Consider the following 57,671-nt stretch of genomic DNA (forward strand, 5'->3'; position numbering starts at 1 on the left):
GCTTAGCTAAAGACAGTTTAAATTCTCTGTGATATTTGGACATAAAAAGACCCCCAGTAATTGGAATGTCCAACTATTGGGGGTCAGTTCAAGGACTGGGCTTTTTGTTATTTCACTCTATTAAAACGTGCTAAAGGGGTTGTCTCGAATTATAGAGCGGCTTTGATGCTATCGGCGATTGGTGTGGTTGGACGACCAATCAAAGCACTTAGATCTTTGCTGTCACTGTAAAGAGCGCCTTTAGAAGCACCAACATCGGAATCTGCAAGGATAGCGGCAAAACCTTCTGGTAGACCAGCACCCACTAGAATCTTGGTGTACTCTTCTGCAGGAAGGTCTTGGTAAATCACGGTCTTGCCACTGACTTCAGAAATCGCAGCAGCGTATTCCGCTAGCGTGTAAGCTTGATCACCGGCCAATTCGTAAGTCTTACCTGCTTGGTTTTCAGAGGCGATCACTACCGCAGCAGCTTCTGCGTAGTCTTCACGAGTCGCGGTAGCGTATTTACCGTCACCTGCACTGCCCAATACGGCTCCGTGTTCTAGTGCCATGCCAATGGACGCAGTGTAGTTTTCTGAGTACCAACCATTGCGCAGCAACACATAAGGAACACCTGATTCTGCCAAGGCATTTTCAGTTTGAACGTGTTCTTGAGCCAAAATAATCGGTGATGTTTGCGCATTTAATAAGCTTGTGTAAGCCAATAGCTCTACACCGGCCTGCTTAGCAGCATCGATAACATTTTTATGTTGAGGGAAGCGTTGACCTACTTCACTTGAAGAGACCAATACCACACGTTTAACGCCTTCAAAAGCTGCGTTTAATGAAGCTGGATCAGAGTAATCCGCTTTACGAACCACAACACCTTGATCAGCAAGCGATTGCGCTTTTTCAGGTGAGCGAACCGCTACCACGATTTGATTGGCTGGTGTGCCACGTTTGATAAGGTTGTTAACAATTAGGTTACCTAGTTGACCTGTTGCACCTGTTACTAAAATCATAATATTTCTCCAATTAATTCGTTGTTCAAACTTGATGTAGAGCAGAATACATCACTAACAAACTTTTAGTAAGTACATACATAAAAGTAAGTATAAAAATAATGACTCTTTTTTGATAAAAAGGCGTTCGATGATAGTAATTATTGTTAAAAAGTAAGTATTCACTTGGTTTTATAGACTATAAAACCTTTTTTATCTTGTCTGGCTTGTTGGTTTTAGGGCAAGAGGCACAGAAATTACCGTCGTTTCTTCGAAAATGTAAACAACAGGTTTGACGAACAAACACAGGTGTTTGGCTTGTTTGATCGTCTTGTAATCTCTTTAAAGCTTTTGTGGGTAATGCTAAGGCTTGCGCCCATAAGGTAAATTCGGCTTTTAAATCAAAGTGATGGTGATTTTGCTGATCTTGTTGCTGAACATAGCTTTGCAGATACAGCATGGTCTCAATCAGTTGATCAGCCAATAAGGCTTGATAGAGGATTGGACGACCACCCTGTTGAGCAATTAGCTCTGATTGATAGGATTGAAATAACGAATGTAAGTCCTGACCTAGATGTTTGATCAAAGACATATGTGAGTTTTGGTCGAGCCATTGATCGTCTGCCAGTTGATAACCACAAACCATTTCCGCCACTTGTTTTTGTTGGATACTGGCAATGTTACTTGGCACGGCGCGTAAGTGATAAACGCAAATTAGGGCTAAATATATGGGTTGCCAGCAGAGTAAAGTCCAGCTGCGAATACGCCAATAAGGCCTACCCGCTTCCGGATAAGCCTTATTGAGAGTGTGATGGAGAGAGGCAATGAGTTCTACCTGGTCAGGCCAAGACTCGAGGGAATCCGATCGAGTCTTGGTCGTTTCTAGAGGATGCCTTTGGTTGGGTCGTTGACCATCCAATACAGGAATCAAATGTCGAGCAGTGTGAAATAACTCATCTAGATAAGGCTCCATCTAGTTTGTATCCTCATTAAAATTCATAACGTCCTGTTAGTTCATAAGAACGGTCTGCTCCGAACCAACAGTTACTGGTGTCATAACAGGTGTAATAGGTTTCATCAAAAGCATTCGATACGCTAAATTGCATACTCGCGCCCTGCCAGTTCGCTGATAATTGTGCCAGGTCATAACCAATAGACAGATCGACCAATGTGTAAGAAGGCACAGTATCCGAGTTAGCTGCATCCATTTGCATTTGGCCCACATATCTTAAGCCTGCTCCGAATGAAGTGCCTAGTAAAGTACCTTGTTTTGGTTCATAACCTAGCCAAGTACTGATTTGTTGTTCAGGTGTCCAAATAGGTGTATTTCCTTTTATACCGTCGTTACTTTTTGTTATTTCGACATCTTGATAGGTGTAAGCAATTGTCGCACTAACTTCTTCCGTGATGGATTTGGTCAATTCAATTTCCAATCCATTTGATGTAACTTCGCCCACTTGGATTTTGTCATAGGTACCGCCATTTGGGTCTCTGGTGAGTACATTGCCTTTGACAATATTGAAGGCCGTGACGGAAGCGAGTGTGTCTGCATTTTGAAATTTTACTCCCGTTTCGATTTGGTTTGCGGTGGAGGTTTCAAAAGCATTACCTAATCTATCGGAACCTGAAACGGGTTCAAAGCTTTGCGCGAAATTAATGAAAGGAGAAAAGCCATTGTCTAACTCATATAATGCGCCAATTCGACCGCTAAGTTGGTTTTGATCATCATCTGCTGTTGCTGCGGCACTATATTTGGTTCCAACTTCTGAATATTTGTAATTGTCATATCTGCCACCCACAATGAAGACCCATTGATCCATTCTTATTTGGTCTTGAAGGTATAGCCCGGTTTGTTCTTTGTTTACAGTAAAATCACTAGAGTAACCGGATGACTCAAAATCTAAGTTGGATTTTATAATTTGATTGTAGTTAGGATTGAATAAATCAATGCTGGGTGCAACGGCGTCCTCATATTTTATGTTGGATTCTAATTTTAAATAATCCAACCCTATCAAAACATTATGTTCAAATAATCCTGAGTCAAAAATCCCTGAAAATTGGTTATCAATATTAATACCTTTTGATTCCTCGTCTGTTAAATAGGCTCTTCTGTTAAGAGTTCTTTCATCCGAGTCTAAGCTGGTTGAATAGGTATTTTGCTGATATGCATCGGCATGGGTAAAACGAGTATTCTGTAGGAAGCTCCAAGTATCATTTATCTCATGTTCTAGTTTATATCCTAGTAACAAAACTTCTCTTTCGTATGTTTCCCAGTTTTCATCTCCAGCATAAGCATCTGAGTCGAGTTTCCCGTTTATATTACTTGTCACTGTGCCTTTGGATGGAAGAGAAGAATATACCCCCATCTCAGGGTCATTCTGATAATACATATTCAGATTTAAGAAGGTTGAATCACTAAGTTGAATATCAATCGATGGTGCAATAAGGATACGTTCTTCTTCCGCAGTTACGGATTGGCCGTCTTTTTGACGCGCTAGACCAATGACGCGGTAGTTCACATTATTACTAATGGCTCCCGTTGAATCGAACTGTACCTGTTTTTTATTATCGCTGCCCAAAGCGATTTCAACACTGTTTGCAGTTTCCTTTTGAGGCGATTTACTGATGATGTTGACCATACCGCCTGGTGGCATTTCACCGTATAAGGTTGAGGTGGGTCCTTTGAATATTTCAATTTGGTCAACCACCGCGGCATCAATTTGCGGTTGTAAGTTCCATTCATTGTATAGCAGCGGCAGGCCGTCTAATAAGACGGTATCGTTATCAAAACCGCGGATGTTAAATAAGTCTAAACGGGTAACAGAGCCGCCGCGCAGTTCGGTATTGACTCCAGAAGTGTAGCGCACTGCTTCTGATAAGCTTTCTACACTACGTTCTGCTAATGTTTCTGATTCTATAATGCTGATGGCTTGCGGTGTTTCTTCTGCATCCAATTGGGTTTTGGTTGCCGTGTTACGATAGGTTTGGCCCTTTACTTCAAGAGTGCTTAGATCATTGGTATCGATGGACTCTTTAGCGATGGCTTGACCTGTTGCAATGGCGATTGCCAAGGTCATCAAAGTAGGTCGGAATGACATAGTAGACTTCATTGTAGCTCCGAGAATAATGTTATTTATGAGAATGAATCTCATTTTAATAATCTCGTCACAGGAAAACTTAACGATTTGGTGCAACATTGATTACTCAATGTGGCTCTCTTTTATCTTCGTGTTATTGTCTGGGACAAATCGGTAGCCAATATTCCATATAACTGTTTGGGTCTGCGGGATCATAGTTAGGTTGATACATTTCTAAATCAAAGCCGGATACGCCGTTGTAATCCGAGTCTGGTAACCAATTAAAGAGAAACCAGCGAACGGCTTCCTCTATTGCCTGTACTTTGCCATGAACGGGAATAACGGCGTATTCTTGAGAGGGCACGGTCAGTGTTGGGTATTCCTCTGGAAGCATGCTTTGTTTGTCATAACTTGCCCAATACTGCATTTGTTGAGGATGTTTAGCGCAATACTTTGTATTTATCACTCCTATTGGTTGCCCTGACGTGGGGCTTGTATGTAATTCGCTGTCCACTTTGCGCCACAGTTCTCTGACTTTATGTTGATAGTCGGGTTGATTGGAAAAAGGCCCATAAATCCAATCGGACTGTGCTTTGAGCTGAAAGGCGTTGCGGTTTTCGATGCGAATTTGGGTGAAGGCTTTCGGCGCTTCGACCCTGTGATTGGCTTGTCGGTACTGCAATGGTGTGCGTAAACCTTGACGTATACCGCGTTGTCGATAGTTTCTTGGCGTAGTATCAAACATCTGTTTAAAAGCCCGTGAAAAACTGATTTCTGAATCAAAGCCACACTGCATGGCAATGTCCAAGTGCTTTCGTTGACTGGAAAGTAACAGTTCTGCAGCGTGGCTGAGTCTAAGTTCACGAGTATATTGCGCTACTGTTAAACCTGTGGCTTCACCAAAAACGCGCTGAAACTGCCAGCGCGACCAACAGCTTTTTTCAGCTAAATCTGCCACATGGATGGTTTCATCAAGGTGGCTGTGAATATAGTCGAGGACTTTTTCAATGCGATTTAGCTTGTCTTGGTTGGTCATATTGGTAAAGAGTTAGATTGTCAAATAATAACTATTATCATCTAAAATGCGTTTATTGCCAATCTTTTGCCATTCAGCTGATCGTCTCTCATTTGCTTACTAGGATTTAATCAGTTTGCATGATTAAATCCATCAGCTTACTTAGAAGAAAAAATGACAACTGAGTCGTTGCTCGTATAACGACCCAACAGATAGGAAGTGTTGCTATGCAGGAACTCACTCGTACCAGTTTGTATTGTGCTATGTTCATCGCCATTGGCGCTGTGGCCGGTTTGTTGGGACCGAGCTTGATCTATTTAGCCGATTTAATTGATGCCACTGTAGCGGAAATTTCCGTTGTCTTTACCGCTCGTGCTATAGGTAACATTCTTGGTGCTTTGCTAGCAGCTCGTATGTATGAACGTTGGCAAGGTCATCATTACATCATTTTGATGTTAGTCATTATGATTGGCGCTTTGGTGCTTGTGCCCTTTTCTACCAGCTTGAGTATGTTGGTTGTTTTGTTCTTTTTGCTGGGTGCAACGGAAGTATCGGCTAACGCTGGCGGTAACATGATGATGATTTGGTTGCATAAGGAAAAAGTCGGTTCTTATGTGACGGTATTGCACCTTTGCCACAGTGCTGGTTCCATGCTGGCGCCTTTGATTTTGGTGTTCTCTGGATGGCTGGGACAGGATTACGGTACCGGTTATTGGCTGGTGGCAGTGTACGCTGTGTTACTACCTGTGCTCTTATGGCGTCAACCTAGTCCAACGTTTGCCGCCAGAGCACAAGAAGTCGTACCTGAAACGAAACAAAAAGCCACTTTTTTAGCCTTTGTGACGGTTATATTTCTTTATGTCGGCTTTGAAATCACCATTGCCGGTTGGATGAGTACCTATGCGGTTTTGTCTGGGGTGGAACAAAATTCAGCCGCCATTCTGGTTACCTGGTTCTTCGTTAGTATCTCTATTGGTCGTTTGATTTCTGTGCCTTTACTACGTTTTATTACTCCTCAACAAGGTGTAAATCTGCATTTATGTATCGCAGTCTCTGGCGTCTTAGTGATGATGCTGACTGATGCGTCCTTTGTGCTGGTGGCGTTGTGGTTGGGACTGGGTTGTTCTGCTTTTTTTCCTATGGTGTTTTCATACGCGAACAGCATCATGTCACTAAACGGCAAACGTACTGCCTTTGTTTTTGTGTGTTGTGGTTTAGGAGCTTTGGTTGCACCCACCTTGACAGGACCTATCATTGAATTGTTCAGTGTCTCTTCTTTTCCTTATCTATTGGCGTGTTTGATTAGCATGATTGCTTTGAGTTGGTATCGTTTATCCTCTATGACAAGATAGATAAAAAGTATGTAAGCACTTACTTATAATCTGTTATGATGCGTAGTTAGTTATATTTGTGCAGCAAGGCAATACTGAAAGCGGCTAAATCTGTATAAATTTCAAATGAGAAAGGAATCTCTTTGTATTGGGTTTGACGACCTTTGCCAGTTAATACCAAAACTGGCTGACAGCCTCTGGCGCGACCTGCTTCTAAGTCACGTAGGGAATCCCCTACCATAATGGCGGGTGTTTGCTTGAAGTTGACTCCCAACTGAGCTTCAATCTTTTCTATCATGCCACTTTTGGGTTTACGACACTGACAGTCATCGTCTGGCCCATGGGGACAATATTCAATACCCTGAATGCTTCCGCCTTCTGCTGCAACCAAAGCGGTCATTTTGTCGTGCATGGCTTGCAATGTGGCTTCGTCATAATAACCACGAGCAATACCAGATTGATTGGTAACAACAAAGATTTGAAATCCCGCTTTTGAGAGTGCTGCTATGGATTTTATACTCCCTGGAATGGGCAGCCATTCCGCTACGGATTTCACATAGGCTTCTGAGTCTTGGTTGATGACCCCGTCCCTATCAAGCAGTATGATGGGTTTGATTGATGGCATGAGTTTTCTCTTGAAGGTGATTTATTTACTTTGCGCTATATTAGCAAAGCGAGTTTGACGACATAAGTGACTAAGGTCTTGTGGCGCGATACCTATGTCCAGTCCCCTTTGTCCGCCGCTTACATACATTTTAGGATAGGTTTGAGCGGATTCATCTATACAGGTAATCAGTGCTTTCTTTTGGCCAATTGGGCTGATGCCACCTACTAAATATCCTGTGATACGTTCTGCTTCTTTGGCTTCTGCCATACGCAGTTTTTTTACCGCGAAAGCGCTGGCTGCGCGTTTTAAATTCAATTGACCTGTGACTGGCACTATGGCAACAAAAAACTGCTTTTCATCGGTAACCAACAAGGTCTTAAAGACGGTTTCTGGTGCTAGATTGAGCTTACTGGCTGCTTCTTCCCCAAAGTTATGACATTGCACATCGTGCTGATACTCATGCATGGTGAAAGTGACTTTCTGCTTTTTAAGCTGATCAATGGCGGGGGTCATGTGTGAGGCATCCTAGTCGCATTCATCAAATCATTATTTTTGCCAAAACATTGGCGTGAATAATACCAATAAGGTAAATACTTCCAGACGGCCAAGTAACATAGAAAAACACAACATCCACTTTGCAGGGTCGCCAATGTTGGTAAAGCTGCTGGCCACGTCACCTAAACCGGGACCCAAATTATTTAAAGTGGCAGCCACGGCTGACCAAGCGGTTACTTGATCCAGTCCAGTTGCCATTAGGCCGATCATTAAGATGACGTAGACTAATAGATAAGCGGAAAAGAATCCCCACACAGCGGACACCACTCGTTCTTGTACCGCTTTCCCACCGACTTTAACAGGTATCACTGCATTAGGATGAATTAAGCGTTGGATTTCACGTATGCCTTGTTTAAGTATCAATAGAATACGAATGACCTTCATTCCGCCACCTGTCGAACTGGCACAGCCACCAACAAAAGAGGTGACGATCAAAAGAAAAGGCAGGAAGTGTGGCCAGTTAGAAAAGTCAGACGTGCCAAAGCCCGATGTGGTGGCAATGGAAACACTTTCGAACAGTGCATAACGTAACGAAGTGTCCCAATCAAAGGTGGCCGTCATGGCTAACACTAAAGTAGAGAGTATTATTGTGCTGCACAATATAAGAAGAAAGAAACGTGCTTCAGGGTCTTTAAAATAGTGCCATACGCTTTTATGACGCCATGCATAAAAGTGCAAAGCAAAGTTAAAGGCAGAGACTATCATAAAGAAGGTACAAATCAGCTCAATTGCCACACTGTTGAAATAGCCTATACTGGCATCATGAGTCGAGAAACCTCCAATTGCTACGGTTGAAAAGCTATGGCAAATGGCATCAAACAAATTCATGCCAGCAATCCAATAGCCTAAAGCACAGACAGAGGTTAGTGTGGCGTAGATATACCACAAGGCTTTTGCTGTTTCAGCGATGCGTGGGGTTAGCTTGGTATCTTTTACGGGACCTGGTGTTTCCGCACGGTATAACTGCATACCACCTATGCCTAGCATTGGCATTATGGCAACCGCCAATACAATGATACCCATGCCACCTAGCCAGTTAAGAAGCTGACGATAAAACAGAATGGATTTGGGCAAGGTGTCTATGCCTGTCAGAATGGTGGCTCCGGTTGTGGTTAACCCAGAGATGGATTCAAACAAGGCATCTGTAAAACTTAAGTCAGGTGTTTCGGCCAGAAAGAAAGGCACAGATCCAAATAAGCCCAGCACCGACCAAAATAATACGGTCACTAAGAAGCCATCTCGAATCTTCAATTCTCCTTTTTCCTTGTGTACGGGAAACCACAAAATAAAGCCGCCAATTAGGTTAATGGCTAAGGCATATAAAAAGGCAGACAAGACTCCATCGCTGTAAATGAGAGAAACAATAATGGGGGGTATCAGCGATACGCTGAAAACCATGACCAATATACCAATGACCCGTAAGATGACCTTAAAATGCATATCTAATGTCCTAAATATTCGGCTATAGGTTTAAACGAAGTGCCGAACAATGGCTGTAATCTGGTTTTAATCTCAATAACTCATTTTTTAAAAGCGACGAAAGAAGATTGTCAAAAGAAGGTCAAGCCTACTTGGAAGAGTTGTTCAACAGCAGGAATTTGCTTCTTGTTCGTCACAAAGATAATGACATGATCTTCTGCCTGGATAACTAATTCACTGGTAGCGACGATGACATCATCCCCGCGAACAATCGCTCCTATGGTTGCTCCTTCAGGAAGATTAATATTGGCAATACTACGGCCAACTACTTTCGAAGAACGATGATCGCCATGTGCGACTGCTTCCAATGCTTCTGCCGCGCCTTTACGCATGGAGTGAACGTTCACTACATCACCACGACGGATGTAACTTAACAAAGAACTGATGGTAGTGTGTTGTGGAGAAATGGCAATATCAATCATGCCTTCTTGAACAATGTCTACATACGCTGGGTTATTAATAATGGTCATGACAGTACGAACCCCAAGTACCTTAGCTAACATGGAAGACATAATGTTGGCTTCATCATTGTTAGTGAGTGCGCAAAATACATCCGTGGATTCTATGTTTTCTTCGAGTAGTAACTCTTGTTTGGATGCGTCGCCATTGAGCACTATGGTGTTGTCGAGGGTTTCTGAAAGATAGCGGCAACGCTCTGGATCTCGTTCAATGATTTTAACGCGGTATTCTTTTTCCAAGCTTTGTGCAAGACGCTCACCTATGTTACCGCCACCAGCAATTATGATACGTCGATAAGGCGTATCTAATGGGCGTAATTCACTCATCACATCCAGTACATCTCGCTGGGCAGTCAGGAAAAAGACTTCATCATTAGCTCGTATATAAGTATTACCATCTGGTGAGATGGATTTACCATCTCGATAAATCGCAGCAATTCGAGTTTGAATTGAAGGCATATGTTCTTTTAAAAAGCTTATCGGCTGGTCAATAAGAGGCCCGCCTTTTTCAGCTTTGACCACTACCAGTTGTACCCTACCCTCGGCAAATTCCATAACCTGTAATGCGCCGGGATAACGAATCAAGCGACTTAAATGTTTAGTAACTTCTTTTTCAGGACTGATACGCACGTCCATTGGTAATGCTTGATCACTAAATAACTCAGGATGGCTCGAATAAGCGCTGGATCGAACACGACCAATTTTTGTGGGGGTTTTGAATAAAGTATGAGCGACCTGACAAGCCACCATATTTGTCTCATCTTGGTTGCTTACGGCTATTAACATGTCAGCATCATTACAGCCTGCCTGACGCAACACATCAGGGTGTGCACCACTGCCTTCTACCGTTTGTATATCCAATCTGTCTTGTAACTCTCTAAGGCGATTTAGGTTCGTGTCGATCACGGTAATATCGTTATCTTCACTTGCTAGATTTTCTGCGAGCGTTGCACCTACTTGGCCGGCCCCGATGATGATGATTTTCATATTTTGCCTTAGCAGAGTCTGACGGTTGCTCTACTCTGATGTATTAATAATCTATTAGAGTTACGTTTTGTCTTTTAATGAGTCGTATGATCTTTGATGCAAAAGATCGTCAATGGGTAAAGTTTACCTACATAAGAACAATTATTTAACTTGTAGTGCTAAAATACTGATAATAATTCTGGTCGATCTTTAACAACAATGCCAGCCAATCTGTCAGGCTGTTACTCTGACCAAGGGAACTACTTCTTATTTCTTCTTTGAATCTGCTTAAGACTTACTGTCACTAAAAACTGAATAGGCTTTACATCTGTTTCACATGAAACAAAAAAGCAGGTTAAGAGCTTAGTCTTACCTGCTTTAGGTTCGCTTTATACCAACCCAATGATAGCAACCATACTTTGCTATCAATCGTTCTTTCATTAATTAGTACTTTTTTTTAATAAACAATAGTAGAAACCATCTTGTCTATCTTCTCGTGGAAATAATTGATAACCATGAGATACTTTCTTGCCCAATTGACTATCTTCGTTATTGAAGACTGCTTTAAGATGATTGTTCAAAGTGTACAAAGCCACTTCGGAGGCATTGGTATGTGTGCTTAAGAAGTCTGCTATTTGTTGTTCGTTTTCTTCCGGCATAAGGGAACAAGTAGCATAAAGCAAATGCCCCCCCGGTTTTAATGTTTGCCAAACTTGCTGCAGAATAGATTTCTGAATATCAACCAGTGCTTCTATGTCCTCAGGCCTACGATTGATTTTGATATCTGGATTTCGTCGAATTACGCCGGTTGCTGAACAAGGCGCATCGAGCAAAATCTTGTCGAATGTCTTGTTATCCCACCAAGACTGTATATCTGACGCATCAGCACAAATAAGTTCTGCAGAATAACCCAGCCTCTCAAGATTGGATTCTATCTTTTCCAGACGCCAGTTTTCTAATTCAATCCCAGTCAGCTCAATTTGCTGATCTTGCTGCTCAGTGCTTTTTGCCATCGCTTCCAGTAGATGACCTGTTTTTCCACCAGGCGCTGCGCAAGCATCGAGTAGTTTCTCGGTAGCGTCCGGGTTTAATATCTCAGCTGCGAGCTGAGCTGATTCATCTTGGACGCTGCATAACCCTTCTTCAAATCCTGGCAATTGATTCACAGAAACTGCATTTTCTAGGTACAGAGCACTGGCAGAGCATTCTCCAATAGAGGCTTTTATACCCTGTTTTTCTAAATCGGTTAAATATGTTTCACGTGAAACTCGATGCAAATTTACTCTCAAACACATTGGTGGATGCAGATTACTTGCAGCAATAATTTGCAGTAGATGATCGGGCCAATGTTTCTTATAACGTTTAACTAACCACTTTGGATGATTAAATTCTACCGAAGGGATGCTGGCAAGATTGTCCAGTAGCTCATCCCCTTCACGTTGATAGCGCCTCAGGATGGCATTGACTAATTTGGTTGCCCAATCTTTGTTTACTGCTCGACAAGCTTCAACAGATTCATTTACCGCTGCATGGTCAGGCGTGTTCATGTACATAATCTGATATAGGCCTAATAACAGCACAGAGTATACATCTGTATCTTTTTCTTCAAAGGGATGGGACAACAGACTGAGTGCCAAACTGTTCAACTGAGGAAATTGACGGCACACACCAAAGCAATATTCTTTAAGTAGCGCTTGTTGTTCTGCGGCGACTTGATGCTGAAAACGATTCAATTGAGTGCTCAAGGAGCCTTTTTGAAGCAAGACTTGAGTTAACACTTGTATAGCAACAGCACGAGGGTTTTGATTGGCTTCCATGGTTAGTCTTCCTGTTGGTTATTGAAGGACTTACCTGCTTGAAGAAGCGCCTTATGTTTACCGTTTAATGCGTCTTGAGCTTTCATGCGTTTGCCGCCAGGGAACTGCAATTCAGTAATACACAAAGCTGCTTGTCCTGTTGCCACCAGAATGCCTTCTTTACCAGCAGAAATAATACTGCCTGGAACGAGATTTTCTTCGCGTTCCACAAGCTTAGCTGCGTGTATTTTCATAATACCTGCTGCACTGTGAGTATAGGCACCTGGCCAAGGCGTTAAGCCTCTGACTTGTCGATCGAGTTGTTCAGCACTTTGTTGCCAATCCAATTGGCCTTCTTGCTTAGTAAGTTTGTCAGCATAATTGGATAAGCTATCGTTTTGTTCTTCTGCTTGTATTTTGCCAAGGCGTAACTTTTCCAATGCGGTAATCAAAGCTTCGCCACCCAGTATCGCCAATCTGTCATGCAAGCTTCCAGAGGTATCGTCTGCTTGAATATCACAGTTTACTTTAAGCAACATGTCACCTGTGTCTAAACCAACATCCATTTGCATTATGGTTATGCCGGTTTGTCTATCGCCTGCCATTAGAGCTCTGTGAATCGGTGCCGCACCTCGCCATCGAGGTAATAAAGATGCATGGACATTTATGCAGCCCATTTTAGGCGTATCTAAAATGTCTTTAGGTAAAATAATTCCGTAGGCAGCCACTATCATGATGTCTGCATTTAGTTCAGCCAGAAGGTGTTTGTCTTCGTCTTGCTTGAAGTTTAATGGCTGGTAAACCGGAATATCATTCGCCAAAGCGAGTTGCTTTACTGGGCTTTGTACCAGCTTTTGGCCCCTACCAGCGGGTCGATCTGGCTGAGTGTAAACACCCACTAACTGGTAATTATTTTGTTTCTGCTGATCGATCAGGGCTTGCAAACTTGCCGCAGCGAAATCGGGAGTCCCGGCAAAAACGATACGAAGTGGTGATGCTGTCATGAGAATTCCTTAACAAAAAAATCAGGCCAATGGCCTGATTTTAAATAATCTTGGTTTGAGTATAGCGTTTCTTATCTTGCTTGTTTTTGTGCCATCTTATGAGCTTTTTCCAATTTGCTCTTAATACGATTACGCTTTAGCGGTGACAAATAATCGACAAAAAGTTTGCCGTCTAGGTGATCAATTTCATGTTGAACACACACCGCCATCAACTCATCGACATCCATTTTGAATTCTTTGCCATGACGATCTAATGCTTTAACGCGAACTTTTGCCGCTCGGTAAAGGTGTTCGTAAAATCCTGGAACGGACAAGCAGCCCTCTTGGCATTCATTTGGCGCATCGTCTAGAACGTCGAATTCAGGGTTAATGAAAACGATGGGCTGATTGCGTTCTTCAGAGTGATCCATTACCACCACACGATAATGATAATCCACCTGTGTTGCCGCTAAGCCAACGCCATTTTCATCGTACATGGTATCTAACATGTCATCGATTTTGGTTTGCAATTCATCCGTAAAGTCAGTGACCGGTTCTGCGACTTTGCGCAGGCGCGGATCTGGGTATTCAAGTACAGTTAAAACAGCCATGATAGTCGTCTCTTTCAATTCAATTGACAGGCTTCTATGTTGCGAAAATTGGATTTGAAGTGGTTAGCAAGTTGGTAAGAAGCGCTGTGATTTAAGTTAATACTGACATTGTACCTCAACTCGCGACTTTCATCAGTCATCTCATGGCGGATTTTTACCCAATATGATTCAATCGCGTTAATAGACCTTGTCTATTTGTTTCAGGATGAAACATCACCCTTTATTCATTCATTGCAATGCAGGAAGCAAAACAATGTATAAAACCTCTTCGTCACTAAACCAAACAGACTGGCTCAGTTTAAGTTTATTAAAGGGAATTGGTCCTGCTCGTCTATCACGCCTGATGCAGTATCTCTGTGAGCTTGATGCTATTAATCAGGATCAAGATGCGAGCCTAACTAAGCAAACTGATGATGTGTCCGATGAATTGTCTTACGAACTATTGAGGAAGTTAAAATGGCCCGACATAACCGCTAAACAAGCTATGGCCTATTTGTCCTCTGGCGAGCTCTCAGATGAACAGCAAGCTAAGTTAGAGCTTACTCAGGAATGGCTGGCGCTTGAGCATCACACCTTGTTGCTGTTTCATGACGAGAATTACCCTCAGCTGTTAAAAGAGATCTCTGTGCCGCCTGCTCTGCTTTATGCAAAAGGATCATTGAATGGTCTGGCTTATCCGAAACTGGGTGTTGTTGGCGCGCGTCGTTGTAGTAAATATGGCAGGGACATGACACTCTATTTTGCTGAAGCATTGGCTGATCGTGGTGTGAGTATTGTAAGTGGTGGTGCCTTAGGTATTGATACGGCGGCTCATCGCGGCGCTCTTAAAAGCAATGCTGCGCCAAGTATTTCAGTAATGGGGACGGGTTTATTGCATTGTTATCCAGATCAGAATAAGCCATTGTATGACGCCTTGTTAGAACAAGGAGGATTGCTTTTAAGTGAATACCCACTTACTACTCAGCCTCGGCCAAATTTATTTCCACCACGCAATCGAATTATAAGTGGATTAAGTATGGCAATTTTGGTGGCAGAAGCATCTATAAAAAGCGGTTCTCTGATCAGTGCCAGTTATGCCTTGCAACAGAATCGTGAAGTCTTTGCTTTTCCTGGACGTTTAACGGACAGTCAATCAGCGGGTTGCCATCAACTCATTCGCCAAGGTGCTAGTCTGGTAACAAAGATCGAAGACATTCTTAATGAGTGCCCTATGCTGTTGGATAAGTTGACGTTAGAAAAATCCCCCGAGTCATCTGAAAGCTTGAGTACAGCTGAAATCAATCCGCCGCTAGAAGCGGAATTCTCATCAAACACTAATCCGCCAAATAAGATAAAAACAATTGACGCTCCGTCTTCTCTCAGCGAATTGGCAAAGACAGTCTTTTATTTATTAAAGGACCTTGCCTCTGAAGATACCCCCGCAGTGGATTTTGATGCCTTATCTCGTTTAACAAAGACAAATGCCGGAGACCTAATGCAAGCTTTAATGGAATTAGAATTAAATGCGTGCATTGAAAATCAACAAGGGTTGTATTGGTTGGTAGGAGCTAGCTGAATGTGGTAAGAGTTGATTTGATAGGAGCTAAATGAAGGAAAAGAATCTAGCTCAAGTGACTGTCCTCTCAAATTACTATCTTTTCAAGTGCTATGGCAGCACAAGGTTTTCAATGGCTGCCTATTGCTTCGCAATGCTTCAAGAAAATAATTAATCCATCCCGCCAAAAATGTCTTTCTTTAATTGCTTAATGTCGCGACGCTCTTTCTTATTGGGCTTGTGATCCGCCATGATTCGACCGCCATATGACTTATGTTCAAGTGCTTTGCGTTCTCGTTTTTCGATGGATTCAGTTGTCTCTTCATAGAGTAATCTGGCCTCTGGTGCACCACGTCGTTGTTCGCTGACGGCTTTCACTTCTACGGTTTTTTCATCCCAACCAATACGTATACCAATCATGGCACCGACTTCAACATTTCGGCTGGCTTTGCCTTTACTACCGTTATAAGTGATCTTGCCACCATCAATAGCATCTTTGCACAAAGAGCGGGTTTTGAAAAAGCGAGCGGCCCATAGCCACTTATCTAAACGAACAGCTTGTAGTTCAGACGGTTTTTCTGTTTTACTCATAAGTTAATACATTGACCTTTATTCGTTGTCATGAGGCAGTTATGCAGGATGTAAATACACACCCAGTTTTCCAAGCACTGCAAAAAATCATACACCAAGCGGCGGCCGCTATCATGGAAATTTATCAAAGTGCCGACTTGGGTGTTGAGCAAAAATCCGATGACAGTCCGGTCACCGCAGCTGACTTGGCTGCCCATAAAGTGATTATTGCCGGTTTGCAAGCACTCACACCTAATATTCCAGTCTTGTCAGAAGAAGGTTCTGTCAGTTTAGAAGAACGGTTATCTTGGTCAACACTTTGGATCGTAGATCCTCTTGATGGGACGAAAGAGTTCATAAAGCGCAATGGTGAATTTAGCATTAATATTGCGCTAGTAGAGCAAGGTAATCCTATATTGGGTATGGTGTACTTGCCCACGACCTCAGAAGGCTATTTTGGCGTTACTCAGTCTTGGCAACAACTTCCAATTGGCGCGATCAAATGGCATGACGGTGCAGAAAGAGTCGCGAGTTATGAGGCCATAAATTTACGAGCGCCTCGAGAACCCATTATTGTTATGACCAGCCGCAGCCATGGCCCTGCTCTTCCAACGGATTTAAAAGAAACACTAAAGCAGTATTACCAACAAGTACGAGAGTTACCCAAAGGCAGTTCAATTAAAGGTTGTCGAATTGCGGAAGGTATTGCTGATTTGCATTTACGTCGAGGTCCGACCAGTGAATGGGATACTGCAGCGCAACAAGCGATAATAGAAGCGGCTGGTGGTATGCTGGTGACGCCTGAAGGTAAACCATTTCGTTATAACCAAAGAGAGACGTTGCTAAACGGTCACTTCTTTGTGGCGGGTGATGAAATTGCACCGCACATTATGCGTTGGTATGAGAACACAGAAACCAGCAACCCCGAAGGTGATAAACAAGACGAAAACTGAGTTTGTCTTACGCCTTAAGTCCGCCTTAGTCAGTCGAGAGTCGAGCCTAGATAGACATAGAAAATTTATATCTTTATTTTCAATAACAAAAAGCCGGTGTTTCACGTGAAACACCGGCTTTTTAATTTTTCTAGAATTGCTTTTTTTAATGCAAGTTTACAAGAGCAAAACTAACTAGCTTTAAGCCTTGCTACTATACGAGCGTGCGCTCGTTTAAGAAAGTCACTTTGAAGTGGTTGACTAATAGAGCGAGCAATGGAAACTGTACCTACTAAGGAAACAACGGTTTCTTCTGCTAGTTCTTCGGCGTTTGCTCTGGGTTTGCCATTTTTCTTAAGTATATTAGCAAGCCTATCAACTAGGCTGTCGAAGCAAGCTTGGTAAGCTTGGCGTACTTTTTCTTCTTTATGAGCAGCGTCTGTTACCAAGAATTCCAAAGGTGATGGGTGTTCTTGGTCCGTCTTGCTCCAGCTTAAATAACGAGTAACCAGTGCTTTTAGATGTGTCTCCTTCCCCTCAGTTTGCTTATCATCACGTGCCCAAAAAGCATGAGATGCTGCAAAATGCATGGCGGCTTCATACAGACTACTCTTTCCAGAAAAATGCGCGTAGAAGGCGCCATGCGTCATGTTAGCTTTTTGCATGATCTGCGTCAGCGTCACCCGATCGAAACCTCGAGAGCAAAATAACTTGGCTGCAGCTTGCAGTATACGCTGACGCGTTTGTTCCTTGTGCTTAGTCGTATAAGGCATGAAAAGATCTCCTTATTAAAATTCTCGCAATGACTTAATTTTACAGATGAAAGTACTTAGCTATAGCTTAATCTTACTCGGCAAAATGAAAAAAGCGACTTTATACATTATTTACCTACTTTATATCATGCTTCTGCTGATGAGTTGACATTTAACAAAATTAATCAGCAAGTCTCGTTATCCTTTTCAGCACCTCTTTCCTATTCATCAGACCTGAAACCTGAAAAGTGAAAACAAAATATTATCTTGATCATATTAACTCTGACTTTAGCATTAGGAAAACGAAATGAATTTGGTCATTAGTAAGGCTTGATCAATAAAATCAGACAAAAAATGAAAGTAATAAAAAGAGATAAATTATATAGAGAGGAAGGGCTATCATGTCGACAAAAGATCGAATAGTCATTACTGGCATGGGAATCGTATCGCCACTCGGTATTGGGGTAGATGCTGTGTGGAAAAAATTGATTGCAGGTGAATCTGGGATTCGAATCTTACCAGAAGTACTTTCTGGCAAGGTCCCCACTAAAATCGCAGGCCAAGTGCCAAGTATTACAGAACAAGACAACGGATTGGACGAATCGGATTATCTGTCACCAAAAGAAAGAAAACGTGTCGATCTGTTTACATTATTTGCTTTGGCTGCTGCAGATGAGGCCTTAAAACAGGCAAATTGGCTACCTGAAAACGAGACCGACAAACAAGCTACGGCCACAGTGATTGGCACAGGCATAGGTGGCTTCCCTACTATCACTAAAGCACATACAAGTTTGTTGGATTCAGGCCCAAAGCGTGTATCTGCTTTTACGGTGCCAGCGTTTCTGGCCAATTTAGCTGCGGGTAATGTCTCGCTTAAATATGGCTTTAAAGGCCCTATAGGTACACCAGTAACCGCCTGTGCCGCTGGTGCTCAAGCCATTGGCGACGCAATGCGATTATTACGTTCTGGCGAAGCTAAGGTGGCCCTAGCGGGCGGTACCGAAGCCTGCATCGATCCATTGTCTTTAGCGGGCTTTGGTGCGTTAAAAGCCTTGTCCATGAATAATGATCAGCCAGCGAAAGCGTCTCGTCCATTTGATGCTCATCGCGATGGCTTTGTAATGGGTGAAGGCGCAGGCCTGATTGTGATGGAAACCCTAGAACACGCTTTAGCAAGAGGCGCGACGCCATTAGTAGAAATCGTTGGCTATGGCACCAGTGCGGACGCTTACCATTTAACTTCTGGCCCAGAAAGTGGTGAAGGCGCTGCCTGTGCGATCAGCGCAGCACTTAAAATGGCTAATATCGACGTTGAACAAATTGGTTATGTTAATGCTCACGCCACATCCACTCCAGTGGGCGATCGTGGCGAAATCAACGCACTACGATCCATTTTTGCTGACAGGGTCGGTCAAGTCCCCGTGTCTTCGACTAAGTCATCCATAGGTCATTTGCTCGGTGCTGCTGGTGGTGTAGAGGCGATTTTCAGTGCCCAAGCAATATTATCAGGCACCCTTCCAGCTACGTTAAACCTCGACAATATTGATGAGTCTATGGCCGATTTGGACCTGATTCCACATACTGCAAGAGCGCAGTCTGTTGATTATGTCCTATCAGACAGCTTTGGATTTGGAGGAGTGAACGCCGCTTTGATTCTCAAGCGTTATCAAGCATGATGTTTCACGTGTAACGTTAACGTATTTTCAACGGCATTCAGAAAGCTTAAAAAAAGCCTGAAAGCCCATAAAAAAAAGCGACTCTGTGAATGTCACAGAGCCGCTTTTAATTACTAGCTACAGGTCTGACAAAAAGAGCGCCGTCATCCCATGAGTGTATTCGGTAACCACATCACCAATTCTGGGAAACACATACAAATGATGAGTACCAAGAGCTTGATAAGAACAAAGGGTGTAACCGATTTATAGATGTCCAACATGGTGATACCAGGTGGCGCTATGCCTTTCAAGTAAAATAGAGCAAAGCCATAAGGTGGCGTTTGAACCGCAATCTCAATGTTTAGAATCATCAAGATACCAAACCAGATAGGATCAAACCCCAGTGATACAGCAATAGGAGTAAAGATAGGCGCACACATCAAGACGATAATGAATTCATCGATAATGAAACCAAGCAATAGCATGATGAGCTGGAACATTATGATGACCATAATAGGCGATAGGCCAAGATCTTGAGTGAAGCTGGCCACCATGTTTTGCACACCCATTAGCAAATGGAAGTTACTGAACACAGTTGCACCAAAAATAATCCACATTGCCACGCTGACGAGAAGTGCTGCTTGCAATCCTGCGTTACGCACCATGCGAGGTTTAAAGCGTTTAAACAACACCGCCAAACACACTGCACCAACAACGCCAATGGCACCAGATTCCGTCGGGGTGGCGATACCCGTGATGATACTGCCTAATACTGCAACAATAAGCAGCAGAGACAGAAGACCATCTCGCGCAGTAAACCACTTTTCTTTCAGCGTCGGGGCTACTTCAGGAGCTTTGTCCAAAGGGGCTTTACTGTGATCAAGCTTACAGGCAATCACCACATAAGCAATCAGCAACACAATGGTGATGGCCGCTGGTACCAGTGCGGCAATGAACATGCGCCCTACCGAATTTTGTGTCGCCGAAGCAAACATGATCATGGGAATGCTAGGGGGGATTAAAATGCCAAGACCACCACCTGCCATGATGACACCCAGAGCCAAACGCTTATTGTATCCACGTTCTAACATAGGACGTAAGGCAATACTGCCGGATGTCATGATACCCGCGCCTATGATACCAACCATAGCGCCAATCATTGAACACACAATGATAACGCTGATGGCTAATGAACCTCGCACTTTACCAATCAACATTTGACTGGCATTGAACATGGCATCGCCAATGCCGGAACGTGTTAACAATTGTCCCATGTAGATATACAAAGGAATAGCTAACAAAATAAAGCTAAAGTGAGTGGCTTCTAACGTGGTAGGAATCACATTAAAAAGGCCATCGCCCCAAGTAATGTAACCTACTGCCATAGCAATACCACCTAGGCCTAAGCCGACGGGTGCACCCAAAGCGAAGGTGACAAGAATACAAAGTAATAAAACGCCAGTAAGCAATTCGATACTAATCATTTGGCGTTTCCTCTTGATTACGAATGGAGTCTGGAAGTAATGTTTTTCCGCTAAACAAGTGAAAACCTTCCTCTAATAAATCACTGCTTAATTGCAGCCCAAGCATAAAACTGGCAACGGCCATCATCACCCAGTAATGATGCATGTGTGGGGCCCATTCACTTTGACGGCGATAGTTGAACTGTAAGGCTTCCTCGAATTTGCCGATGCTCATTTTGCAAATAATGGTGACAAAGAAGATGGCGAGGCAGAAAGAAATAATGTTGAACAAACTGCGCATGCGTGGCGACACTTTGTTGTAAAGAATATCGACGTTTATATGGGCTCGCTGTTGTTGCGCGTAGGCACCGCCTAATGCGGCAATATAACCAAAAATAAACAGGGATAAGTCGTATGCCCAGATGGTCGGTTTGTTTAGAAAGTAGCGTGAGAACACTTCGAAGGCTACCACAAACGCCAATACCGGCATCAAATAAGATATGGATTTGCCGACAAAAGCCACCAGCGCATGAATGGCGAGGCAATAGCGCCTGATCGCTGTCTCTATCATTGTGTAATACCTTAAAAGGATAGGAAGGGTTGGTTGTGCGTTATAACCAAATATTAAAAACAAAGGAGACAGTTAGCCTGTCTCCTTTGCTTATTGTATCAATCCTTTGATGAAAAGCTTACTTAGTTTGCTTCTTTACGAAGGACTTCGATCAACTCAGCGCTGTACTTGTCGCCTTTCGCGTATTCGTCCCAAAGACCAGCACCCGCAGCTTGCCATGCTGCTTTATCCGCTGCACTTGGCTCTGGGCTCCACTGAAGACCTTTTTCTTCCATTTCAGCAACGGCTTGAGATTCCCACAACTTAGACTTAGTCAATTGCTCACGAGCGTGAACTGTTGTTGCTGCAGAAACAATGGCTTGTAGGTCTGGAGACAATTTGCTCCAAGCACTGCGGTTTACAATAATTGGCAACACTTGAGCACCCGCTAGTGGTAGTGGGTACATGTATTTTGCTACTTCAACGTGATTACCGTCACGGTGGTCGATCATGTTAGAACCGATAGAACCGTCGATTACGCCAGTAGAAAGAGACGTGTAGATTTCACCCCAAGCAAGCGATACCGGAGATGCCCCAAGGTTACGTAGGAATTTACCGTAGGCACCTGGCGCACGGATTTTCAAACCTTGGAAATCTTCAATTGAGTTGATTGGCTCTTTGGTTAGAACGTAAACCGCAGGTTGGATGTATGGGTCAAGCCAAACAAGGCCTTGAGAACCGTAAGCTTCTTTTAGGATCGGCGCCCATCCTTTTTCTTGGAATAAGGTAGTTAACTCCGCAGCATCGTCTGTGCCGCCTGGTAGACCAATTTCAACGATACCAGCAGGTAGTTCACCAGCATGCAAAGATTGGAAAGGAGCACCCATAGTGATTAGGCCAGATTTCACTGCACCAAGAATACCGGTTGAACCCACGCCTTCACCAGAGTACAAAACTTGTACCTTGATACGACCATTAGACATGGTTTCAATGTTTTTAGCTAAGCTTTCGTAAACTTCACCGAATGCACTGCCACGGCTGTATAGATTTGCAAAACGCCAGTTGTGTTCAGCGGCTTGAGCTGCCGTTGATGCCAATGCACCTAAACCAAGAGCCACAGCTAGCGAACCTGCGACCAAACGTTTTTTTGCTTTGTGAATTGTTTTTAACATGAACTACCTCATAAACAAAGTTTGCGGAAAAAGGTCACTAACCTAAAGTTGTGACAATTTGTAATCGATATTTTCAAAAAGCGTTATGGGGTTAAAGCGCACAAAACTCATCTAAAGTTTTGTTATCACCAAACAATCGTCAAAGTAAAAAACTTTTAAAATCAATAAGCTAACCATAATAAAGCACCAAAGTTGTGCCTTGTGGTATAAATTTGTGCAAAAAAGACGTGCCACTCTGCTTTGATTAAGTTTAACTTATTGGTCTAGTGCTTTGATATACATGCATATTTTTTACAAACTTAATATCACATTAAGGATGATAGATCTTTGCTTTTTTAGCACTATTTTGGTGCAATAAGAGCGCATTTAAGGAATAGAGTAATTAAAAGTGAAAAGATACGAACAAATCTGTTTAAGTGAGTAGATTTGTTCGTATGTGATAAAGCGTTAAGACAGTTCAAATCCTTGAATCTGTTTGGCTAAGGCTTGGGTTTGCAAGTGAATATTTTGATTGCCTGCTTGAATGGATTCTGTGGCGTTGTGATTATCCTTTATCTCTTTTGCAATAACATCCATATCTTGTGCCATTTGAGTGGTGGTTAACGCCACTTCTTGAATGGCCTGAGTAATTTCTTGGGTGTTTTGCATAGCATCTAAGGTATTTTTTTCAATTTGTTGAATGGTGGTTACCGCCGTTTCACCTTGCTGTTTGCTTTGTTCGACACGCGATAAGCTAAGGCTCATCGCATGGATAACCGCTTGTGTCTCACGCTGAATGTTTTCCACTTTTGCCGTAATGTCTCGTGACGCTTTCACTGTTTGTTCGGATAGGGCTTTCACTTCATCCGCCACCACGGCAAAACCTCTTCCTAACTCACCCGCTCGAGCCGCTTCAATGGCAGCATTCAGTGCTAATAGACTGGTTTGTTCAGCAACACCAACAATCAATTCAATCACCACATCGATTTCTTTGGATAAGGCACCAAGACGATCAACTCGGCTGTTGGTTTGTTGAATGGCTTCAGCAACTTCACTGATACTGGACATAGCTTGTTTCATTGTTACAGCACCGCTACTGGCAGATTCGTAAGCCAACTGCGCACCGTGCGCCACGGCTTGTGTCATGTTTCTGACGGTATCTGCGGTTGCAGAAATTTCTTCTGTTGCCGTTGCCATGGTATTACTGCGATCGCGAATGCGCTCGCTACCATTGACAATGGTGTGCACACCAGTTTCCAAATCATCAACTGTTAGCATGAGTTTTTCATTGCTGGTCAATAAATGCCCAACTAATTGATGAAGCTCATTGGACATAGATTGCGACGCCATAGAAAGTTGCTGAAACTCATCGGGATTGTTCGTCGACAAAGACAGTTGTTTTGAACTGAGTTTGCCTTGCGCGACTTGTTTGATAATCGTCAGAACCGCCGCAAGATTTTTATTCAGGGAACGCATTACTGTGATTAGGATAAAACCTATGATGCCTGCTAAAGCTAAGCTGGCAATAATGAGTGAGCTGCGAGCTTGCTGTGCTGTGTTGGTGGCATCATTTTGAGCTGCGACTAACAAGGTGTTTTGTAGATAATTAGCACTGTCATCCATAATGGAAATAAAATCATGACTTAAATTGGCCTGTTGAATTTGCTGCGCTTCAATCTGGCTAGCCAGAGTAATGACGGGGTGCAAGGCGTCTTCATAGGTTTGAATGTCAGCATTAAACACATCGCCAAAGCCGATATTATTCACTGTGTCTTTTAGCCTATTAAGGCTGTCCATTAGGCTTGATTGATGACTTTGATCAGGGTAAGCCAAAAAGTCTTTTTCTTTATTACGTACTTCTTTAAAGCTGGATGCAAAGCTGGCAAGTGTGCTGAACTTTTCTTCTAAGGTATTTGCTGCTTGGTTCAAATAACGTAAAGCACCGGATTGATCGTCTACTCCCAATTGGGACAAGTCATTGAGATTGTTATCCAATAAATTTAAATAGTTAGGTAACAAGGTTTGACTTCGTTCCAGCAGCTCACTGCCCTCTTGGTCAATCAGTCCTGGTTTGATCTGAAAACCGCTTTCGGTGATCTGTTTGATTTGTGCTAAATCTTGTTTAACCTGCGCAAGGCTTTGTGGCGAGATAGTGGATATATCGCGTTCTAACTTGAGTAAGGCGACTTCGATGTTTTTGACTTGTGTTGTTAAGGTGCTTAAATCACTGGCATCATTGGCGGTGACTGACATATTGCTGAGATTATAAATAGAGTAGGCACCAAAGCCGCCATAACCGACAGAAACCAAGACTACGATAGCGATAAGTTTCTGGCGTACTGATAATGCGATTGACATGATGAGCTCCCTTGAACCGCGCTTAAATACAACGCATTTATAAAAAAAGCCCGCCTACCTTAATTAGATAGTCAGGCTAAAAAATGTGCTGGAAGGATAAAATGAACTGTTGCGTAAGGCAAAAAATCCATATCTAAGGTATAACCGAGCCAATACTGAAAGCCGATACGCGTTTTCTAGAAAAATCGTATCTGTATTTGACTGTCTTTACCTTAATCAAGGCTAAGGTGGGATGAAAGACGATTGATTCAATGTAAAGTTAGAGGTTTAACGAACATAATTGGTAAACTACCGAGTTTTGATCGTTGTCAGAATATAGAAATTGGGCGCAATGATTATGTATTCCGGTATATGAGGTAAGCAATGAGTACAAAAAACTATTCACTAGGGCAAGTTGGTGATTATGAAATCAAGCAACTTAAAGTCTTTAAGACGGTAGTGGACTGTGGTGGCTTTTCGGCAGCAGAAACCTCATTGAACATAGGTCGTTCGACTATTAGCCTGCATATTTCCAATTTAGAATCACGTTTGAATCTCGTCTTGTGTAAGCGAGGTCGTGGTGGTTTTTCCCTAACAGAAGAAGGCGTCATTATTTATGAAATGACGGAAAAGTTACTAGAATCGTTGGATGCTTTTCGAACCACAGTCAATAATTTGAATGCCAGCTTAACGGGCAAATTGCGTTTGGCTTTGTCAGATAAAGTTAGCTTAGATCCGCGTAGTCATTTCCCCGAGCTGATTCAACGTTTTGCCAGTGAAGCACCTGAGGTTTCTATTACCACCAATGTGGCTTCCATGGCCGACATTGAAAGAATGATATTGAACGACGAAGCCGACATTGGTTTTATTCCGTATCATCGCAAGTTAGATGGTTTGGATTACGTACATTTGTACACTGATGACTGTTATCTGTACTGCGGCAAACATCATCCACTGGCGAGTTTATCTAGCGCTGAACAGGCTGAACAAGCGGATGTTTATCCAGCCACTCATGCGGGGTTAAAGCCACACGAAGCGGTGAGTGAACAAATCTCGCAAATGAACCTAACGGCCATTTCCTATTTCTATGACAGTCGTTTGGCCTTGATTTTATCAGGTCAATACATAGGGTTTTTGCCTGAGCAATATGCTCAGTCTTATGTGGACAAAGGTGACATCGTTGCCGTCGCACCTACGAACAAGTCTTATACTCTAGGTGTGGCGGTGATTTGCAAGAAAACCACTCAGCCTAACAAGCCTCGAGAACTCTTCCTTAAAGTGCTACACCAAACGGTGGAAGATTTAATCGTTGCGCCATTTTAAACACTAGCAAACACATTGATTTTCCTTGGCTAGCAGCCAGCTCACAAAGGCTTGAATGCGTTTTCTACGGGGCGAGTTTTTGGCATGGCTTAGGTAGAATTCAATGGGTGACTTCAGAGCCCGTGGATAAGCTTGAACTAAACTGCCTTCGTCTAATTCACTTTGTACCATGAATTTTGGGCATAGAAAGACGCCATGCCCGGCTTTTACCGCACTGATTCCCATGTACCAAGAAGTCACTTCTGCCCACAGTAAGTTGTCACTGTTGAGAGCGGAAATCTGTTGTTCATTGAACCAAGTACGCCAGCGATATTGTGGTAAATCCACTTGAATGAGCCAGCAGCGGAGCAGATCGGTCGGCTGTTTGACCTTGATTCTCTCGGCCAGTTCAGGAGAAAAAACCGGAATGACTTCAGATGATACTAATAAGTCTTGTGCTGTGTTGTCGTCCGTATTGAGGTGATTATCGATAATGACATCCACTTTACCAGAGTGAATGTCTTCCCTTTCATCCGAGGAAAAGAGTTTTACATTCACTCCTGGGTACAGATCTGAAAATCTCCATAATTTAGGCATCAAACAAAGGGACACAAAACTTTGTAAGCCGGATACTCGCAAGGTACCTTCCAGCGGTTCGAGTTTGACGCTTTCCAAGCCTTTACTGACATGATCAAAAGCTTGTGTCAGATGACGTGCCAATTCTTGGCCATGAACCGTCAGCCGCATTTCTCGCCCTAAGCGATAAAACAAAGACACGCCCAGATATTCTTCTAATAAACGAATTTGCTGACTCACTGCTGCCTGAGAAACATTCAGCTGCTCTGCTGCCTTGGTATAGCTTAAGGTTTGGCTGGCAACGGAGAAATAATGACTGGCTTTAAGGTGCGTTACTCTGTGGCTCATAGGCTATTATCCATAAGATTTTCTAATCTTTACCGAAAGAATATAACATTCGTTTTTATCCTGTTTTAGCGCAACAATAAAGCCTTAATAGACAGGAGGTGAGCTTATGCAGGTTTTACTACACTGGGTTAATCAAAAGATTTTGTTATTAATCAAACAGATGAAAGCAGCGCATGAAAAGCGTAAAAGACAGGCGGAGTTGCAAGAAGTAGAGATGCAAACGCGAAACTTACCTGATTATCTTCGCAAGGATTTAGGACTACCACCGTATGATAGCGGTCGCAAGCGAGATCATAATTAGGTGCATTACGTATTAAGCATAAAAAAGCCACTTACTCTGTAAGTGGCTTAGCGGCTTTATCACTTAACTTGTTAGCTTAAAGAGGACAAGCTGAACACAAGCTTATTAAGAAAGAGTTAAACAAGCTCTTTGAAGCAGCGCTTGAAGATTTCCATACCTTCATCAATGATGTCCATCTCGATGGTCAGAGCAGGTAGGAAACGAATGACGTTACCGCGAATACCACAAGACAGTAGTACCAAACCGTTTTCAGAAGCTTTCGCTGACAATTGTTTCGCTAACTCTGGGTATGGCTTGTTTACATCGCCATCGTGAACGAATTCTACCGCGATCATAGCGCCGGCATTACGCACATCGCCAATGATGTTCGGGTAGGCTTGCTGCATTTCAGTTAGGTGTTTGACAAAGTGGTCACCCACTTGCACAGCACGTTCACACAGTTTCTCTTCTTCGATGATATCAAATACCGCAAGACCTGCCGCACAACCTACAGGAGAACCACCGTACGTACCGCCCAAACCACCAGGAATGGGTGCGTCCATGATGTCGGCTTTACCAACCACGGCAGCAATAGGGAAACCACCCGCAATGCCTTTTGCTGCTGTCATTAGATCCGCTTCAATGCCTGCTTGTTCGTGGCAGAACGTAGTCCCAGTACGAGCAAAACCGGCTTGGATTTCATCAAGGATCAACAAAATGCCGTGTTCATCACACAAAGCACGAAGTTTCTGTAAGAAACTCGCTGACGCCATGTAGAAACCACCTTCACCTTGCACTGGTTCAATGATAATAGCCGCAACGCGAGAAGGTTCAATATCACAAGTGAAGCGCATTTGTAGGTCAGCAAGTGCTTGCTCTTCAGTAATGCCTAAGTAGTCATTTGGATAAGGCACGTGGAAAATATCGCTTGGAAATGGACCGAAACCAATTTTATAAGGATTTACTTTACCTGTTAGTCCCATGGTCATATTGGTACGACCGTGGAAACCACCATTGAACGCGATAATACCCGGACGACCAGTATGAGCACGAGCAATCTTCACGCAGTTTTCAACCGCTTCCGCACCCGTTGTCACAAAGATGGACTTCTTAGGTGTGTCGCCAGGTGCCGCCGCATTGAGCTTTTCTGCCAGTTCAACAGCAGACTCATAAGGACTAACCATAACGCAAGTGTGTGTAAAGCGCTCTAGCTGTGCTTGTACCGCAGCTTTCACTTTAGGATGATTGTGACCTGTATTGACTACCGCAATACCCGCACCAAAATCAATGTGACGCTTGCCTTCAACATCCCAAATTTCCGCATTTACGGCACGATCAACGTACAGCTGCGCCATATTGCCTTGACCACGGGCAATAGCCACTTCTTTGCGTTTTTGTAAGTCAGCGTTTTTCATTTAGGTTACCTTGTTATGAAAGAGTTACACAGCCAGCCAAATAGGCTGGCTTGTTTCATTAAATCTATGGAATGAGCTGGAAGGCTCAAATGGTGTTTAGGCTAAGCCACCCATACATAGGTACTTAGTTTCCACGTATTCATCGATTCCGTATTTAGAGCCTTCACGACCGCTACCGGATTCTTTTACACCACCGAATGGCGCGACTTCACTGGAGATCAAGCCTTCGTTGATACCAACCATGCCGTATTCTAGGGCTTCTGATACACGCCAGATGCGACCCAGGTTTTGGGAATAGAAGTAAGATGCCAAACCAAATGGGGTATTGTTTGCCATGGCAACCGCTTCTTCTTCGGTTTTGAATTTAAACAAAGGCGCAACTGGACCAAAGATTTCATTGGAAAAAATATCCATTTCTTCGGTTACGCCAGTAAGCACTGTAGGCTCAAAGAATTGCGCCCCAGCACCTTGCGCTACGCCACCACCGATCAAGGCTTTAGCGCCTTTTGACACAGCGTCTTCAACCAATTGCTCTACTTTGTTGATGGCTGCGCCATTGATGAGAGGGCCAATATTGACGCCTTCTGCGAAACCGTCGCCTGTTTTAAAGCTGGCAACACGTTGTGCCAGTTTTTCAGCAAAAGCGTCGTAGATACCTTCTTGAACTAGGATACGGTTGGCGCACACACAAGTTTGACCTGCATTGCGGTATTTCGAGTTGATTGCCCCTTCTAGCGCTGTATCTAGATCAGCATCATCAAAGACAATGAAAGGTGCGTTACCGCCTAATTCCATGGAGGTGCGTTTCACGGTTTGCGCACATTGTGACAGTAGTAACTTGCCTACTGGGGTTGAGCCAGTGAAGCTTAGTTTACGGACAATGGGGTTACCTGTTAGCACACCACCAATGTCTTTGGCGTTTTTGCCTACAACAACGTTCAGTACTCCAGCTGGAATTCCGGCTTGATGAGCCAATTCCGCTAGGGCAAGGGCACACAAAGGGGTTTCGTCAGAGGGTTTGATGACTATGGTACAACCTGCTGCCAACGCTGGGCCGGCTTTACGGGTAATCATGGCAATTGGAAAATTCCAAGGGGTAATCGCTGCCACAACGCCGATGCCTTGTTTGATGGTAAGCACACGTCGATCATTAGCAAAAGTGGGAATCACATCACCGTATAAACGACGCGCTTCGTCAGCAAACCAGTCAATAAAAGACGCACCATAAGCCACTTCCCCTTTGGCTTCGGTAAAAGGTTTACCCTGTTCTAGGGTCATCAACTTAGCAAGATCATCTTGATTGTCCAGAATCAGCTGATTCCAACGACGCAACAAGGTAGCGCGTTCTTTGGCGGTCAGTGCTTGCCATGCTTTTTGTGCTTTTTCTGCCGCTTCCACGGCTTGAGTGGTTTCCTCTGCTCCAAGATCCGCTACATCAATAATGTGCTCGCCGTTGGCAGGATTGGTAATGGCAAAAGTATTACCTGATTTGGCCGCAATCCATTCACCACCAATATAAGAGTGGCTTTTCAACAATTCAGGCTGAGAAAGTGTGACATTCATAATAGGCTCCAGACTTGGCTGTGGAGAAAAATTCAGTACCTAACCCTTACAAAAAGGGTACTGCTCGTTGCAATAGATTCCTTGTAGTTCTCGATAGTAGGCAAAGGCAAAGCGTTGAAAAATGAGAAGCTATCAATGCTTTGTTTGATGATATTCAAACATAATACTCATCAGGAGGTATTGCTCTGTTAAGAGACTGAATAAGCTTGAGGAAAAAAAATGATGGAGAGACATGGCCAGCTGCTTTGTCGAGCAGCCAGCGATGTCTTAAACAAAGTGATGTCTTAAACAAGAGTTTAGCGTTTTCTATTCGGCAAATCGGTAATGGTGCCAGCGCCCAGTTCGGCGGCCAAACCAACGGATTCATGCAAGCTTGGGTGAGCATGAATGGTCAATGCAATGTCTTCTAAGGTGGCACCAAACTCAATGGCGAGGGTCAGTTCACCGAGCAATTCGCCAGCATGCGCTCCGACTATGCCAGCGCCTAAGACGCGTTCAGTTGCTTCATCGTAGATGAGTTTTGTTTTACCTTGAGTGATGCCTGAAGCGATGGCGCGACCACTGGCACGCCATGGAAAAACCGCACTTTTCACCGCGATATTTTGTGCTTTCGCAGCGGTTTCGGTTAATCCTACCCAAGCGACTTCAGGGAAGGTGTAGGCAATGGATGGTATCGCCAAAGGTTGGAAATCCACCTTGTGCCCGGCAATGACTTCCGCTGCGATATGACCTTGATGAGAGGCTTTATGGGCCAGCATAGGACCATGAGTGACATCGCCAATGGCGAAGATATTAGGTACAGATGTTTTGCATTGATTATCAGTAATAACAAACCCTCTGTCGTCGACCGCCACGCCTATGTCAGCAATACCAGCGTTTTTGCCATTAGGAGAACGACCTACAGCGACTAACACAGCATCTACTGCTAGCTGTCGTTCACCCGCTTGCTCTTTTAGCTGTACTAGTAAAGACTCAGGTGTCGCTTGAATATCCGTTACCTGGGTGTTCGTTAGGAAGGTCATGCGGTCTTTGTTGGTTTGTTCGAAGACTCGCACCAGATCTTTATCCGCTCCTGTCATGATCTGATCACCCAGCTCTGCAACGGAGATTTTGGCTCCCAAAGCTTGATAAACCGTGGCCATCTCCAAGCCAATGATGCCGCCGCCTAATACCAACATGTGCTGGGGAATACGCTCAAGTTGTAAGGCACTGGTGGCATCCAAAATACGTGGGTCGTCATAAGGCGCAAAAGGCAAACGAATCGCTCTTGAGCCTACCGCAATGATGGCATGTTTAAAGTTCAAAACCTCTTTGGCATCACTTTGTGCTTCATCGTGTTTTGTTATTTGGATTTGATTGGTGGATAAAAATCGCCCTTCGCCGTGGAAAATCTCAACCTTACGACCTTTTGCCATCAAAGCGAGATTGCCCGTGAGGGTATCAACAGTGGTTTGTCTATGATGGCGTATGGCGTCTAAGTCGATTTGAGGTTTGCCATAAGTCACACCGTGAGCCTCTTCATCGGCCATACGAATTTTACCGGCCACATGCAGCAAGGCTTTAGAAGGAATGCAGCCAACGTTTAAGCACACACCGCCAAGGGCCGCGTGACGTTCTATCATGGCAACCTTTAAACCCAAATCAGCGGCACGAAAGGCAGCCGCATAACCACCAGGGCCACTGCCCAGTACGATCAAATCAAATGTTTTCATAGGAAAGTCTCTTACCTATCAGTAGATAGATGGAATATAGCTTGAGGATTTACGCTAGGTCAATAAAATACCTATCAGTTGATAGATATTTTTGAGTGAGTGGAATGACAGCAGATAAAGTCGACACCAAAAGCAAAATCATGGATTTGGCGGAGCAACACATCATTGCTGGTGGTTATGGTGCCTTTAGTTTTCGTGATATTGCAGAGCAAATCGGCATCAAGAGTGCAAGTGTTCACTATCACTTTCGTACCAAGGGAGACTTGGTAAGCGCAGTGATGAAACGTTATACACATGAGTTTGCCTCACAGCTGCCCGATCCAATGACGACCGAGTTTGAGCCACAAGCTATGTTGAATGGCTTTATTGATGGTTTTAAAGCCAAAGTGATTGATCAAAAGCACATGAGTTTATGCACTATGCTGACGGCAGACAAACAAGTCTTACCTGAGGAAGTCAGTGGCAGCTTGGCGGCTTTTTATGAGGTGAAATTACAGTGGTTGCAGCAAGTGTTATCACGTTTGCCGAGTTTATCAGGTGATAATCCGCAAACAGCGGCAGTGCGTTTATTGGCATGCTTACACGGTGCTTCGGTTTTGGTTCAGGCGACTGGTAAGGAAGGCTGCTTTGAACAAGTGGTGTCCGCGTGGCGTTAAGTACGCCACTTCATGTATCATATGAGCATTCAAGGAGAAGCGAAGAGTTTGATGAAATCACCCGAAAAAGCTGACAATAAGTTATATAACCCGACCTTTCAGTGGCGCTTCCTTCTCCCTCGTTTTTGGTTGACTTGGCTTGGGGTGGCTTTCACCTTTTTACTGGCTTTTGTCCCTGTGGCTTGGCGCGATACTCTGGCCAGTTGGATTGCAGGACGCTTGCTAAATACCAAAAGCGGTGCGTTAAAACGCGCTCGAATTAACCTAGCGCAATGTTTTCCTGACAAGTCGTTAGCTGAGCGAGAAGCTTTGCTGAAACACAGCTTTCAAGTGGCGGCGCAATTCTTTCTGGCCTACGGCGAACTCTTAATACGTAGCAAGCGTCATAATCAACGGCGTTGTGTGATTCATGGGGAAGAACATCTGTTTCCTCGCTTACAAGCGCGACAAAATGTCATTGCTTTGGTGCCACACTGTTGGGCAATTGATTATGCTGGCGTGATGTTAACCGCCCACGGTTTTAACACGGTCGCCATGATTCGAGATCAGAAAAACCCCATTACTGACTGGTTGATTCACTTACAGCGTATTCAATATGGGGCGCGGGTTTATCATCGTGATGCGGGTATCAAGCCCTATTTACAATCCATTAAACAAGGTTATTTAGGCTACTACTTACCGGATGAAGATTTAGGCCCACAAAATTCCGTATTTGCGCCTTTTTTCGCCACAGAAAAAGCCACCATGAAAGGTTTAGGCAAGTTGGCAAAGTTGTCCAATGCCGTGGTGGTGCCTATGTTGCCTGCTTATGATGCGCAAAGTAAACAATATCATCTGCACATATTACCGGCGTTAAAAAACTTCCCGACGGGTGATGAAAAAGCCGACGCAGAACGTATGAATCAAACCTTAGAGCAACTTATATCAGCGCATCCTGAGCAATACATGTGGGTGTTGAATTTATTGCGCACGCGTCCTGATGGGTCGCGTTTGTATTAGATATGAAGCTTTATTTTCATAGCGATATCATCAATCAGCTTTTGGGAAAATGATTTTGGGGAGTAATTATGTCTGACCACCAAACGGCAACCGTGACTGAGCAAGATATTGCAGCGGTGAAAGACTATCTTATGTCATTACAAGATAGGATTTGTGCTGAGCTGGAAGGTTTGGAGCCTAACACTCGCTTTCACCAAGACGCTTGGGACAGACCCAATGGCGGTGGTGGCCGTACGCGAGTGATCGCCAACGGCGATGTGATTGAGAAAGGTGGCGTGAATTTCTCCCATGTGATGGGCGATAAGCTACCGCCTTCAGCAACGGCTGAGCGTCCTGAGTTAGCGGGTGGTCGATTTGAAGCCATGGGCGTGTCTCTGGTGATTCACCCTAAAAATCCAATGGCACCCACCTCTCACGCCAATGTGCGTTTATTTGTGGTCTACAAAGAAGGTATGGCGCCGGTTTGGTGGTTTGGTGGTGGATTTGATCTGACACCCTATTATGGCTTTGATGAAGACTGTATCCAATGGCATCAAATGGCCCAGCAAGCGGTAGAGCCTTTTGGCGAAGGCTATTATCAGCGATTTAAAAGCTGGTGCGATGAGTATTTTTACCTGAAACACCGCGGCGAACCTCGTGGTATTGGCGGTTTGTTTTACGATGACTTTAATGAAGGTAGCTTTGCCGATTGTTTTGCTATGATGCGCTCTGTAGGAGACGCATACAGCCAAGCGTATTTGCCTATTTTGTCTCGTCGTAAAGACTTGTCTTATACCGAGCAACAGCGCGATTTCCAACTGCATCGTCGTGGACGCTATGTGGAATTCAATCTGGTATTTGACCGCGGTACCCATTTTGGTCTGCAAAGTGGTTTGGGCCGTACCGAATCCATACTGATGTCTTTACCACCAGAAGTGCGTTGGACCTATGAGTATCAAGTGGAGCCAAATAGCCCAGAAGCCAAATTGACGGAATATTATTTGACCTCAAGAAACTGGCTGGAAAATCTATAGAAGAACTGGCCTGCTCAGTTAAAACATTCATTGATAAGAGGAAGTGTTGTGGATCAATACGCCGTGGTAGGTAACCCCATCGCCCACAGTAAATCACCTGCGATTCATGCTGAATTTGCCTTGCAAACAACGCAAAGCATGCAATACACCACTTTGCTTGGTGAAGATGAGGGGTTCGAGCAACAAGTTCGCGATTTTTTCCAACAAGGTGGAAAAGGTTTAAACGTCACCGTTCCCTTTAAAGAGCGCGCTTATGCTATGTGTGATGTGCTGAGCCAAAGAGCCAAACAAGCTGGTGCGGTGAACACCTTATTAATGGCGAAAAATGGCGACCTGTTTGGCGACAATACCGACGGTATCGGCATGGTTCGTGACATTACAATCAATTATCAACAGAGCCTGAAGGACAAACGTATCTTGATTTTGGGTGCTGGTGGCGCCGTTCGTGGTGTATTGGAACCTGTGTTGGATGAACAGCCTGCATCAGTGACCATTGCCAATAGAACACTCGCCAAGGCGCAGCAATTGGCAGACCATTTTGATTGCTTAGCTTCTTCTTTTGAAGCGTTAGAAGGTCCGTTTGATATTATCATCAATGGCACCTCTGCGAGTTTGTCTGGGCAATTGCCACCATTGAAAGATGAACTGGTGGGCGAACAAACTTGGTGTTATGACATGATGTATGGCAAACAACGCACAGTGTTTTTGCAATGGGCTCATGAACTGGGCGCAGCAGGTGCAGACGGTTTGGGCATGTTGGTTGGTCAGGCGGCAGAAGCCTTTTATCTGTGGCGACACACTCGCCCTGACACCGCTTCTTTGGTAGCGCGTTTACGAGAAAAAATGGCGGATTAATTGATGAAAGCGCAGTGGTTTACTTCCGTTGAGGACATTGGCAAAGAACTTTGGGATAAAACCATTGGGGAGACCCAATACCCTTTTGCGCAGTTTGCTTTTCATCAGGCTCTGGAAAAGAGCCAGAGTATTGGCGATGGCACAGGCTGGTATCCAGAGTATCTGTTGGTCATGGATGAGGATGACTCCCCACTCGCTATTGCTCCCACCTATTTGAAAACTCATTCCCAAGGGGAATTTGTGTTTGATTGGGCCTGGGCGGATGCGTTTCAGCGTTATGGTTTTCGATATTACCCAAAACGAGTTTGGGCGGTGCCTTTCTCGCCTGTTACCGGAATTCGGCTATTTTCTCATCTGGACCCAAAAGGTGAGGATGTTACTTTTATGCATCTGTATCGAACGGTTGCCGATGTCTTAACCCAAGCGAACCAACAAAGAGAGTTTTCCAGTTGGCATTTGCTCTTTACCAAGCCTGAACACGCCACTGTATTGAAACAGGATGAGGAATACTTAGAACGAATTTCCTGTCAGTTTCATTGGTTTAACCGCAATTACCGTGACATGACGGAGTATTTTGCTCACTTTTCCAGTCGCAAACGAAAGGCGGCACGCAAAGAAAGGGACAAAGTCGCAGCGCAAGGGGTGACCCTTAAGCGCAAGTTAGGCTCCGAGTTAAGCTCAGCTGACATTGACTTCTTTTACCTGTGTTATCAATCCACTTACGCGAAACGTGGTCAACAAGGGTATTTAACTCGAGACTTCTTTGCGCAATTGGTGGAAAACATAGGTGAGCAAATTCTCTTGGTTCAGGCTTACCGTAAAGAAGAAACTGAGGAAAAAGCCATTGCGGCGTCTTGGTGTTTCTTCGACGATCATTCTTTGTATGGCCGTTATTGGGGTTGTATAGAGGAAGTCGATTGCCTGCATTTTGAGGCTTGTTACTACCAAGGCATCGAGTTTTGTTTGGAAAAAGGGTTACAACATTTTGATCCTGGCACACAAGGGGAACACAAAATTGCCCGTGGATTTGAACCTGTTTATAGCCACAGTATCCACTATATCGCCCATGAGGGTTTTCGTGATGCCATCGCTCGCTTTTGTGAGGAAGAAGCACAAGCGGTGCAGGAGTATCATAAAGATACTCATGCTCTGTTGCCGTTTAAAGAGAGTTAAAGTTCAACGGTTTATCAGCTTAGCCACGTTCTTTTAAACGCATTGTAGTTATTCGCTCTTTTCCGCTCTGCTGAGCGGGTAACTTTTGCCCAGAGCCGCAAAAGTAACCAAAAGGTCTCTTATCGGACTTTCAGTCCAAAACGTGTCATTGGCTTTGCTTGAGTAAGCTTCAGCACAACGATGCATTACGTAAGGTATTGATGGACTCTTTATGTGTTTTAGAATCTAGCTTTATTGTGTCTCGTGAGGAAATCATGGTCGTTCAATCAGGATTGAATCGAAGATTTTTCGCTGAGGGTAAAGTGTTCCAAGTGGTGACACCAAAGGCCTAAGTCTCTTCCCCTTTTAAAAGGGGAAGACGGAAGATGGGATTTTGTCTTGTATTGGCGGGATGAAACTTAAAGGGAGCAACCCTTAAGCGATAATACCGCAATTTTTCTGCTTAACTCAGCGCTGTATTTCAGCGATAAGACTTTGCCAAAGATGACACCATCTTCTGCATTTCTGCGCGCAGTTCTGAGGGATTAATGACTTCCAATTCAGAGCCGAAGCGTAACAGTTCATAACAACCATATGAGGCTTCCCCAACAGGAAGGTAAGCACGATGCCAGCCTGATTCATCTTCGGGTTCTATCTTAGCGTTATTGATCACATAGGATACACAAATAAAATCCATCATTTTTAAGCCAAGGGGAGTGATACGAACCTCAGCCATTATAGGAAACTGAATGGCTTTCACACGCCGTAAACTGGTTTGCCAGAATGCCATTAAGTTGAAGTTTTCTGGCCGTTCAAATGTGTCGGTGGATAGTGTTAATGTATCAATGCGGGATACTCGATAGGTTCGAATATCCTGTTCAACTTGCGCGATCAAATACCATTGTCCGCCCTTTAGAACGATGCCTAAAGGATTCGCTATGCGTTCACGTTTCCCTTTCCAACTCTCATAACTTATAACAATCTGGTGTTGTTCTAATACAGCAGTCATCAGCTGAGGAAGTAGCTCGGCTTTTTCGTCATCCGAAAACCAACTTGGGGTGTCCAGTAAAAATCGACTTTGCAGACGCTCTGCCTGACTTCTAAAGGTATCTGGTAAGGCTGCTTTTAGCTTCAATTGCGCATTTTCCAGTGTCGCTTCCAAGCCCATCTTCTGAGCTGGGCCTGTTAATCCTGCTAAAAAGAGTGTTTCTGCTTCTTTCTTTGATAGTCCGTTAAGATGCGTTCGATAACCGTGTAAAAGTCGATAGCCGCCCTGTATGCCTTGTTCGCTGTAAACCGGCACCCCAATCGCACTTAATGCTTCTATGTCACGATATATGGTTCGAACAGAAGTTTCGCAGATATCGGCTAAAGCGCGAGCGGTCACTTTGTCATGAGTCTGCAAAGTCATTAACAGTTTTAGTATACGACTGGCTCGCATGGGACGCTCCTGTAAGGTGCTAATACAGTGTGGTGTTTTTTATCAGTATAAATTAAATACCTGACAGAAGGTGTCAGGTTTCATCTTTAATATGGTTCATTCAGTCACCACTATTTCACCTAACATAGTTTGAGGTAATCAAGATGAATGGTATCCATAGCAAAGGCAGTATTACGCTTTATCATGCCCCACAAACCCGAGGCACTGGCGTTAGAGTGTTGCTGGAAGAGTTGGGCGCCCCCTACGAAATGAATGTGCTTAATTTCAAAGCAGGAGAAAATCAGCAGCCAGATTTTTTGGCGATTAACCCTTTAGGCAAATTTCCAACACTTGTTCATAATGGCATCGTTGTTACTGAGCAAGTTGCCTGTTATCTGTATTTAGCTGATTTGTATCCCGAAAAGGGATTAGCACCTGCCTTGGATGACCCTAATCGTGGTGCGTATTTACGCTGGATGGCTTATCAAGGGAGCAGTTTTGAACCGGCCGTGATTGATAAAGCTTTTAATCGTCCTGCCATTGAGCCTTCTCAGGCGCCTTATGGTCGTTACGATAAAATGCTGGATACGATATATGATCAAATTGCCAAAGGTCCCTATTTACTAGGAGAACATTTCTCAGCTGTGGATGTTCTTTGGGGGATCAGTCTGAAATGGTGTCGTATGTTTGGACTTATTACGACGAATCCGCAGGTGGACGCTTATATTGAACGTATTGTGTCCCGCCCCGCATTTGTTAAAGTCGAACAAGACGATCAAGTGTTGCTGCTTGAGCATTCGTAATAAGTTTTAGTTAGGCAGAGCAGGAATACAATGAGTGTTCATGCTCTGTTGCCTTTTAAGCAGCAAGATTAATATTACTTTTGGTGGTGAATTTGGCTCATTTGTCGAATGCGTTCCGCGGGAAATTCCAGTTTCTCTATCAAATAGTGTTTCAGTGCGTCAGGGTAATTTTGTTCGTTTAGCGCCTCAGTCATGCAGTTTAACCACATGGCTTTCTCTTTTTCTGTTACCACCAAATGGGCGTGAGTTTGGGGCAGATGAATTTTACCGTAGGTTTTTGCATACAAGCGTTCACCGCCCATCCAACCCGACAAAAATGCCACCAGTTTATCGATACTCAGCTGGGTGTCAGCAGGATGCATGTCAAACAAAGGACGGTATGCCGGTGTGTTTTCCATAATGCGATAAAAGCTTTCAACCAGCTTTTGTAAACCATCTAACCCACCCACTGCCTGAAAGGTGGCATCCCCCTCACCATAGTTTGGCAATGTCTGATCGCTCATGCTTTATTCGTCATCCGTTGATTTGGGAGCCTGTTTAGCGGCTTTTTCCTGATCCATTTTGATGGAGTTTCGATAGCCACCAATGGCCGCCAAAGCGCCAATGATTAAGCTCATATAGAAAGGGATTTGAAACAGCATGGTGATACTGACAAAGACACAGCCGACTGCCAATCCTTCAATATAAGGTCTAAGTTTTTTTGCCATCATATTATTGGCTCTCCTGATAGAGTAAATAGGGATAAAAAATTGCCGCCAGTTTAGCAAAATTCCACGCTCTTGTAGCTTGAATTGTGGAAAAAAGCACCAGTTATCCAACTTTTCTGGAGGAAATAGTCGCCTCTTTCAATTGCAGGGGATATGTGGACAAGTGAATCAAAAGTGGAGGCAATGGGCAAAAAATAGGCCAATTTGTTCAAAAAAAGAGCAAGAAGACCGATTAATGACAGACTGTGTGAATAACTGCTATGATTTTCCACAGTTTTTTGGAATCAAATTGATCCGCGTTGGTTTATTTTTATCCACAGAATCCCTTTTTCACATGTGAGAATCCTTTGTCTCAATTTTCTTTTGCTGCATTACTGTCCGCATGGCGCCTTAATATGGTGCTAAATAGGCGTATTTGGCGCATGGCTTGGCCACCCATGGTGTCAAATATCACCACCCCTTTGTTAGGTTTAGTCGACACTGCTGTCGTGGGGCATTTAGGTACCGCTACCTATCTTGGTGCTGTTGCCATTGGTGCCAGCATTTTTAGCTTTCTCTTTTGGGCGTTTGGTTTTTTACGCATGGGATCGACAGGCTTAACCGCACAAGCGTTAGGGCAAGAAGATGATCGCCTTGTTCGCGAATTGCTCTGGCAATCTGTGCTGATGGGCGTCTCTATTGGTCTCGTTTTAATCGCTTTTCGTGCTCCTATTCTTGAATTTGCTTTGCACTTGATGTCGGCCAGTGAGGAAGTAACGCCTTGGGCGAAAAGCTACAGTGAGATTCGTATTTACAGTGCGCCAGCCGTTTTAGCTGGCTATGCCTTAATGGGGTGGTTCTTTGGCGTGCAATACTCAAAGGGCCCATTATGGATGCTGTTGGTGATCAATTTAGTCAACATGGTGCTGGATTATGTTGCCGTGTATGGCTTGGGTATGGCCAGTGATGGCGTGGCTTGGGCGACTGTGATTGCACACTATCTTGGTGTGATATTCGGTTTGTATCTGGCGTTGCGTAAGTTGCAAGGTTTTTCTGGTCATGTGCCTTTGCATGCCTTGTTTAAGTGGCGCGAATACATTGCCCTAGTGCAAGTGAATCGGTATTTGTTCGTGCGCACCATTTTATTGTTGCTGGTGATGCTATTTTTTACCTCACAAGGGGCGCGCCAAGGTGACGCGATATTGGCAGCCAATGCTGTGCTATTGACCTTTTTGATGATCATTTCCAATGCCTTGGACGGTTTTGCTTTTTCGGTGGAAGCCTTGTGTGGTGAGTTTTATGGTCGCAAGGACAAGGCAAATTTCAAAAAGGTGATTCGTTTATCGACTTATTGGGCGCTGCTGGCCGCGTTGGTTTTGATGTTTGTTTTTTGGCTATTTGGCGATCATATTATTCACTTATTAACCAATGTAGAGAGTGTTCGAGCCGAAGCGAAACTGTACCTACCTTGGCTAATAACCTTCCCTCTGTTGGGTATTTGGTCTTTCATGTTGGATGGTGTTTTTATCGGCACCACCAGTGTGAAACAGATGCAAAATACCATGATCCTCTGCGTTCTTGGGGTCTTCTTCCCTGTTTGGTTTATGACACAAGGGTTAGGCAATCATGGGCTTTGGCTAAGCCAAGCCGCCCTCTTTCTTGCCCGTGCCTTAACCCTTTACTGGTGCTACCGACAAAACCTTCGTAAGGGTGTTTGGTTTTCGAATTGATGTCTTACAACATAAAGGTTGAATAAAGCCCAAAGCCACAGACGATCAGCAGCGCCCAACCAATAAATTGAAAGAAAACAGGCGTTTCGGCTTTTTGGATGCGGTTATGCAGTTTCTGACCAAAAACGTGACCGAGTAAAGCGCAAGGCAATAGCCAGAGTTGGTGAATCAGTTGCAGGTCGACTCCCGCTATGATGAAAGAGGCCATTTTAATGGTGACGAGAATGAACCAGAGTACAAAAAGCGTATCGCGTAATTGATGACGCGGTACTTTGGTGGCAAACACGGAAACAATCAAAGGGGCACCGATTAAGGATGTGCCACTGACGTAGCCGCCAAGCATTAGAAATGAGGTATCGAGTATTTTGTTGTTGGTGTAGAAAGGCTTATTCACTATGTATGAAATGGCGAAGACAGCAACAATTACGAAGATGACGCCTGTGACGATATCGCCCGGTAGCGTTAGCAAACCAAACACACCGATCAGTTTGGGGATGATCATGATCCCCAAGGCTTTCTTTAAATACCCCCACGCGATATTGCCGCTGTCACCTTTTTGGGAGTCTTGCAGATCCACCTTGTCGGTATGGTTTCGTTGTTTGCGTGTGGCTTTCGCGCCTTGCCAAGCAATCCAGCTAGAAAATATCAGCAGATGGATGGAAATGATGGGTAAGAACAGCAGTGGGTCATTTTCTACCAGCAGTAAAAAAGGCAAGGCTAGTACAGCGCCACCGAACCCTAAACCACTGCGTACAAAGCCGCTCCACACAAAAATGACACCAATCAGTGTGTATTGCCACCAAACTACATCCGCCATGAGTTTCCCTTAAATGCGAGCGTTAAATTATAGTTACTAATAAGCTTTTTCAAACCAATCTTGTTGATGCAGAAATTGAGTCAGTTCGTCTTTCAACAGTTGAGCCCGTGCCGATACACTGCGTCGACCTGGCCAAACAAGGTGTATTTCACGCTTTTGACCTTGCCACTCGGGTAAGACATGCACTAACTCTCCTGATTGAATGGCTTTATACACCAGGCTTTCAGGCACTAAGGTAATGCCCGCTCCTGCTTTCACCAGATTAATACTGACGTTCATGTCATTACTAATATGTTGGTGTTGCTTATCAATGGCGCACATTTCACCACTTTCATGCATCAGTTGCCAGTCTACAAAGATATCGGAGACGATGCTTGGGCAGTGTTTCAATTCATCAATATGGTTTGGCAAAGGGAAAGACGTGTGTTTTGCAGCAACTAAAATGGGACGGATATAGCCTAATAAGGTTTGAATGAGAGAGGAATTGGGCATTTTACCGGAACGAATGGCAAGATCAGCCCCTGTTTCTCGCATGTCTTGAAAGCGATTGCTCAACTCAATGTTGAGACTAATTTGTGGGTATTGGCTAATAAATTGCTGCCAAAAAGGGTCAAGTGGGCCGCCACCTAAATTGGTTGGTGCCAGAATTTTCACTTCCCCGTTCAGACTGTGCAGCGTTTTATCCAAATTTGAAATACGCTGATCCAGCGCATCGATAAATTCGGCACATTCTTGATAATAGTCCTCCCCCATTGGTGTTAGCTTCAATCCTTTGGTGGAACGATGCAAGAGTTCACATCCTAACGCTTGCTCCAAAGCGCTAATGCGCCTTGAAACCGTGGCAATGGTCATGTTGAGAGTTTTTGCAGCCTGAGTCAGGCTGTTTTTATCTGCTGCAGTAATGAATATTTTAAGGTCGTCTAGCATTTTACAAATTTGCAAATTTAGTTTTAAGAAATGACTATATTTGCAAATATAGTTGTTTGATAGACTAACTTCAAAGTTAAACAAGAGCAAAGTAGCGTTCGGGGCAGAAAAAAGCGCTTTGCAAGGAGAGAGTATGAAGTTTCGTCTTTATTTTGCGTTAATCATGTCGTGTGTATTGTCATTCCTTATGTCGGGGTGGATTACCTTTGTTAATTTAGGCTGGCATGTGGGCTTTATTGCTGATTGGATGACCGCATGGAGTATGGCATGGCCTGCGGCCGCTGCCATTTCTTTTTTGTTCGCACCTGAAATCCAAAAGCTCAGTGCTTGGTTAGCGAAAAAAGCATGAGCCTGAAGGAATTTAGAAGGCTGACGATAAAAAGACCCCCAGTAATTGGAATGTCCAACTATTGGGGGTCAGTTCAGAATATATCTCTGTGCTTTTTGAGTTGTCGTGCTTTTTTCAAAAAGAGTTAGATGGCTAAATGCGTCTGGCTGCCCTCGTTAAGCGCTAAATACACGGTATTGCGGATTTCATTGGCCAACGCGGTGGGCAGGCTTTGGCTAGGATGACGAAGCACTAAGCGTAATAACAGATTGTCTTGGTGTTCGGCTATGCCAAGCCTTGCGATGGCGACTGGTGGCAGCGCGTGATAGGGCGTTCGTGAGATAAGTCGAATGTCTTCTAACCACTCGGCTTGTTCTTCCAGTGCTAGGCGCACTTTATCACCAATGATGTCCATATCGATATGTTGATCGACAACGAGGGAGAGGTCTCGTTCTGTTATGGGTTGTCGAGAGACTGGTTGCCAAGGTGAGAGGGTTTGCATTTGTGTTTGCACTCTGGGCTCTGGGTCGCGTAATAAGCGAATGTCAGGAATGCCCTTACGTAGCATAAGTACTCTATCTAATCCCAACCCCATAGCAAGGCCCGTATAGTGTTCACTAGACCAGCCATTTCGATCAAGTAAGGCGGGATCTATGTTGCCACACTCGCCTATTTCGACAAGTTCACCCTGATGGATGTTGCCTTGTTCAATGGCATCCAGCTGCACACCGTTTTGGGTATATGGATGGGGTGAGGTGGAGATTGCCACTTTATGGTTAGGTAATAAGGTGCCCATTAATGCGGCAATACTGTCATGCAAAATCTGTTCGTCACTGGCTTGGCTTTTCGGCAGAACAATCCAGATATCCAGTTGGTGGGGCTCGGCACTGTGCCAGCGATCAATGCAGTCGCGACGATAGACAAGGCCATGACTTAATAATCCAAGTGACTCTGGACGATAATGGCGCCAGCTGCTTAACCAGGTGGGAACGGCGCTAGAGGTTTGCGTTCGTAGCATTAAATCTTTATTGACATAACGGCTATAGCGACTGTCTCTGGAGGCGCCATCGTCGGGATAGCCAAGGGCGTCATAGTTTTCGTAAACGGGCACTATGGGGTTGGCGTTTAGCCTTTGAATGTAACAAGACCATAGGGATTGGATGGCGGTTTCGGCCTCGCTGATAAGCTGTTGCATGGCATGAATGCCTTGCTTTGGGTTGGTTAGGTCGCGTAGGGAGAGTGCCTTAAGCAGTTGTTCTTGGGTGAGATATTCGTAGGTTAAATCGTTGTTAGTAGACATGGTTATGCTCCATAAATCCAAGATAAAAAGTGAAAGTCGTCTTTTTTGGATTCCTCCGAGTCGGGACTCGGAGAGAGCTTGTCTATGAAAGGTTATTTCAAGTAGAACAAAGCCGCCGGGTCCAGTGTAGGGACTCGGAGGCGGATAAATCGATGTGGACGTGCGAGTAAATAAGTCATGATTTTGATCCTAGCAGGTTGTCTTTTACAGAACAAGACATGCTTGAAGCGATTGCCTTGTTCCTAGCTGTCATAGATAAGACCTAAACCGCGTTTGGCGCTGTTGGTTCTGAGTAATCTTCTTGTTGAAGCGGATCTTGTTCTGCTTTTCCCCACTGTCTTTCCAATGGCAGTACACCTGCCCATACTGGCCAGTCGTTATCGGCAGGGTCATCAACGGGAGGTTCGGCGCGCATTTTGACGGAAGCTTCGTCGATTTTGATTCGAACCACGCCCGTGGCTTTGATTTCATTGTCGGTTATGGGCCTGAGCTGAGACCAGCGGCCTGGGCTGACTTTGTCGAGAAATATTTCAAATTGACGCTGTTTTTCTTGCGCATCATCAATCCTCTCTGGGATACCAAACAAGGTCACCGAGCGATAATTTACCGAATGGTGAAAGGCCGATCTTGCCATCACCAAACCGTCTAGCAGACTGATATTGATGCAGACTTTTTCAGCCTCATCGATTGGCCCTTTGACGTTTCTGGCCTTACTGTGACCATGCCAATATAGGTAATCCCCATCGCGCCAGTGACAAGTTGGCGTAACGAAGACTTGGCCATTTTTGGTTTGCCCCACATGACACATGAGTGCGCCATCAATAATATCGAGGGCCTGTTGTTTGTCATAAGAGGCTCGGTTTGGTCCTCTTTTGACTTTGCTTAGGGATGTCTCAAGTGTCGTGCCCATTTGTTTCTCCTTGCTTGTCATGAGGTGATTGGTATAAAACAAGTGTAGAGATTTCTGGCTTGGTAAAAAATAGCCAGCTTTGAGAAAATTTAGAAGGCCAGAAAATGAAACACAGTATGGGCAGTTTACGCTTTTCTTTAGACGAAACGGGGGAGCCCCGATATCTGCAGTTGATGCAACAAATTCAACAAGGTATTCGTCAGGGAGAACTGCAGTCGGGCGATAAGTTACCTTCTTCTCGGGCACTGGCATCTGCTTTGGGAGTGTCTCGCAGTACCACCACTCGGGCTTATGAGCAGCTCATCGCAGAAGGTTGGTTATTGAGCGAAGAAAAGCGCGGCGTATTTGTTGCTGCTTATCAAGTTACGGATCAACAAGCCATTTTAAAAGACATAGTATCCCGTCATGAGTCACTAGAAGATGAACAGACATTGTATGCTTTTGATGCAGGTGTCGATGTGTCAGCTTTCCCTTCTAAGGAATGGGCTGCCAGTATGCGTCGGAGTTGGTTGCAGCCTGATAACAAAGTCATGCAGGGGGAATATTTGACCGGATTTCCACCTTTAAAAAAAGCTTTGGTGAATTATTTGTATCGGTTGCGAGGGTTGGAGTGCCGTGCCGAGCAAATTATCATTACGGCAGGTAATCGCGATTCATTACAGCTTTTAGATCATGCTTTGCGTAAGGCAACACATAATCAGCTTAAGTGGTGGCTGGAAGAGATCACTTATCCGCCCATCAGCGAAGCATTGAATCAGCAAATTCGCTTTGGTCACATAAAATTGGATACTGAAGGCCCTTGCTTGCCAAACATAAGTTCTTACTGTGATGACAAGGTTGCCAAGAAACATGCGTTTATTGTGACACCTAATCGCCAATACCCTATGGGAACCAGTATCAGTTCCCAACGTCGTCAGCAATGGATTAAGGCTTTGGATACTGAGCAGAATCCAATGTGGCTAATTGAAGACGACTATGACAATGAATTTGTCTATCAAGGCCGCGCAGAAGTGCCCTTGATGCAAACGGCAAGATCGTTCTCGGAGGCCAGTCGCCATGTTTTTTATGTAGGCAGTTTTTCGAAGGTGTTATTTCGAGGTTTGCGTTTAGGGTTTATTGTGGCACCGCTGGAACATGTGGCTCTCATTAAGCGAAGTCAGAAACAAATCGGTATATCAGCTTCGTTACCAATGCAACCAGTCGTTGCGGATTTTTTGATCCAAGGCAATTTTGAGCGACATTTAAATCGCATGCGTCGCCACTATAGATTGAAACGAGATATGCTGTTGGCACTTTTGAGTGACTATTTATCGCCCTGGTTTGATTGGAAAAAGCCTCGTGGTGGAATGCATGTGTTAATTGAGTGTAAACCAGAATGTTTAGATTTAGTTGAGGACGGGAACACATTCGATCGGCAGTTTTGTCAGAGGTTGCGACAAGATAATGTCATTTTAAGTCCATTATCAATGCATTACTCTGATGGCAACATACTACCTAGACAAGGTTTTGTGTTGGGCTTCAGTGGGTTACAAGAAGAGCAAATGCGCCATATCTTGTTTAAGATGAAGGCCGTGTTGCAAGTGTGGAGCAAGCAATAGAGGGTCGTATTTGGTTCAATGCTTTTTGAACGAGTTCAGAATGTGAATTTTGTAAAAATGCGGTGAAGCAAAGGTTAACAAAGGATAAACTAGACTTTGTGTGATTAGTCGGATTTTGATATATTCCGCACACTTGAATTTTTACTCGTTCGCAATGATTTTGTCAGTATGAGATTTGCGGGTGGGTATGCGAACACCAATAAAGGTCTTGTTGACGGCGTTTAATTAAAGAAAAACCATAATAAAATTAATCGGTTATGGTGGCTTAAAGATTAGAATATGCCATCGTTTTTGTTATCGGCAAGAGCTAATTAAGAGTGTCGTTTAGATGTATTGTTACGGGTTAGATATGAGGCCGTATTGACCGATATCAACCTTGCTCGCCTTTGATGGCCATTTGAGAACATTGTGATTGCTTGTGGGAAGCCGTTAATCAAGTTGAGACTTGGTTCACAATGCAAATGCTGAGCACCTTTTTCAGATTTAGGTGATCCAAAAGAATCATTATTGCGTTATTTTACAATGGCACAGTAATGATTTTTATGCTGTTTACAGTGTGGTGATCTTTACTGAAATACCCGGCACTGCCGGATTTTCGTTCTGTCATTTGATAGTTAAGTGGCAGTTTTGTGAACCTCGGGGTTAGAGGATGATTCTCTTGTTAACTCGTATCCTAAGTAAAGTCGCTTTGGCGCTAATGGTGGGCTTGCTCGCCGGTTGTCAGGGTGGTGTGCTCGATCCAAAGGGTCAGGTTGGTATTGAAGAGAAGCAACTAATTATTGTTGCCACTCTGTTAATGCTACTTGTCGTGATTCCTGTGATCTTCATGACATTGTATTTCGCTTGGAAATACCGTGAAGGTCGTGATGAAATCTATGAGCCTAAGTGGTCACACTCCACGAAAATTGAAACTGTCGTATGGGCAATTCCAGTTGTTATCATCATCGTTCTTGGTGTGATTACCTGGAAATCTACACATGCTCTAGATCCTTATAAACCGTTGGAACATGAGAAAGATCATATTACGGTTCAAGTGGTATCTATGAACTGGAAATGGGTCTTCATTTATCCAGAACAAGGTATTGCTACGGTCAACGAATTGGTCTTCCCTGCTGATGTTCCAGTGGCATTCAGAATTTCGTCTGAAGGAACCATGAACTCTTTCTTCATTCCGCAATTGGGTAGTCAGATTTACTCTATGGCTGGAATGGTGACAAAACTGCACCTAATTGCAAACGAACCAGGAACTTTCAAAGGTTTCTCTTCTAATTACAGCGGTGCAGGCTTCTCTGGTATGAAATTTAACGCCATTGCTACACCAACTGAAGCGGAGTTCGATGAATGGGTCGCTCAAGTTAAAGAGTCAGGTAATGTGCTAGATCAAATTAGCTACGACGAACTTGCGCAACCTACTGAAAACCATCCTGTAGAATACTTTGGCTCTATTAAGCCAGGTATCTTCCACGATAATGTTATGAAGTTCATGAAAGACTACGGTACGGTTGATATTTTGGAAGGCACAGTCTTCGACACTCCTATGATGCGTCAGATGAAGCAAGGTGATCACCATCACGGTGATATGAACCATGCCGAAATGGATCATAGTGAGATGAACCACAGTCAAATGAATCATGACGATATGGAGGCTGATAAATAATGTCTGGTTTCTTAGGCAAACTCTCCGTTGATGCGCTGCCGCATGACCCTATTGTCATCACAACCTTGTGTGTGGTGGCTGTGGTTGGTGCCATAGTTGCATTTTTGGTTCTGAAAAATAATTTATTGGGTGTCTTGTGGCGCGATTGGTTGACTTCGGTTGATCACAAAAAGCTAGGTATAATGTACATTGTACTGGCTTTCATCATGTTGATTCGTGGTTTTGCGGATGCCATCATGATGCGTCTTCAGTTGGCCTTAGCGACCAACGGTGACCCTGGTTACTTACCGCCACATCACTACGATCAAATCTTTACGGCACATGGTGTCATCATGATCATCTTTATGGCCATGCCATTTATGATTGGTTTGATGAACATTATAGTACCGCTACAGATTGGTGCGCGTGATGTTGCTTTCCCATTCCTGAATAACCTCAGTTTCTGGTTGGCAGCTTCTGGTGCCATCCTGGTAAACATTTCTCTAGGTTTAGGTGAATTCGCGAAAACAGGCTGGGTCGCTTATCCTCCTCTGGCTGGCTTGGAATACAGTCCAGGCGTCGGGGTGGACTACTACATATGGGCGCTACAGATATCCGGTATAGGGACAACCTTGACCGCGGTTAACTTCTTGGTAACTGTCTTTAAGATGCGTACGCCAGGAATGAAGTTGATGGATATGCCGATCTTTACTTGGACCTGTACTTGGGCCAACATCTTGATCGCCGCATCCTTCCCTATACTGACCGTTGTATTGGCATTGTTGACACTAGATCGTTATCTAGATTTCCACTTCTTCACTAATGATGGTGGTGGTAACTCAATGATGTATATCAACTTGTTCTGGGCATGGGGTCACCCTGAGGTGTACATCCTAGTGCTTCCAGCGTTTGGTATCTTCTCTGAGATCGTATCTACCTTTACCGGTAAGCGTTTGTTCGGTTACAAATCTATGGTTTGGGCTACGGCATCGATTTCCATTCTGGGTTTCGTCGTATGGTTGCACCACTTCTTTACCATGGGTTCAAGTGCTAACGTAAATGCCTTCTTCGGTGTGATGACTATGATCATTGCCGTACCTACCGGTGTGAAATTGTTTAACTGGTTGTTCACTATGTACCGTGGTCGTCTGCGCATTTCTGTGCCAGTCCTATGGACATTGGGCTTCATGGTGACATTCACCATCGGTGGTATGACAGGTGTATTGCTTGCAGTACCTGGTGCGGACTATGTATTGCACAACAGCTTGTTCTTGATCGCTCACTTCCACAACACCATTATCGGTGGTGCGGTATTTGGTTATCTAGCGGGTTTCACTTTCTGGTTCCCGAAAGCAATGGGCTTCCATTTGAATCCAAAACTGGGCAAAGCCGCGTTCTGGTGCTGGTTAGTTGGCTTCTTCTTAGCCTTCATGCCACTGTACGTACTTGGCTTCCTAGGTATGACACGACGTCTAAACTACACAGACAACCCAGACTTCAACATCTGGTTGTTCATTGCTCTTTGTGGTGCGTTTGTGATCTTAGCAGGTATTATCTGTCAGTTCCTACAGTTGTATGTCAGCTTCCGCGATCGTAAGCAGAACCTAGATACAACAGGTGATCCATGGAACGGTCATACGCTTGAGTGGTCGACTGCGTCTCCACCACAGTATTACAACTTTGCTGAGCTACCAGTGGTTTCTGATATCGATGCCTTCACCGATATGAAAGAAAAAGGTACGGCTTACCAGCGTAAAGACAGTTATGCGCCTATCCACATGCCTAAGAACACACCCGCTGGTATCATTATGGGTGGTCTATTAACGGCGTTTGGTTTCGCTATGATCTGGCATATTTGGTGGTTGGCAATTGCTAGCTTATTAGGAACGGTTGTGACTTTCATCGTACGTGCTTACACGAAAGATGTGGATTATTACGTTCAACCTGATGAAATTGCTCGTATTGAAAATGAGCACCTAGACAACGTGGCTAAGGGGTAATCATGAGTACTGCAATGAATACGCACGATGCTCACGAAGCGGGTGCACACCACGACGAACATCATGATACTGGTGGCAACACCATATTTGGTTTCTGGTTGTATTTGATGACGGACTGTTTGTTGTTCGCATCTATCTTTGCTACCTACGCTGTGCTCTTTATGAACACAGCCGGTGGGGTTTCTGGCAAAGATATTTTTGATCTTGAGTTGATTCTGGCAGGTACTGCGGCGTTACTTTTTTCAAGTATCACTTATGGCTTCGCTATGATCAGCGCGCATCGTAAGAATAAAGCCGGTACTTTGGGATGGTTAGCAGTAACCTTCCTATTTGGTGCCTGCTTTATCTCGTTAGAGATCTATGAGTTCCATCACTTGATCGCAAATGGTCACGGTCCTCAAGCAAGCGCTTTCTTGTCAGCCTTCTTTACCCTTGTGGGTACACACGGCTTGCACGTTAGTGCCGGTATGATTTGGATGGTGATCTTGATGATCGAAGTGGCGAAGACGGGTCTGACTAACCGTGCACTTACCCGCATTGGTTGTCTAAGCTTGTTCTGGCACTTCCTAGATGTTGTTTGGATTTGTGTTTTCACCGTTGTTTATCTGATGGGGGCGGTCTAATGAGCGATCATTCTTCTGAAGCGCATTCACACGGTAGCGTGAAGTCCTATGTGATTGGTTTCGTCTGGTCTGTTATTTTGACCGGCATTCCTTTCTGGATGGTAATGACAGAAGCCTTTGATAAAGGCCCAACTTACATCGCTATCGTTGTGTTGGCCATCATTCAGATTTTTGTTCATTTGAAGTACTTCCTTCACTTGGACTTTTCTGAACAAGGCAAGCTGGACACTTATTCATTTATTTTTTCTGCCGTTATCATAATCATGGTTGTTGGTTTGTCTGTGTGGATCATCTACGCATCCAACGCGATGATGATGTAAATGCAGAGTGGATTTATGATTAATTCATTTGGGAACCCTGAAGATGTTTAAGCGTTATTTGCAGGTGACTAAACCTGGCATCATTATGGGCAACCTCATCTCTGTTGCGGGCGGCTATTTCCTAGCCGCTCGTGGCGACATCGATTGGATGTTAATGCTGATGACAGTCATTGGTCTGTCTTTGGTGGTCGCATCCGGTTGTGCCATTAACAATTACATCGACCGAGACATCGATGCCAAAATGAAACGTACTCGTAATCGTGTAACGGTCAATGGTGAAATGTCTGGGAAAGCAGCATTCTTCCATGGTGTTGTCTTAGGCGTAATCGGTTTTACTTTGCTGGGGTATTTCACTAACTGGGTCGCAGTGGCTTTTGCTGTTTTTGGTTATGTGGTGTATGTCGGTTTGTATACTTTGTACTTTAAGCGTAAGTCTGTCTACGGTACTTTCATTGGTAGTCTATCTGGTGCTGTGCCACCCGTTGTAGGTTACTGTGCTGCCGCTGGGCAATTTGATGCAGGCGCCGCTATTTTGCTGACCATGTTCAGTATCTGGCAAATGCCGCATTCTTATGCAATCGCCATTTTTCGTTTTGACGATTACAAAGCGGCGGGCATTCCCGTATTGCCAGTATCGCAAGGTATTGCTAAAGCAAAACGCCATATTATTCTGCATATTGCTGCCTTTGCGGTCGTTGCGGCCCTTTTACCACTAGCCGGCTATGTTGGTATTGGTTTTATGGTGGTAGCTCTATCGACTAGTCTATGGTGGTTAGCGATGGCACTACGAGGTTATCGTGCGGATATTGATTTGAATGGTTGGGCGCGTCAGGTGTTCTTCTTTTCCATCATTACGGTTACGGCTCTGAGTGTTACTATGGCGATTGATTTCAATGAAGTCTCACCAAATTTGTTAGTGTTATCGGCACACTAAAGTGATTTTTAAAACGGGCTCATCATGAGCCCGTTTTTATTTCCCTCTTCTATTTTAAGATTTCTTCCCATTTCTCTGAATATTGGTTATTTTGAATAGTCACTAAGGCGTAGATTCCATATAAGGAAGAGAAATGAAGTGGTTGTTCAAGAGTTCAACGGTACTGTTTAACATCTTGTTGTCGAGCCAGATTTGGGCCAATACAGTGCAGTGCCAAGGGCTTATGTCGCAAGCCTCAGATAAGCTTGAATTACAAACCGCTATGCATGCGCCAAGCGCTCAAGTACGTTTTCCTTATTGTCAGGTGACGGGCATAGTTTCTCGCCGTATTGGGACAGAGGGTGTGTTTTACAATACGCGTTTTGAACTGCGTTTGCCTTCTCGTTGGCAAGGCCGATTGGCCTATCAGTTTGATACCGCCTATGGAGGTGAAATAGCGCCAGCGCTGGGTAAAATAACGGGATTAACTGAAAATCAATACGCTATCAATCAAGGCTTTGCTGTGGTTTCTTCTAATGAAGGTCATGACAACAGTGCCTTTTCCGCATTATCTGGTGGCCTTTCACAATCTTTTTTGTTTGGTCACGATGCCAAAGCGCGTAAAGACTTTGCTTATCAAGCGATGACACAAGTAATGCCAGCTGCGATAAAGCTTGTTGAGCAGTATTATGCGGCTCCTGTGCAATATAAATACGGAATAGGTCAAGCCAATGGCGGAAGAACCGCTATGGTGGCGGCGACGCGTTTTCCTAACATGTTCGATGGTTTATTGGTCGCTTCACCTGGTTTTAATGCGCCTAAAGCGGCTTTGCAGCATGCTTGGGATTACCAGTTATTACGCCAAATCAATGAAGATATTCGCAGCTCGTTAACCGCTCGGGATATGGAATTTATTGCTCGCGAATTGCTTCGTCAGTGCGATGCTCTAGACGGCATTAGTGATGATTTAATCTTTGCGACCGACGCTTGTCAGGCAATTTTTAAACCCACCTCTCTGGTGTGTAAGGGTGAGTTTGATCGTGATTGTCTATCCACTGAAAAAATAGGCGCTTTAGTGAAGATGCACAAAGGCCCGCATAATAATAAAAACCAGCCACTTTACAGCAGTTGGTTTTACGATACAGGGATGAAATCCAATAATTGGCGTGGCTGGAAAATCAGCAGCAAAGTCGACGCTTGGGATAATATGCCTGCGGGATTGGTGTTGGGGGCGAGTGCTTTGGCCAACCTTTATACTGTGCCGCCAGCCAAGGGTAAAGGCGATATTTATGCGTTAAGTGATTATTTAGCTTCATTTGATTTTAATCGTGATGCTAAAAAGATCTATGCTGTATCAAAAGACTTTGATGTATCGGCGATGACCATGATGACACCACCCGATGCGGTGAAGCCAAAGCTTACAGAATTCAAACAAGCTGGTGGTAAGATGATAGTGTTTCAAGGTAATAGTGACCCAGTTTTTTCTGTGAAAGATACAACGCGCTGGTATGACTTCTTAGATTTTGCTCTTGCTGGCAAAGCGAAAGACTTTGTGCGTTTTTATCGCATTCCCGGTATGCCGCATCAACAAGGTGGCTTGTCTACTGATCAGTTCGACATGTTGCAACCCTTAATGCAATGGGTAGAGCGTCAAACCCAGCCACAACAAGTAATCGCCGCAACCCGAACTGATAATCCTGAATTAACCTCAAGAATGGTAGGCTTAACCCGTCCTTTATGCCCTTATCCTAGTTATGCAGAATATTGGCAAGGAGACATGAAATCCGCATCTTCTTTTCGTTGCGTGGTGCCGCGTTAATGGCTAATGACAAGATTAGCGCCCTCCTGCCACGTCGATAAAACTTCCTGTGCTATAGCTGGCTTTATCGCTTAATAACCAAACAATGGCTTCGGCAACTTCAGCGGCTTGTCCGCCACGCTGCATAGGAATGCTTGGCGCGAGGCGCTCCACTCTGTTTGGTTCTCCGCCATCGGCGTGCATGTCAGTATAAATAAAACCTGGGCGAACCGTATTAATGCGAATTCCTTCTGCTGCGAGTTCTTTTGCCAAGCCTTTGCTCATGGTATCTAATGCGCCCTTACTGGCAGCATAATCCACATATTCGTTTGGCGCGCCCATCACAGAAGCTAAGGATGACACGTTTACAATACTGCCTTGTAAATGGTGTTGTCGCATCTGCTTGATAGCTTGTTGACAACACAACATAGGGCCAAAAACATTAGTTGAAAATACTCGCTGCCAGCGCTCTAATGAGAGCTCTGAAAAGCTTTTTTGTGTCTCTAAAATACCGGCATTATTGACTAATCCCCAAACCGGTCCCCAGTTTTCAAGAATCTGATCAAATAGAGTAATGATGCTGGTTTCCTTACTGACATCCGCCTGCAAGGCGTTTGCTTGACCGCCATGCTGGCGAATCTTGTCCACCAACTGCTCAGCCAGTTGCGCTTCTTTTCGGTAATTAATGATCACATGATAGCCATATTGAGCGGCCAAGCTGGCCGTGGCGGCACCTATGCCTCGGCTGGCTCCAGTGATTAGCACGATGGGCTTAGTCATGAAGAGTTCCTTATGTTGTTGGTGTCACTATCATATTAAGCCAGAAGTTATTGAGTGAAATCCATGTAAAAAAGGAACCAAGGAGGAGGAAAGTCTGCCATTGAGGAAGTATTTGATACTTTCGAGGCAGGAGATTGAGAATAGTAAGTAATGCATATAATAATCAATAAATATTAAATCGGTGGTTTTAATGAAATCTGAAAACATCCACTTTTTGATCACAGATATATTGCGTCTTATGCGTCGTGAATATCGCAAAAGTAACTTAGGGATGACGCCTATGCAGGCGCGCGCTTTGGTGTATGTGTCGCGAAATGAAGGCATCAGACAGGTAACACTGGCGGAGTTATTGGATATTCAACCTATTACCTTGGCCCGTTTAATTGATCAACTTGTGTCTGACGGCTTGGTTGAACGAAGAGCTGACCCTAAGGATAGGCGCGCAAACACCTTGTTTTTAAACACTCAAGCGAACCCTTGGCTGATTGAGATAGACAAAGAAATTCAACGTGTGCGCAGTAAAGCCTTGCAAGGCTTGGATGAAGCGCAAATTCAAGCTGTGATGGAAGGGCTGATTAAGATGCATGAAAACCTTGCCAATGATGCGTTATCTGATACTCAAACTTCGGAGATTCAAGGCTAATGAGTGAACAAGAAACCAATATCGCAGTGCCAAAACAAGTTGCGAAACGCTCGTTGCGTCGCGTGTTATTAATCGGTGTTCCTATACTTGCCATCCTAGTGTCAATGGGAGTTTACTCACTGGGCGGACGTTATGTAGAAACGGATAATGCCTATGTTCAGTCCAATATCACTAGTATTAATGCGGAAGTGTCAGGAGCCATTCATCGTCTTGCGGTGAAAGAGAATCAACAGGTTAAGGTGGGGCAATTATTACTGCAGTTAGACGCGACACCATTTAAATTAGCTGAAGCCAAAGCAGCAGCACAATTAGAGCAAGTACGTCTGAATATCCTTGAACAGAAAGCGGCCTATCAAGAGAAACTGGCAGAGATAGCGCAGGCGGAAAGTAGCTATGCTTTCAATCAGCGAGAAGAGCAACGTCAAGCCAATTTACTAAAACAAAAATTCATTTCTGACAATCAGTTTGATCAAGCGAAACAAGCGGCGGAAGTCAGTCGTCTTAATGTCACGACTTTGAAGAAAGATTTAGATCGTTTGAAAGAGGCTTTGGGAGGCAACCCTGATGGGCCGCTGCAAGATCACCCTAGTTATCAAGCGGCATTAGCCGCATTAAACCAAGCGAAAACAAATTTAAGCCATATTGATCTGCACTCTCCTGTATCTGGTGTCGTAGCGAAAGTGCCCCATCAAGGGGAATATCTGACCACAGGCGCTACGGCAATGGTGGTGGTTGCGGATCAAAACAAATGGATTGAAGCCAATTTTACCGAGAAAGACCTAACTTATGTAAAAAAAGGACAAGCAGTAGAAGTGGAAGTGGATGCTTATCCAGATCGGACCTTTACTGGATATGTGGAAAGCATTAGCCCTGCTACGGGTTCAGAGTTTTCTGTTATTCCAGCCGAAAATGCCACCGGAAATTGGGTGAAAGTTGCTCAGCGTTTGGCGGTGAAAGTGGTATTAGACGACGACCAAGATTTGCCAAAATTGCGTACAGGTTTTAGCTCAACTGTCACGATAGATACAGAGCATCACCGTCAATTACTTGGCTTTTCGTGGTAACCCAAGACCATGTTAGCTTCATCTTCTTCGTCGTTAAAAAGTGATCATGTTCGCCGCATCATGATCACTGTTTCTGTGATGCTGGCGACCATTATACAGGTTTTGGATACCACCATTGCCAATGTGGCTTTACCTTATATGAAAGGCACTATGGGCACCACGCAGGACCAGATTTCATGGGTGCTGACATTTTATATAGTCGCTGCTGCGATCTGTATGCCATTAACTGGCATATTGTCGGCCAAGATAGGTCGTAAACGTCTCTTCATGTGGTCAATTGTGGGTTTTACATTTACTTCCATCTTGTGCGGTGCTGCCCAGTCTCTGAATCAAATTGTGCTATTTCGCTTGTTGCAAGGGGTATTTGGTGCCAGTTTGGTGCCTCTATCGCAATCGGTGTTACTGGACTCTTACCCGAAAGAAAAGCATGGCCCCGCCATGGCAATATGGGGTATGGGTGTCATGGTTGGGCCGATTCTAGGGCCTTATCTTGGCGGCTTACTGACAGAATATTACAGCTGGCGTTGGGTGTTTTATATAAACGTGCCTTTTGGTGTTTTGGCCTGGTTAGGGTTAGCTGGCTTCTTATCAGAAAGTAAATTGGATAAGTCACGTCGTTTTGATTTATATGGCTTTGTTTTGCTGGGGATTGCCATAGGTAGTCTGCAAATGATGTTGGATCGTGGGCAATCACAAAACTGG

The 57,671-nt window shown here is 44.2% G+C and carries 54 protein-coding genes (1 of these 54 running past the window's edge); 25 read left to right on the forward strand and 29 right to left on the reverse strand.

The window, feature by feature from the left end; all coding sequences use genetic code 11:
• Nucleotides 1–149: 149 nt before the first annotated feature.
• From ACXAH2_RS12510 to ACXAH2_RS12525, 4 genes are all read right to left on the reverse strand, one after another.
• Nucleotides 150–1,001 carry an SDR family oxidoreductase gene (locus ACXAH2_RS12510; protein ID WP_475078929.1) on the reverse strand — a complete coding sequence of 284 codons (852 nt, stop codon included), beginning with the start codon at nt 999–1,001 and terminating at the stop codon, nt 150–152.
• A 178-nt stretch (nt 1,002–1,179) separates the two neighbouring features.
• The gene (locus tag ACXAH2_RS12515) at nt 1,180–1,953 is read right to left on the reverse strand and encodes a siderophore ferric iron reductase (RefSeq protein ID WP_475078930.1); all 774 of its coding nucleotides are present in this window, start codon (nt 1,951–1,953) and stop codon (nt 1,180–1,182) included.
• A gap of 16 nt (nt 1,954–1,969) precedes the next feature.
• Nucleotides 1,970–4,078 carry a TonB-dependent siderophore receptor gene (locus tag ACXAH2_RS12520; protein ID WP_475078932.1) on the reverse strand — a complete coding sequence of 703 codons (2,109 nt, stop codon included), beginning with the start codon at nt 4,076–4,078 and terminating at the stop codon, nt 1,970–1,972.
• A gap of 133 nt (nt 4,079–4,211) precedes the next feature.
• A complete protein-coding gene (locus ACXAH2_RS12525; protein ID WP_475078933.1) occupies nt 4,212–5,093 on the reverse strand; it encodes a GyrI-like domain-containing protein in 882 nt (293 codons plus the stop codon).
• Nucleotides 5,094–5,299: 206 nt separating this feature from the next.
• Here ACXAH2_RS12525 and ACXAH2_RS12530 point away from each other — a divergent pair, with 206 nt between their 5' ends.
• Nucleotides 5,300–6,424 (forward strand): MFS transporter, encoded by a 1,125-nt coding sequence (locus ACXAH2_RS12530; RefSeq protein WP_475078934.1) that lies wholly within the window; start codon nt 5,300–5,302, stop codon nt 6,422–6,424.
• Nucleotides 6,425–6,470: 46 nt separating this feature from the next.
• On the opposite strand, the gene gmhB is transcribed toward ACXAH2_RS12530, so the two are convergent.
• The 7 genes from gmhB to def all read right to left on the reverse strand — a co-directional run bounded on the left by gmhB (nt 6,471) and on the right by def (nt 13,858).
• Nucleotides 6,471–7,028 carry a D-glycero-beta-D-manno-heptose 1,7-bisphosphate 7-phosphatase gene (gmhB, locus tag ACXAH2_RS12535; protein ID WP_475078935.1) on the reverse strand — a complete coding sequence of 186 codons (558 nt, stop codon included), beginning with the start codon at nt 7,026–7,028 and terminating at the stop codon, nt 6,471–6,473.
• 21 nt (nt 7,029–7,049) lie between these two features.
• Nucleotides 7,050–7,523, reverse strand: coding sequence for a Cys-tRNA(Pro) deacylase (ybaK, locus tag ACXAH2_RS12540; protein WP_475078936.1), 474 nt, complete (start codon nt 7,521–7,523; stop codon nt 7,050–7,052).
• 33 nt (nt 7,524–7,556) lie between these two features.
• Entirely contained in the window at nt 7,557–9,005 is a 1,449-nt protein-coding gene (locus tag ACXAH2_RS12545; protein WP_475078938.1) for a TrkH family potassium uptake protein, read from the reverse strand.
• A gap of 110 nt (nt 9,006–9,115) precedes the next feature.
• Nucleotides 9,116–10,489 (reverse strand): Trk system potassium transporter TrkA, encoded by a 1,374-nt coding sequence (trkA, locus tag ACXAH2_RS12550; RefSeq protein ID WP_475078939.1) that lies wholly within the window; start codon nt 10,487–10,489, stop codon nt 9,116–9,118.
• A gap of 419 nt (nt 10,490–10,908) precedes the next feature.
• Complete coding sequence (rsmB, locus tag ACXAH2_RS12555) at nt 10,909–12,285, reverse strand: 16S rRNA (cytosine(967)-C(5))-methyltransferase RsmB (protein ID WP_475078940.1); 1,377 nt, start codon at nt 12,283–12,285, stop codon at nt 10,909–10,911.
• A gap of 2 nt (nt 12,286–12,287) precedes the next feature.
• Nucleotides 12,288–13,268 (reverse strand): methionyl-tRNA formyltransferase, encoded by a 981-nt coding sequence (gene fmt / locus ACXAH2_RS12560; protein ID WP_475078941.1) that lies wholly within the window; start codon nt 13,266–13,268, stop codon nt 12,288–12,290.
• Between the two features lie 71 nt (nt 13,269–13,339).
• The gene (gene def, locus ACXAH2_RS12565) at nt 13,340–13,858 is read right to left on the reverse strand and encodes a peptide deformylase (RefSeq protein ID WP_475078943.1); all 519 of its coding nucleotides are present in this window, start codon (nt 13,856–13,858) and stop codon (nt 13,340–13,342) included.
• A 253-nt stretch (nt 13,859–14,111) separates the two neighbouring features.
• Here def and dprA point away from each other — a divergent pair, with 253 nt between their 5' ends.
• A complete protein-coding gene (dprA, locus tag ACXAH2_RS12570) occupies nt 14,112–15,413 on the forward strand; it encodes a DNA-processing protein DprA (RefSeq protein WP_475078945.1) in 1,302 nt (433 codons plus the stop codon).
• Between the two features lie 150 nt (nt 15,414–15,563).
• On the opposite strand, the gene ACXAH2_RS12575 is transcribed toward dprA, so the two are convergent.
• Entirely contained in the window at nt 15,564–15,983 is a 420-nt protein-coding gene (locus ACXAH2_RS12575; RefSeq protein ID WP_475078946.1) for an RNA-binding S4 domain-containing protein, read from the reverse strand.
• Between the two features lie 41 nt (nt 15,984–16,024).
• Here ACXAH2_RS12575 and cysQ point away from each other — a divergent pair, with 41 nt between their 5' ends.
• Nucleotides 16,025–16,915, forward strand: a complete 891-nt coding sequence (gene cysQ / locus ACXAH2_RS12580) for a 3'(2'),5'-bisphosphate nucleotidase CysQ (protein ID WP_475078947.1) — start codon at nt 16,025–16,027, stop codon at nt 16,913–16,915.
• 170 nt (nt 16,916–17,085) lie between these two features.
• On the opposite strand, the gene ACXAH2_RS12585 is transcribed toward cysQ, so the two are convergent.
• The gene (locus ACXAH2_RS12585) at nt 17,086–17,667 is read right to left on the reverse strand and encodes a TetR/AcrR family transcriptional regulator (protein WP_475078948.1); all 582 of its coding nucleotides are present in this window, start codon (nt 17,665–17,667) and stop codon (nt 17,086–17,088) included.
• Nucleotides 17,668–18,047: 380 nt separating this feature from the next.
• On the opposite strand from ACXAH2_RS12585, the gene fabF reads away from it, so the two are divergent.
• The gene (fabF, locus tag ACXAH2_RS12590; RefSeq protein ID WP_475078949.1) at nt 18,048–19,322 is read left to right on the forward strand and encodes a beta-ketoacyl-ACP synthase II; all 1,275 of its coding nucleotides are present in this window, start codon (nt 18,048–18,050) and stop codon (nt 19,320–19,322) included.
• Between the two features lie 143 nt (nt 19,323–19,465).
• On the opposite strand, the gene ACXAH2_RS12595 is transcribed toward fabF, so the two are convergent.
• The 4 genes from ACXAH2_RS12595 to ACXAH2_RS12610 form a co-directional block, all read right to left on the reverse strand.
• Nucleotides 19,466–20,785: a TRAP transporter large permease gene (locus ACXAH2_RS12595; RefSeq protein ID WP_475078951.1), complete on the reverse strand. Its 1,320-nt coding sequence runs from the start codon at nt 20,783–20,785 to the stop codon at nt 19,466–19,468.
• Nucleotides 20,778–21,335 (reverse strand): TRAP transporter small permease subunit, encoded by a 558-nt coding sequence (locus ACXAH2_RS12600; protein WP_475078952.1) that lies wholly within the window; start codon nt 21,333–21,335, stop codon nt 20,778–20,780. Before ACXAH2_RS12600 ends, ACXAH2_RS12595 begins: the two co-directional genes overlap by 8 nt.
• A gap of 122 nt (nt 21,336–21,457) precedes the next feature.
• Nucleotides 21,458–22,486: a TRAP transporter substrate-binding protein gene (locus tag ACXAH2_RS12605; RefSeq protein WP_475078954.1), complete on the reverse strand. Its 1,029-nt coding sequence runs from the start codon at nt 22,484–22,486 to the stop codon at nt 21,458–21,460.
• 447 nt (nt 22,487–22,933) lie between these two features.
• Nucleotides 22,934–24,823, reverse strand: coding sequence for a methyl-accepting chemotaxis protein (locus ACXAH2_RS12610; protein WP_475078956.1), 1,890 nt, complete (start codon nt 24,821–24,823; stop codon nt 22,934–22,936).
• Nucleotides 24,824–25,186: 363 nt separating this feature from the next.
• On the opposite strand from ACXAH2_RS12610, the gene ACXAH2_RS12615 reads away from it, so the two are divergent.
• The gene (locus ACXAH2_RS12615; protein ID WP_475078958.1) at nt 25,187–26,125 is read left to right on the forward strand and encodes a LysR family transcriptional regulator; all 939 of its coding nucleotides are present in this window, start codon (nt 25,187–25,189) and stop codon (nt 26,123–26,125) included.
• A gap of 3 nt (nt 26,126–26,128) precedes the next feature.
• Here the strand turns inward: ACXAH2_RS12615 and ACXAH2_RS12620 are convergent, their stop codons facing one another.
• Nucleotides 26,129–27,028, reverse strand: coding sequence for a LysR substrate-binding domain-containing protein (locus ACXAH2_RS12620; protein ID WP_475078959.1), 900 nt, complete (start codon nt 27,026–27,028; stop codon nt 26,129–26,131).
• Nucleotides 27,029–27,134: 106 nt separating this feature from the next.
• Between ACXAH2_RS12620 and ACXAH2_RS12625 the strand changes: the two genes are divergently transcribed.
• Entirely contained in the window at nt 27,135–27,329 is a 195-nt protein-coding gene (locus ACXAH2_RS12625) for a hypothetical protein (protein ID WP_475078960.1), read from the forward strand.
• 116 nt (nt 27,330–27,445) lie between these two features.
• On the opposite strand, the gene gabT is transcribed toward ACXAH2_RS12625, so the two are convergent.
• The 3 genes from gabT to lpdA all read right to left on the reverse strand — a co-directional run bounded on the left by gabT (nt 27,446) and on the right by lpdA (nt 31,998).
• Entirely contained in the window at nt 27,446–28,723 is a 1,278-nt protein-coding gene (gene gabT / locus ACXAH2_RS12630) for a 4-aminobutyrate--2-oxoglutarate transaminase (RefSeq protein ID WP_475078961.1), read from the reverse strand.
• A gap of 96 nt (nt 28,724–28,819) precedes the next feature.
• Complete coding sequence (locus ACXAH2_RS12635) at nt 28,820–30,286, reverse strand: NAD-dependent succinate-semialdehyde dehydrogenase (RefSeq protein ID WP_475078963.1); 1,467 nt, start codon at nt 30,284–30,286, stop codon at nt 28,820–28,822.
• Between the two features lie 296 nt (nt 30,287–30,582).
• Nucleotides 30,583–31,998, reverse strand: coding sequence for a dihydrolipoyl dehydrogenase (gene lpdA, locus ACXAH2_RS12640; protein WP_475078965.1), 1,416 nt, complete (start codon nt 31,996–31,998; stop codon nt 30,583–30,585).
• A gap of 104 nt (nt 31,999–32,102) precedes the next feature.
• On the opposite strand from lpdA, the gene ACXAH2_RS12645 reads away from it, so the two are divergent.
• The 6 genes from ACXAH2_RS12645 (at nt 32,103) to ACXAH2_RS12670 (ending at nt 37,026) form a co-directional block, all read left to right on the forward strand.
• Entirely contained in the window at nt 32,103–32,654 is a 552-nt protein-coding gene (locus ACXAH2_RS12645) for a TetR/AcrR family transcriptional regulator (protein ID WP_475078967.1), read from the forward strand.
• Between the two features lie 51 nt (nt 32,655–32,705).
• Entirely contained in the window at nt 32,706–33,653 is a 948-nt protein-coding gene (gene lpxM / locus ACXAH2_RS12650; protein WP_475078968.1) for a lauroyl-Kdo(2)-lipid IV(A) myristoyltransferase, read from the forward strand.
• Nucleotides 33,654–33,721: 68 nt separating this feature from the next.
• Nucleotides 33,722–34,666: an oxygen-dependent coproporphyrinogen oxidase gene (hemF, locus tag ACXAH2_RS12655; RefSeq protein WP_475078970.1), complete on the forward strand. Its 945-nt coding sequence runs from the start codon at nt 33,722–33,724 to the stop codon at nt 34,664–34,666.
• A gap of 48 nt (nt 34,667–34,714) precedes the next feature.
• Entirely contained in the window at nt 34,715–35,521 is an 807-nt protein-coding gene (gene aroE / locus ACXAH2_RS12660) for a shikimate dehydrogenase (RefSeq protein WP_475078971.1), read from the forward strand.
• Nucleotides 35,522–35,524: 3 nt separating this feature from the next.
• Complete coding sequence (locus ACXAH2_RS12665) at nt 35,525–36,694, forward strand: GNAT family N-acetyltransferase (protein ID WP_475078972.1); 1,170 nt, start codon at nt 35,525–35,527, stop codon at nt 36,692–36,694.
• Between the two features lie 158 nt (nt 36,695–36,852).
• Nucleotides 36,853–37,026, forward strand: a complete 174-nt coding sequence (locus ACXAH2_RS12670) for a hypothetical protein (protein WP_475078974.1) — start codon at nt 36,853–36,855, stop codon at nt 37,024–37,026.
• 128 nt (nt 37,027–37,154) lie between these two features.
• Here the strand turns inward: ACXAH2_RS12670 and ACXAH2_RS12675 are convergent, their stop codons facing one another.
• On the reverse strand, nt 37,155–38,114 hold the full coding sequence (locus ACXAH2_RS12675; RefSeq protein WP_475078976.1) for a helix-turn-helix transcriptional regulator: 960 nt from the start codon (nt 38,112–38,114) through the stop codon (nt 37,155–37,157).
• A gap of 143 nt (nt 38,115–38,257) precedes the next feature.
• Between ACXAH2_RS12675 and ACXAH2_RS12680 the strand changes: the two genes are divergently transcribed.
• On the forward strand, nt 38,258–38,896 hold the full coding sequence (locus tag ACXAH2_RS12680; protein WP_475078977.1) for a glutathione S-transferase family protein: 639 nt from the start codon (nt 38,258–38,260) through the stop codon (nt 38,894–38,896).
• 74 nt (nt 38,897–38,970) lie between these two features.
• Here the strand turns inward: ACXAH2_RS12680 and ACXAH2_RS12685 are convergent, their stop codons facing one another.
• Together ACXAH2_RS12685 and ACXAH2_RS12690 are read right to left on the reverse strand one after the other, a co-directional pair.
• Entirely contained in the window at nt 38,971–39,399 is a 429-nt protein-coding gene (locus tag ACXAH2_RS12685) for a group II truncated hemoglobin (RefSeq protein WP_475078979.1), read from the reverse strand.
• Nucleotides 39,400–39,402: 3 nt separating this feature from the next.
• Nucleotides 39,403–39,606 (reverse strand): hypothetical protein, encoded by a 204-nt coding sequence (locus ACXAH2_RS12690; RefSeq protein WP_475078981.1) that lies wholly within the window; start codon nt 39,604–39,606, stop codon nt 39,403–39,405.
• 419 nt (nt 39,607–40,025) lie between these two features.
• On the opposite strand from ACXAH2_RS12690, the gene ACXAH2_RS12695 reads away from it, so the two are divergent.
• Nucleotides 40,026–41,312 carry an MATE family efflux transporter gene (locus ACXAH2_RS12695; protein ID WP_475079097.1) on the forward strand — a complete coding sequence of 429 codons (1,287 nt, stop codon included), beginning with the start codon at nt 40,026–40,028 and terminating at the stop codon, nt 41,310–41,312.
• Between the two features lie 4 nt (nt 41,313–41,316).
• Here the strand turns inward: ACXAH2_RS12695 and ACXAH2_RS12700 are convergent, their stop codons facing one another.
• Nucleotides 41,317–42,129, reverse strand: coding sequence for a TSUP family transporter (locus tag ACXAH2_RS12700; protein WP_475078983.1), 813 nt, complete (start codon nt 42,127–42,129; stop codon nt 41,317–41,319).
• A 36-nt stretch (nt 42,130–42,165) separates the two neighbouring features.
• Nucleotides 42,166–43,056 carry a LysR family transcriptional regulator gene (locus ACXAH2_RS12705; RefSeq protein WP_475078985.1) on the reverse strand — a complete coding sequence of 297 codons (891 nt, stop codon included), beginning with the start codon at nt 43,054–43,056 and terminating at the stop codon, nt 42,166–42,168.
• 133 nt (nt 43,057–43,189) lie between these two features.
• Here ACXAH2_RS12705 and ACXAH2_RS12710 point away from each other — a divergent pair, with 133 nt between their 5' ends.
• Nucleotides 43,190–43,405: a DUF2798 domain-containing protein gene (locus ACXAH2_RS12710; protein WP_475078986.1), complete on the forward strand. Its 216-nt coding sequence runs from the start codon at nt 43,190–43,192 to the stop codon at nt 43,403–43,405.
• A 124-nt stretch (nt 43,406–43,529) separates the two neighbouring features.
• Here the strand turns inward: ACXAH2_RS12710 and srmL are convergent, their stop codons facing one another.
• Both srmL and ACXAH2_RS12720 read right to left on the reverse strand, forming a co-directional pair.
• Nucleotides 43,530–44,684: a PheS-related mystery ligase SrmL gene (gene srmL, locus ACXAH2_RS12715; protein WP_475078987.1), complete on the reverse strand. Its 1,155-nt coding sequence runs from the start codon at nt 44,682–44,684 to the stop codon at nt 43,530–43,532.
• Between the two features lie 262 nt (nt 44,685–44,946).
• Nucleotides 44,947–45,594: a pyridoxamine 5'-phosphate oxidase family protein gene (locus ACXAH2_RS12720; RefSeq protein ID WP_475078988.1), complete on the reverse strand. Its 648-nt coding sequence runs from the start codon at nt 45,592–45,594 to the stop codon at nt 44,947–44,949.
• A gap of 104 nt (nt 45,595–45,698) precedes the next feature.
• Between ACXAH2_RS12720 and pdxR the strand changes: the two genes are divergently transcribed.
• From pdxR to ACXAH2_RS12755, 7 genes are all read left to right on the forward strand, one after another.
• Nucleotides 45,699–47,192 (forward strand): MocR-like pyridoxine biosynthesis transcription factor PdxR, encoded by a 1,494-nt coding sequence (gene pdxR / locus ACXAH2_RS12725; protein WP_475078990.1) that lies wholly within the window; start codon nt 45,699–45,701, stop codon nt 47,190–47,192.
• A gap of 649 nt (nt 47,193–47,841) precedes the next feature.
• Nucleotides 47,842–48,849, forward strand: a complete 1,008-nt coding sequence (gene cyoA, locus ACXAH2_RS12730) for a ubiquinol oxidase subunit II (RefSeq protein ID WP_475078991.1) — start codon at nt 47,842–47,844, stop codon at nt 48,847–48,849.
• Nucleotides 48,849–50,828: a cytochrome o ubiquinol oxidase subunit I gene (cyoB, locus tag ACXAH2_RS12735; RefSeq protein WP_475078993.1), complete on the forward strand. Its 1,980-nt coding sequence runs from the start codon at nt 48,849–48,851 to the stop codon at nt 50,826–50,828. The genes cyoA and cyoB overlap by 1 nt, the downstream gene beginning before the upstream one ends.
• Before the next feature lie 2 nt (nt 50,829–50,830).
• Entirely contained in the window at nt 50,831–51,451 is a 621-nt protein-coding gene (gene cyoC, locus ACXAH2_RS12740; protein ID WP_475078994.1) for a cytochrome o ubiquinol oxidase subunit III, read from the forward strand.
• Nucleotides 51,451–51,771 (forward strand): cytochrome o ubiquinol oxidase subunit IV, encoded by a 321-nt coding sequence (gene cyoD / locus ACXAH2_RS12745; RefSeq protein ID WP_353666674.1) that lies wholly within the window; start codon nt 51,451–51,453, stop codon nt 51,769–51,771. The genes cyoC and cyoD overlap by 1 nt, the downstream gene beginning before the upstream one ends.
• A 43-nt stretch (nt 51,772–51,814) precedes the next feature.
• Entirely contained in the window at nt 51,815–52,705 is an 891-nt protein-coding gene (gene cyoE, locus ACXAH2_RS12750) for a heme o synthase (RefSeq protein WP_475078995.1), read from the forward strand.
• Nucleotides 52,706–52,838: 133 nt separating this feature from the next.
• Complete coding sequence (locus ACXAH2_RS12755) at nt 52,839–54,503, forward strand: tannase/feruloyl esterase family alpha/beta hydrolase (RefSeq protein ID WP_475078997.1); 1,665 nt, start codon at nt 52,839–52,841, stop codon at nt 54,501–54,503.
• A 15-nt stretch (nt 54,504–54,518) separates the two neighbouring features.
• Here the strand turns inward: ACXAH2_RS12755 and ACXAH2_RS12760 are convergent, their stop codons facing one another.
• Nucleotides 54,519–55,262, reverse strand: coding sequence for an SDR family oxidoreductase (locus tag ACXAH2_RS12760; protein ID WP_475078998.1), 744 nt, complete (start codon nt 55,260–55,262; stop codon nt 54,519–54,521).
• Nucleotides 55,263–55,452: 190 nt separating this feature from the next.
• Between ACXAH2_RS12760 and ACXAH2_RS12765 the strand changes: the two genes are divergently transcribed.
• The 3 genes in view from ACXAH2_RS12765 to ACXAH2_RS12775 are tightly spaced (at most 9 nt apart) and all read left to right on the forward strand, a layout consistent with a single transcriptional unit that may run on beyond the window.
• Nucleotides 55,453–55,905 carry a MarR family winged helix-turn-helix transcriptional regulator gene (locus ACXAH2_RS12765; protein WP_475079000.1) on the forward strand — a complete coding sequence of 151 codons (453 nt, stop codon included), beginning with the start codon at nt 55,453–55,455 and terminating at the stop codon, nt 55,903–55,905.
• Nucleotides 55,905–56,969: an HlyD family secretion protein gene (locus ACXAH2_RS12770; protein WP_475079001.1), complete on the forward strand. Its 1,065-nt coding sequence runs from the start codon at nt 55,905–55,907 to the stop codon at nt 56,967–56,969. Before ACXAH2_RS12765 ends, ACXAH2_RS12770 begins: the two co-directional genes overlap by 1 nt.
• 9 nt (nt 56,970–56,978) lie before the next feature.
• A protein-coding gene (locus ACXAH2_RS12775; RefSeq protein WP_475079002.1) for a DHA2 family efflux MFS transporter permease subunit crosses the window boundary here: on the forward strand, nt 56,979–57,671 show its beginning. The gene runs 831 nt beyond the window's last position; 693 of the gene's 1,524 nt are visible here — the first part of the coding sequence; it begins with the start codon at nt 56,979–56,981; the stop codon falls past the right edge of the window.

Source organism: Marinomonas sp. ABL3_031 (assembly GCF_056161265.1).

Bases quoted from the DNA above. Each gene is read 5' to 3' on its own strand.
- ACXAH2_RS12695 (WP_475079097.1), top strand. From the start codon at position 40,026: ATGGCTTGGCCACCCATGGTGTCAAATATCACCACCCCTTTGTTAGGT.
- ACXAH2_RS12515 (WP_475078930.1), bottom strand. From the start codon at position 1,953: ATGGAGCCTTATCTAGATGAGTTATTTCACACTGCTCGACATTTGATT.
- pdxR (WP_475078990.1), top strand. From the start codon at position 45,699: ATGAAACACAGTATGGGCAGTTTACGCTTTTCTTTAGACGAAACGGGG.
- def (WP_475078943.1), bottom strand. From the start codon at position 13,858: ATGGCTGTTTTAACTGTACTTGAATACCCAGATCCGCGCCTGCGCAAA.
- ACXAH2_RS12620 (WP_475078959.1), bottom strand. From the start codon at position 27,028: ATGAGCCACAGAGTAACGCACCTTAAAGCCAGTCATTATTTCTCCGTT.
- ACXAH2_RS12770 (WP_475079001.1), top strand. From the start codon at position 55,905: ATGAGTGAACAAGAAACCAATATCGCAGTGCCAAAACAAGTTGCGAAA.
- ACXAH2_RS12700 (WP_475078983.1), bottom strand. From the start codon at position 42,129: ATGGCGGATGTAGTTTGGTGGCAATACACACTGATTGGTGTCATTTTT.
- ybaK (WP_475078936.1), bottom strand. From the start codon at position 7,523: ATGACCCCCGCCATTGATCAGCTTAAAAAGCAGAAAGTCACTTTCACC.
- cyoE (WP_475078995.1), top strand. From the start codon at position 51,815: ATGTTTAAGCGTTATTTGCAGGTGACTAAACCTGGCATCATTATGGGC.
- cyoA (WP_475078991.1), top strand. From the start codon at position 47,842: ATGATTCTCTTGTTAACTCGTATCCTAAGTAAAGTCGCTTTGGCGCTA.
- ACXAH2_RS12615 (WP_475078958.1), top strand. From the start codon at position 25,187: ATGAGTACAAAAAACTATTCACTAGGGCAAGTTGGTGATTATGAAATC.
- ACXAH2_RS12605 (WP_475078954.1), bottom strand. From the start codon at position 22,486: ATGTTAAAAACAATTCACAAAGCAAAAAAACGTTTGGTCGCAGGTTCG.
- ACXAH2_RS12720 (WP_475078988.1), bottom strand. From the start codon at position 45,594: ATGGGCACGACACTTGAGACATCCCTAAGCAAAGTCAAAAGAGGACCA.
- gabT (WP_475078961.1), bottom strand. From the start codon at position 28,723: ATGAAAAACGCTGACTTACAAAAACGCAAAGAAGTGGCTATTGCCCGT.
- ACXAH2_RS12690 (WP_475078981.1), bottom strand. From the start codon at position 39,606: ATGATGGCAAAAAAACTTAGACCTTATATTGAAGGATTGGCAGTCGGC.
- lpxM (WP_475078968.1), top strand. From the start codon at position 32,706: ATGAAATCACCCGAAAAAGCTGACAATAAGTTATATAACCCGACCTTT.
- gmhB (WP_475078935.1), bottom strand. From the start codon at position 7,028: ATGCCATCAATCAAACCCATCATACTGCTTGATAGGGACGGGGTCATC.
- ACXAH2_RS12510 (WP_475078929.1), bottom strand. From the start codon at position 1,001: ATGATTTTAGTAACAGGTGCAACAGGTCAACTAGGTAACCTAATTGTT.
- srmL (WP_475078987.1), bottom strand. From the start codon at position 44,684: ATGTCTACTAACAACGATTTAACCTACGAATATCTCACCCAAGAACAA.
- ACXAH2_RS12675 (WP_475078976.1), bottom strand. From the start codon at position 38,114: ATGCGAGCCAGTCGTATACTAAAACTGTTAATGACTTTGCAGACTCAT.
- cysQ (WP_475078947.1), top strand. From the start codon at position 16,025: ATGCAGGATGTAAATACACACCCAGTTTTCCAAGCACTGCAAAAAATC.
- ACXAH2_RS12595 (WP_475078951.1), bottom strand. From the start codon at position 20,785: ATGATTAGTATCGAATTGCTTACTGGCGTTTTATTACTTTGTATTCTT.
- lpdA (WP_475078965.1), bottom strand. From the start codon at position 31,998: ATGAAAACATTTGATTTGATCGTACTGGGCAGTGGCCCTGGTGGTTAT.
- ACXAH2_RS12755 (WP_475078997.1), top strand. From the start codon at position 52,839: ATGAAGTGGTTGTTCAAGAGTTCAACGGTACTGTTTAACATCTTGTTG.
- ACXAH2_RS12765 (WP_475079000.1), top strand. From the start codon at position 55,453: ATGAAATCTGAAAACATCCACTTTTTGATCACAGATATATTGCGTCTT.
- ACXAH2_RS12635 (WP_475078963.1), bottom strand. From the start codon at position 30,286: ATGAATGTCACACTTTCTCAGCCTGAATTGTTGAAAAGCCACTCTTAT.
- ACXAH2_RS12520 (WP_475078932.1), bottom strand. From the start codon at position 4,078: ATGTCATTCCGACCTACTTTGATGACCTTGGCAATCGCCATTGCAACA.
- fmt (WP_475078941.1), bottom strand. From the start codon at position 13,268: ATGACAGCATCACCACTTCGTATCGTTTTTGCCGGGACTCCCGATTTC.
- ACXAH2_RS12760 (WP_475078998.1), bottom strand. From the start codon at position 55,262: ATGACTAAGCCCATCGTGCTAATCACTGGAGCCAGCCGAGGCATAGGT.
- trkA (WP_475078939.1), bottom strand. From the start codon at position 10,489: ATGAAAATCATCATCATCGGGGCCGGCCAAGTAGGTGCAACGCTCGCA.
- rsmB (WP_475078940.1), bottom strand. From the start codon at position 12,285: ATGGAAGCCAATCAAAACCCTCGTGCTGTTGCTATACAAGTGTTAACT.
- ACXAH2_RS12685 (WP_475078979.1), bottom strand. From the start codon at position 39,399: ATGAGCGATCAGACATTGCCAAACTATGGTGAGGGGGATGCCACCTTT.
- ACXAH2_RS12625 (WP_475078960.1), top strand. From the start codon at position 27,135: ATGCAGGTTTTACTACACTGGGTTAATCAAAAGATTTTGTTATTAATC.
- ACXAH2_RS12710 (WP_475078986.1), top strand. From the start codon at position 43,190: ATGAAGTTTCGTCTTTATTTTGCGTTAATCATGTCGTGTGTATTGTCA.
- cyoB (WP_475078993.1), top strand. From the start codon at position 48,849: ATGTCTGGTTTCTTAGGCAAACTCTCCGTTGATGCGCTGCCGCATGAC.
- ACXAH2_RS12545 (WP_475078938.1), bottom strand. From the start codon at position 9,005: ATGCATTTTAAGGTCATCTTACGGGTCATTGGTATATTGGTCATGGTT.
- ACXAH2_RS12705 (WP_475078985.1), bottom strand. From the start codon at position 43,056: ATGCTAGACGACCTTAAAATATTCATTACTGCAGCAGATAAAAACAGC.
- ACXAH2_RS12530 (WP_475078934.1), top strand. From the start codon at position 5,300: ATGCAGGAACTCACTCGTACCAGTTTGTATTGTGCTATGTTCATCGCC.
- ACXAH2_RS12665 (WP_475078972.1), top strand. From the start codon at position 35,525: ATGAAAGCGCAGTGGTTTACTTCCGTTGAGGACATTGGCAAAGAACTT.
- cyoC (WP_475078994.1), top strand. From the start codon at position 50,831: ATGAGTACTGCAATGAATACGCACGATGCTCACGAAGCGGGTGCACAC.
- ACXAH2_RS12585 (WP_475078948.1), bottom strand. From the start codon at position 17,667: ATGCCTTATACGACTAAGCACAAGGAACAAACGCGTCAGCGTATACTG.
- cyoD (WP_353666674.1), top strand. From the start codon at position 51,451: ATGAGCGATCATTCTTCTGAAGCGCATTCACACGGTAGCGTGAAGTCC.
- dprA (WP_475078945.1), top strand. From the start codon at position 14,112: ATGTATAAAACCTCTTCGTCACTAAACCAAACAGACTGGCTCAGTTTA.
- ACXAH2_RS12645 (WP_475078967.1), top strand. From the start codon at position 32,103: ATGACAGCAGATAAAGTCGACACCAAAAGCAAAATCATGGATTTGGCG.
- ACXAH2_RS12680 (WP_475078977.1), top strand. From the start codon at position 38,258: ATGAATGGTATCCATAGCAAAGGCAGTATTACGCTTTATCATGCCCCA.
- ACXAH2_RS12525 (WP_475078933.1), bottom strand. From the start codon at position 5,093: ATGACCAACCAAGACAAGCTAAATCGCATTGAAAAAGTCCTCGACTAT.
- ACXAH2_RS12610 (WP_475078956.1), bottom strand. From the start codon at position 24,823: ATGTCAATCGCATTATCAGTACGCCAGAAACTTATCGCTATCGTAGTC.
- ACXAH2_RS12575 (WP_475078946.1), bottom strand. From the start codon at position 15,983: ATGAGTAAAACAGAAAAACCGTCTGAACTACAAGCTGTTCGTTTAGAT.
- ACXAH2_RS12600 (WP_475078952.1), bottom strand. From the start codon at position 21,335: ATGATAGAGACAGCGATCAGGCGCTATTGCCTCGCCATTCATGCGCTG.
- hemF (WP_475078970.1), top strand. From the start codon at position 33,722: ATGTCTGACCACCAAACGGCAACCGTGACTGAGCAAGATATTGCAGCG.
- fabF (WP_475078949.1), top strand. From the start codon at position 18,048: ATGTCGACAAAAGATCGAATAGTCATTACTGGCATGGGAATCGTATCG.